We start from the raw sequence: 57671 nt of genomic DNA, 5'->3' as shown, positions 1-57671 counted from the left end.
CGCCGACCCGGTCCTCGGCGTGTTCCTCCAGGACCAGGTGGGCGTTGACACCCCCGAACCCGAACGCGTTCACGCCGGCCCGGCGGGGGCCGGGGCCGGTCCGCTCCCACGGGACCGCCTCCCGCACGGGGGCGAACCTGCTCCCCTCGAACAGCGGATGGGGCTCTTCACAGTGCAGCGTCGGCGGCAGCGTGCGGTGGTGCAGGGCGAGCGCGGCCTTGATCAGCCCGGCCATACCGGCGGCGGGCATCGCATGCCCGATCATCGACTTCACCGAGCCGATGCCGACCCGGCCCCCGCCGGGGGCATCGCCGAAGACCTTCGTCAGGGTCGCCAGTTCCGCGCCGTCACCCGCCGGCGTGGCGGTGCCGTGGGCCTCGATGAGGCCGACCGCGCCGGGCAGCGCCGGGTCGAGCCCGGCGTCCGCCCAGGCTCGTTCGATGGCCAGGATCTGCCCGGACGACGCCGGTGCCATCAGGCTCGCGGTGCGGCCGTCACTGGACGAGCCGGACCCGCGCATCACCGCGTACACCCGGTCACCGTTCGCGCGGGCGTCGGCCAGCCGCTTGAGCACGACCATGCCGACCCCCTCACCCATGAGGATGCCGTCGGCGCGGCGGTCGAACGGGCGGATCCGCTGCGTCGGCGAAAGCGCCCGCAGCAGGGTGAACAGGCTCCAGAAGGAGACCTCGTGCACGATGTGCACACCACCGACGATCATCGCGCCGGCCCGGCCGCTCGCCAGCTCCCGCATGGCCGTGTCCACGGCCACGAGGGAGGACGCGCAGGCCGCGTCCACCGTGTAGGCGGGGCCGTGCAGGTCGAGGCGGTTCGCGATGCGGGACGCGGCCAGGTTGGGCACCAGGCCGATGGACGCCTCGGGCCGCTGCGGCCCCAGCCGGGCCAGGAACGCGTCGACCACCTGGTCCACGGCCGAGTCCGGGACGTCCGGCAGCACCTCACGCAGCGTGGTCGCCAGCTGGTGGGATGTCCGGACCCGCTGTTCCAGGCGGGCCACGCCGGGGCCGACGTACCCGCCCCGGCCGACCACGACCCCGACCCGGCCGGTGTCCCCGAGCGCCTCGGGGCCGCCGGCGTCGTCCATCGCCTCGGCGGCAAGCCGCAGGGCGAGGAGCTGGTCGGGCTCGGCCCAGTCGACCGAGACCGGGACGATGCCGAAGCGCGCCGGGTCGAAGTCGGCCAGGTCGTCCACGAAGCCGCCCCGGCGGCAGTAGAAGCCCGCCCCGTCGGGACGCCGGTCGCCGCCGCCGCGCCCCGGCTCGGCCTCGGCGAAGTACTCGTCGACGTCCCAGCGCCCCGCCGGGACGTCCCGGATCGCGTCCACGCCGCCGACGATGTTGCGCCAGTAGGTGTCCAGGTCACCCGCGCCGGGGAACAGCGCCGACATCCCGACGACGGCGATCTCGTGCCCGCCGCGGGTCGAAGGACCAGACATCGAAGGACTGGGCGTCGGGAGATCAGGCATGGAACGACTCGACCCCACCGCACATGTAGACCACCTGCGCCGGTGCGCCCGCGGCCGGCTCGCCCAGCTCACGCAGCAGCGCGGCGACACCCTCCTCCGGGTCGATCAGACCGATGCCGCGGCGGGCGTACTGGCTGGCGAGTTCCTCGGAGACCATCCCGCGGCCGGCCGGCGCGGTGGGATCGACCCCCCACGGGCCCCAGTCGACGCTCACGACGCGGCCGGCGAACCGGGTCGAGGCCGCGTGGGCGAGTACGTCGAGGGCGTCGTTGGCCGCGGCGTAGTCGACCTGGCCACGGTTGCCGAACACCCCGGCCACNCTGCCGAAGAGCACCACGAAGCCCACATCGGGCCGCAGCGCGTCCAGCAGTGCGCGCGCGCCGTCCACCTTGGTGCCGAACACGCGGTCGAAGGACTCGGGGGTCTTGCTTCTCAGCAGACGATCGTCCAGGACGCCGGCGCCGTGCACCACACCGTCCAGCCGGCCGTGCCGCCGGTACACGTCGGCGATCACCTCGGCCAGCGCGGCCCCGTCCCGCACATCGATGGCGTGATAGCGGACGGAGGACGCGGTCTCGGCCAGCGTGGCCAGCGTCGCGCGGATCTCCCGCTCCGCCAGGATCCGCCCGATCCGCTGCTCGATCTGCGCCGGCCGGCGCACCCCGGCCGCGATCAGCGCTCGGCGCAGGGCCGGCGCGTCCTGCGCGGCAGCGGTCGCGGGGTCCTCGGGACCCCGCGGGAGGGGCGTGCGCCCGACCAGCTCGACCGCGCACCCCGTAGCCCGCGCGAGCGCCAGCGCGGTGCGCGCTGTGATACCCCGGGCACCACCGGTGAGCAGCACGACGCCCGCGGCATCCAGCCCCGCCAGCGCCCCGCCGGCCGCGGCCGGGTCGGCACCCGCGTCGGCGAGCTCGACGGCGCGCAGTTCCGGACTGATCCGGACGTCATCCCGGTATCCGACGACGATCGGCGCGGCCGGGTCGAACAGCTCCGCGAGCAGTCGCTCCGCGATCCGGCGCGGCTGTGCCTTGGGATGGATGTCCACCAGCCTGACCTGGGTGTCCGACAGCTCGTGTGCGAGGGTGCGGACCAGACCCGCCAGCCCGACGCCCGCGGCCGGCTCGACGCTCTCCCCGCCGCGCCCGAGATCGCCGCCGAGACCGGTCACGACCACGAGGCGCCGGGGACCGGCGAGAGCCGCCGCACGCAGAGCCGGGAAACCGGCCGGAAGTGCCGCCGCCGGACCACTCGCAGCCCCGGTGGACGCGAGCCAGAACAGGCCGTCCGAGCCCGCCTCGGCCGCGAGCAGCGTGACGAGCTCGGGACTGTCGGCCGACAGGATGCGGACGTGCGCACCGGCCTGCTCCAGCAGGGTCGACAGCGCCAGGCCGATACCCAGACCGCCTTCGACGACGGTGAAGCGCGAGCCCGCCAGCGACGTGGCCGTGCCGGCCGCCACCAGCGCGTCCCACGACCGCAGCGCGGGCAGCGCGACATGATCGACGACGAACCGGCGGAGGGGTATCGGCGGCACGCTCGTCGCCCCGCCGGCCGCGGCCGCCGGCGCGGGGGCACTGGTCATTGTGCCGGCAGTGGCTGCCGTGACGGCACCAGCCGCCGAGCCGGCCGCCGAGCGGGCGGCGAACGTCGGATCCGTGGTGCCCCGAGGCGCGGAAAGCACCCCCCAGCTCTCCGGTGCGGCCGGGGCCTGGGCCGGGACGTCCGCCGACCTGGCCGGCGCCGGGAGCAGGGCGACCGGCGAACTCTGCGCCACGGCCAGGCCCGACCGGCCGTTGGGCGCCGCGGCGGTGAGCGCCGCGGACGTGGCAGCCGGCACCTGGCGGGCAGCGCCCTCCGATCCGGCGGACTCCCAGCCGGCGCCACCCTGCCCGGGCACGTTGGCGGGCCCACCGGATCCGGCCGAACCGGCCGAACCGGCCGAACCGGCGGGGCCGGCGGGGCCGGCGGGGCCGGCCGGGCCAGCGGAACCCGGTCCGGCGGCACCTCCCGACCGCGGGGGCGCGGACCCCTCGGCGGCCGCGCGCTCGACGATCCAGGCGGCGATACCCCGGACCGTCTTCACCGCCGCAAGTTCCTCCACCACCGACTCATCCACATCGGACAGCTCCGACGAACCACCACCGACACCCGGCAGACCCACCCGCCCGGCAAGCTCGCCCAGAATCTCCGTCCGCTTGATCGAATCAATCGACAGATCAGCCTCAAGATCCAGATCNGGCTCCAGCATCTCCACCGGATAACCCGTCAGATCCGCGATCACCCCGACCACCGAATCGGTGACCGACTCCACCGAAAGCACAGGCCCCACCGAAAGCACCGGCCCCACCGAAAGCACCGGCTCGACCGGCAGCGCCGGCTCCGGCCGGGGCGCAGTCGCATCCGGCGTCGGCGCCGCCACGGCGACACCGATCTCCGGGGTGACCGGCGAGACACCCGCGGCCGCGTCCGGGTAGGCGGAAGAACCTGGGCCGAGGTGGGTGACCGGGGCCGGGGTGGCCACGTTCGGCAGACCGTCATAACCAGGCGACGACCACGTCCCGCCAGCCGCGTGGTCCGGCCCCGTCGCCGTCGGCGCCGGCGCCACCTGCGCCGGAGCCACCTGCGCCCGGGCCGCCGGAGCGGGCGCCGGCGGGGTCCCCAGGCCGGCGCCCAGGTAGGTCAACAGGACGTCCCGCTGAGCGGCGACGATCTCACGACCCGCGCGCAGGAACTCCAGCATGACGGTGTCGGCCGGGCTGGCGGTGGGAGTGGCCGGCGCCGGGCCCCCGGCCGGCCGCGCCTGCGCGCCCGGATCCGCGCCGAGGGCGAGATCCGCGCACGGAGGTGCCGCGCCGTTCATGCCCGGGCCGCCCACCGGGTGGCCAGGCAGGTGGCCGTCGTCCGTTCGTTGGCTGCCCACAGGAGAGCCTCCGCCCAAGTCGCCGAGCCGCGCACGAGCCGCGTCGTGTCGAGGTACCGGTACGCCATTGCCTTCCACGTTGCTCCCCGCGCCGCCGTTGCCGTTCCCGACCGCGGACCCGACGGCGGGGCCAGCTGTCCATCCGACGGTGGAGCCGGCCGCGGGCCGGTGCGGCGCCCGGCCGGCGGCTCCGTTCGGCGACGGGCTTCCGTTCGGCTGCCCGACCGCGGGCAGGGCCACGGTCCCGTTCGGCCGGTGCGCTCCGTTCTGCCCGTGCGCTCCGTTCTGCGCGTAGGACCCGTTCTGCCCGTAGGACCCGTTCAGCCCACTGGCCCCGTTCGACGCGTGGACCGCGCTCCCGGCTCCGGCACCGGCACCGCTGGTGGCCGGTGGCGTGGCGGGGGTGACCCGCCGCGCGGGCCGCAGCCCACCGGGCAGGTGGCCGCCGTCCCTGGTCAGGACGTAGGCGCCGTCGATCAGCCAGCCCGGCTGGCGCGGCATCCGGTCGACCTGGACCGTTTCGGCGTCTCGGCCGCTGAACAGCGGGGACGGGTCGACGTCCACCCCCGCGGCAGCGAGTTCGGCCACCGCGAGCAGCAGCCGCCGCAGCCCCTGCTCACCCGCGGCGTCGGTGGCCACCGCGCGATGCGGCCGCCCGGCCAGGATCTTGCCGGTGAGCTGCGAGAGCACCCGGCCCGGCCCGACCTCGACGAAGACCCGCACCCCCGCGGCGTACATGGCCTCGATCTGCTCCACGAAGCGCACCGGGGCCGCGACCTGCCCGGCCAGCACCTCGCAGACCTCGTCGGGCGCCTCCGGATACGGGGTGGCGGTGGTGTTGGACCACACCGGGATCTCGTTCGGGCCGATGGCCGTGCCCTGCAGTTCGGTGGCCAGCGCCGCGGTCGCCCCGCCCACGACCGGGCTGTGGAAGGCGCACGCGACCGGGATCCGCCGGGAGGACAGGCCCGCGGCCTTCAGCCGCTGGACGGCCGCGTCGACCGCCGCCGTGGGGCCCGAGATCACCGTCTGCCGGGGAGCGTTCTGGTTGGCGAGCGAGACGCCCGCGACGGTGCCGTCCTCGGCGGCCGCTCCGAGGACGGCGCGGATCTGCTCCGCGGTCGCCGAGACCGCCGCCATGGTGCCGGGGTCGTCACCGGCCGCGGCGAGGATCGCCTCCGCGCGGGCACGGCTGAGCCGCACCAGCGCGTTCCGGTCGAACACACCCGCGGCGCACAGCGCCACCAGCTCGCCGTAGGAGTGCCCCGCGACATGGTCGGGACGAATCCGCAGCCCGGTGAGCAGGTCATGGACAGCCAGATCGGCGAGCCCGAGCGCCGGCTGGGCGGCCCGGGTGTCGGTCAGGGCCGCGACCTGCGCGGCGCGTTCGGCGTCGCTGAAGGCCACGGCGGGGAACATCTTGGCGGCCACGTCAGGGGCGAGTTCCAGCAGCGAACGCAGCCGCGGGAAGGCCACAAAGAGATCGGCGAGCATGCCGGGCCGCTGGCTGCCCTGGCCGGGGAAGAGGAAGGCCAGGTTCGGCGTCCCACCGTCGGCCGCGGGCAGCGTCCCGGACCCCGTGCCCGCGGACCCCGTGCCCGTGAACTCCTCGTCGCCACCGCGGACGAACAGCCCGAACCGGGCCGCGGACCGCGGTTCGCGAGCACGCTCCACGGCCGCCGGCAGGTCGTCGAGGTCGTCGACGACGAAGGCGATCTGGACGGGTCCCCCGGCCTCCTCGCAGACCGTCCGGGCGAAGTCACGCAGCCGGTGGGGGCGGCCCGCCTCCTCGTTGGCCCGGACCGAATCGGCAAGCCGGTCCAGCCGGCGCAACGCCGCGGTCCGGTCACGGCCGCGAACGAGGAACAGCTCCGCCGGCCAGCGGTCCAGGCCGTGCGCGGGCTCCGGCGCCTTGTCGTAGGCCGACACGACGACATGGAAGTTCGTCCCGCCGAACCCGAAGGCCGACAGCCCGGCGTGGCGCTGGGCCGGGGCGGCGACCCACGGGCGTGCCTCGGCGTCGAAGTAGAACGGGCTGCTGTCCCGCTCCCAGTACGGGTTGGGCTCCTCCACATGCAGGGTCGGCGGGCGGACACCGGTCTCCACCGCGCGCGCGACCTTGACCAGGCCCGCGAGCCCGGCGGCGCACTTGGTATGGCCGATCTGCGATTTCACCGAGCCGACCGCGCACTGGCCGGCACTGGCGCCGTGCTCGGTGAACACCTCGGTGAGTGTCGCCAGTTCGGTCCGGTCACCNACGACCGTCCCGGTGGCGTGCGCCTCCAGCAGGCCGACTTCGGAGGGCGAGACGCCCGCCCACGAGTAGGCCCGCTCCAGCGCCAGCACCTGCCCGGCCTTGCGCGGCGCCGTCAGCCCGAGCGCGCGGCCGTCGGAGGAACCGGCGACTGCCCGGATGACGGCGCGGATCCGGTCACCGTCGCGCTGCGCGTCCGCCAGCCGCTTCAGGACGACCACCGCGACGCCCTCGCCGAGGCTCGTACCGTCGGCACCGGCGGCGAAACTGCGGCAACGCCCGCCCGGGGACAGCGCGTGCACCGAAGAGAAGAGCAGGAAGTCGTGCACGGCGGAATGCGTGTCGACGCCGCCGCACAGCACCAGGTCCGAGGAGCCCGCCGCGAGTTCCTTGCAGGCCGCGTCCAACGCCGCGAGCGAGGACGCGCAGGCGGCGTCCACGGTGAAGTTGAGACCGCCGAGGTCCAGGCGGTTGGCGACCCGGCCGGCTATGACGTTCGCCAGCAGCCCGGGAAAGGAGTCCTCGTCCAGATCGGGAAGGAGCTCCTCCAGTTCCGCGGGCAGCTCGCCGACCCAGGCCCGGTGCGCGGAACGGAAACCGTAGGCGGTGGAGAGATCGGAGCCCGATTCCGCGCCGAACACGACGGACGCGCGCCGCCGGTCGAACTCGCGGCGGTCGTATCCGGCGTCCCGCAGCGCCCTGGCGGAGACCTCGAGCGCCAGCAGCTGCCCCGGATCGATACTGCGCAGCGAGCGCGGCGGAATCCCGTACGCGAGGGCGTCGAACGGGATCCGCGGCAGGAAACCGCCCCATTTCGACGGGGTCCGCCGGCCGGCGTCCTTCAGTACGGAGTCGGGGTCGTAATAGAGGTCGGCATCCCAGCGGTCCGGCGACACCTCGGTTATCGCGTCCACACCCGCCACGACGTTGGCCCAGAAGTCCTTCTCGTCGGCGGCGCGGGGAAACACCGCGGACATGCCGACGATCGCGATGTCGAGCGGACGCGCGGACTCACGCACGGCCGCGACCGAGCGAGCGGCCCGCGCCGGCTGCCCGTCGGCACCGGTTTCACCACCGTCAGCCTGGCCGTGAGCCTGGCCGTCGGCCCGGTCGTCGGCCCGGTTGCCGCCGCGGGCGGTGGCCTCGCCGCCGAGTCGATCGTCGACCGGGACGGCCGGCAGCGGGACATCCACCGGCACCGCCAGCTCGCCCACCCGCGCGGCGAGGTGAGCCGTCGCGCCGTCCGTGACCTCGGCGTGCAGTTGGCTGAGCGTCGTGCGCTCCGCACGCAGACCCGCGACCTGGCCGATCATGAACATCCCGTCGGTGGCCTGCTCCCGCGGCCCGACCGCCACCAGTTCCGAACCCTCCCGCCGGACACCCCGACTGGCGATCCGGAGGCGACCGAGGTTGAGCTGCTCCAGCTCGGCCCACATCTGCTTGCGCGGGACGCCGGCCGCGGTCAGTTCGTCCCGGCGGCGCAGGAAGTCGCGCACATAGTCGGACTCCACGCAACGCGTCGCGTGCCCCGGAGAGGTCTCCAGCAACACCGTGCGGGAGGCGGCGAGCGCCGCCTCCTGGAAGCCCGGCATGATCGCGCCGTCGGCGACGGCCTCCTCGGTGAACAGGTACGCGGTGCCCATGAGCACTCCGACCCGGGCACCCCGTTCGACCAGCGGGGCCGCCGCCGCGGCGACCATCGCGGCCGAGGTGGCGTCGTGGATCCCGCCGGCGAACAGCACATCCACGTCCCGCAGCGACTCCGGGCCGTCCTGCGCGCGCCGGGCGAACGCCAGCAGCCCGGAGATCTGCGCCTCCCAGAGCGGGAAGCTCGCCCGCGGCCCGACATGGCCGCCGCACTCACGCCCCTCGAAGACGAACCTGCGTGCGCCGTCCGCGAGAAACCGCTCCAGCAGACCCGGTGACGGGACATGCAGGAAGGTGTCGATTCCCACGGCCTCCAGCGGAGTCGCCTGGGACGGCCGGCCGCCGGCGATCAGCGCGCAGGGCGGGCGAACCGCGTGTACCGCGTCGAGCTGCGCGGCGCGGATCTCCGGCGGCGCGAAGCCGAGGACGCCGACTCCCCAGGGAAGGTCGCCGAGAAGGCCGGCGGTCTCCGCCAGCAGCGCGCGGGCCTCGTCTCCACTCATCAGGGACAGCGCCAGGAACGGCAGCCCGCCCGCCCGGGCGACCGAGAGCGCGAAGTTCGCGCGGTCGCTGACCCGCGTCATCGGCCCCTGTGCGACCGGGTGGCGCAGCCCCCTGGCGGTGGCGAAGGGGGAACCGGCGGCCAGCGGGCGGTGCTGGGCGGCCGAGGCCAGGGCGGCGCGGATCCCGGCCCGCACCTCGCGCACCACCACGGTCGCCGACCCGTAGCGGTCGGCGAGATCGGCGGCGAAGGCACCGTCCTGGCCGACCGGCAACAGCTGGGTCCGCAGGTCACGGCACCCGAACCGCCCCGCGATCGGCCCGGCCGCAGCGGAGCCCCCGGCCACGGCGGAGCCCCCGGCCACGGTGGCGGTGACGCCCGCGGTCAGCGCGCCGTCCGAAGCCCGTTCGCCCCCGGTGTCCAGGAAGTCCGTCTCCGGCTCGTCGGGCACCGGCGCTCCGGCCTGGGCGGGCGCCGCCCAGCCCACCAGCCCGGCAACCGGCAGATCCGGCCGGACGTAGACCCGGTGGCCGTCGATCAGCGCCGTCTCGCTGCCGTCCATCGCACGGACGGCCCGCGCGACGTCGGCCGGCAGCTCCATCTCGCGTACGAGCGCCAGTTGCGAGTCGAGGACGACCCCGGCCGCACCGCCGGCGACGGCAGCGGCCGCCGTCACCGGACCGAGCCCGCCGGCGGCCCACACCGGGGCAACAGTCCCGTCTCGCCGTGTCGGCTTCGCGGCGATCAGATGCTGTAGGAGAGTGAAGGTCGTGAGGTCACCGACCCGTCCGCCGGCCTCGTTGCCACGGGCGACCAGGCCGTCGGCGCCGTCGGCGAGCGCACGCAGCGCATCGGGAACCGAGAGCACCTCAACGAGCACCCGCCGCCCGTCACGGGATGCGTCCGCGACGCTCCAGGGTGAGTCCACCCCGAGCAGCACCGTGTCGACCAGTCCGGGCAGCTCGGAAAGCTCCCCGGCGCCCAGCGGGCAGCCCTCGGCCACCCGAACGCCGAACGGCCCGGGCGACCAGGCACCGGCCTGCCGCAGCGCCGCGCGACCCCGGGCCGCGTCGAGACCGAGGTCGAGAATTCCCAGTCCCCCGGCGTGCCCGGCCGCGGCGACCAGATGCGGGGCGGGTTCCCCGAACGGGCTGACAATGACGACCAGATCCCGTTCCGGCAGATCCGTGGGCTCGGTGCGGGCGTACGCGCTCGCTGCGCTGCTCATCGGTTGTTCCTCCTGGCCTGGCACCGCCGCGCACGACGACTACCGGGGTCAGTTGCTGTCAGCGGGGGGCGGACGCAGTCGGCGCGCCGACGCCAGCTTCGCCCGGGCACAGTCGGCACGCGACGAAGAACCATGAGTGATGCCGTCATAGCCGGCCCACCACGAAGTCGCCTGCCTCGTGCCGCTCCGAGCCCGGCACCGGCTGGGCGATCGGCGTATCAGACAGGTGCGGCTCCAGGTGAGGTACAGCGGCGACAACCGGGACGAACACGGCGTTGACGGCGACCATTCGGTCGCCATGACGGCAGTCCGGTCCAATCGGCTCACCTACGGCAACGAACGTGCGCGAAATCCTAGCCCGCCCGCGCCGCGTCTCCCCACCTAGGTGCCATCGCGAAACGACCCGGTGATCTGGCTGGTCAGCGACCTGCCCGGCGCTGGGGGACCCGCGTTCACCGGTCTGCGGGGCGGCCGGAGGGACCCGGTGGTCCCGGCCCGCCACACCCACGCCGACAGCGGGCGAAGTCATCCTGTTCACCGCGACGACATCATCCGCGGATGGAGAGTGCCACCGATTACACCGGAGTCCCGACTGCTTTCCGTTGTTAACACGGTCTGATACCTGGCACTGACAAGGCGTGGAAGGTCGGCAGCCGCACCAGACCGGAAGAACCGACGTGTCTTTCTCCGGCCGGGCACCGGGCNCGCGACCGCGGATCGCGTCGTTCCGCCACGACATGGCATTCATCCAGGCGTTCCTCCGGTCCCTACCGGAACAGCGCCCCGATGCCGGCCATGGACCGGACGGAAGCACTGTCAGCGGACTCGTCTCTTCTGCCCCCCGAGCACACGGCACTATGGCCCGTTCAACCTAGTCACTGCCCGGCCGGAGCCGCAAGCACAGGCGCGTGACTTTTCTGCGACCGCAACTCCCAACCACCGCACTGGTTCGATAAATGCCCTGTTCATGGCATTGCCGCAGCACGGCCGAAACCAGGATCCGCCATTGGGCACAACGATCCTCCGCACTCGCCGTGAGAGCGGTGAAGCAACGAAGACGGTACGATCGGACCACCCGAAGTAACTAGATACCGTCCACTGGTAGAACCAGTGCTGACGTTCGGATGGATGTTCCGCCCGGGGATCAGGGGGGCGGATTCAGCGCACGCGGCTTGATCGCACGGGGCTCGCTCGCACGCGGCGCGGGGCCATCCGGCGACGAGGGGCAGCGGCGACGACAACGTCACCCGCCGGGAGGGCATCATCTCGGCCACGGCGGCAGCGGCGGCGCATGCGCCACGCCAGAGCGGGCCCGGCTCGGCCGGCAGCGGTCAGGGGGTCACAGCCTGCCGCGCGGCGCCGCGCGTTCCGCCGGCCGGTCGCGATGCCGGCCGGCGCGATCCTGCCGTCGGGGTGCACCCTGCCCGCCGACGGGGGCCACCCGGCGACGGTGGGGCAAGTACGCACAGGCGCGGGATCACGGCGAATGCCCCGGTGAGCCCTGGACGTGGGTGCACGACAGAAAGCACAACGGACGACCAACCTACTCGGTTCCGCGCTCCTCGCGCGGGCCGACCGGGACCGCCTCCGCCGCCCGCACGGTCAGAACGGGCGGGCTCGGGCCGGCCGGCCGGCCACGGAACCAGCTGACCACCGGTCAGCCTGATCACGAGCGGGTCGATCATGGGTGGGCTGACCGCCGCGTCGGGCCTGGCGACAGAAGGCGCAGGCCCGACGCGACGAACGCGCGGCCACCCTGGCGGCGGCCCGCGGGGCGTGCGCGGGCGCGATCCGGATGTACGGGCGACAGAACCGCCGATCTCTCGGCAGTCCGGCATGGCCGGACCACGGCGGGTCCGGCCACAGGCCGGCCAGACCTGGGCGCTGGCCGGGCGGTGCTATCCAGGCGGCGCCACCGGCACGGTGCTGGCCGGGCGGCGCCACCTCGGTGGCGCGGGTCAGGCGTCTGACAAGCCGATGTTCTCGAGCGGGGGGTGCTGGGAGAAACCGGGGACGGCGAGACCGGCGGTCGGCACCGGGCGGGCACCTCCCACCAGCCGGGGGCATCGGGTCACTGGATCCGGGAATCCGGAAGCCGGGAACCCCGCAGCCGGGAACCAGGGCACCGGTGGCCCTGAGAACCCGTCTACAGCCGGGGCAGGCCCGGTGCCGGCATCGAGCCCATCTCACGCTGCCAGGCGAGCGCGAGCTGCGTGCGGTTCGAGCAGCCCGTGGCCACCAGCGCGTGGGTGAGATGGTGCTTGACCGTGTCGATGCTGATGCAGAGCGCCTCGGCGACCTGCCGGTTCGACTGGCCTTCCGCGACCAGCCGGACGACGTCGCGCTCACGGGCGGACAGCTTGGCCGTCACCGCCGGGCCCGGGTTCACCCTGATGTAGAAGCGCAGCAGGTTGCCCAGGTGACGGGCCAGGACCGCGCCGACGGCCCGGTCCCGCGGCCCGAACGCACCCGGCCGGGGGTCGAGCAGGGAGACCACAGCACCGACACCACTCGAACCCGCGAGCCTGATCAGCAGCTTCGCGTGGATCCCGTGGGCGCGCAGGAAGCGCTCCAGCCGCAGCCGCACCTCGGGACGGTCGGGCACGCCGATCTCGTCCAGGGTGACCAGGCCGCGCTCCCACATCAGCCGCAGGCTCTCCGGGTCGTTGAAGACCTCAAGGCTGCGGTAGCGCTCCAGGAACGGGCCGGCCATCCGCAGCGCCAGGCCGCGGCCGGTCGGGCGGGCGTCCTGGAAGGTCGCCTGCGGCGACGAGCCGAGGAAGAACGCCGAGTGGCGGTAGCCGAGATGGCGCGCCATGCCGTCGAGCGCCGCCTCACGGAACGCGGGCAGCGAGGCGGCCCGCTCGCAGTCCTCGACGACCCGCAGCACGCCGCGGAGTTCCGCGGCGCCCAGCGCCAGATCGCGGGGTACCTGCGGGCCGCGCGCCGGAACCGCGGCACGGCCGGGCAGGCCGGCCGCGACGGCGCCGGGGCGGGTGCGCGCCGCGGGGTGGCCCACCGCGGACGTCGCCGCGATCGGGGCGTGCCTCGCGGTGGGAGCCCGATGGGTGGCCGGCACGCCGGACGGCCGGGCAACCCCCGCCGATGTGTCCATCGTCACGGCAAGCCGGCCACTGGCCGGATGGGCACTGGGGCTACCATCGGGGTTGCTGAGCATTCGGTCAGTCACACATGCCTCCGGGGGCAGACCGACACCAGGTCACTGGCCGGTAGTCGCGAATCAGCCGGCGTATTTCCGGCCAAGGTGGACATGTTCGGCAAGCCTAGGGCCGCGACTACCCAGATGCCACCCCGTGACACCTACTTTCTGGCGCCTGATAAGCCTGACTGGCTTATGTGAGTAATGAACCTCAGTTCAAGCGTCATTTACCCGCCGGCCACCGTCCTTCGTCACGGCCTGAGCACGCGGCGTAACGACAACGGCAGGACTCCGCCCCCCAAAGGTGCCAGCAACGGCCCTCGAATTGGCCCGGTCCGGTCACCACCTCCACCTTCAGTCGCAGGCGTGTAAACGTTCGACACAGAGGGTAGTTTTCTCACCGAACGCATTTCGTTGATCACGTTAGGTCACCATTCTGGCGGGCATCGCAGGCGCGCCGATGCGAGGTGAGGCGTGTGACGACCGGATTCTCGATCTTCCTGATCGCCGCGGGAGCCACCCTCCGCTATGCGTTGTCCTACCGGTTGACAGGCATCGACCTGCACACGCTCGGATCGATCATCATGGGGACCGGCACGGCCACCTTGTCCGTCTGTATCGCCCGTGGGGTGCGCGCCGCGCGTCGCCGTCGACCGGCCCGGGTAGCGCGCACATTGCCCCTCCCCGCCTCGCCCCCCTCGGAAGATGGCACCGCGAGGTACTGCTGGCCCGCGGCGGAATCCGATCGACGCGCAGATCACGACCCGGCTGCATTTCCGCCCGGGGCCGACAGGACCTACTCCTGGCACAACCCCCGTCCGGGCATCCCCCGGGGCTGGGAGGACACCACCGACCTGGGCCCACCCGAGGGCGACCGCCCCACCGACCGGCCCGAAGGTGCCTGCGCCCGGTCCGCCGACCGGGCGGGCGCACACCCCACCCACAGCCACCTGCCCCCTCGGGCCAGCTGGCATCTCGACGACGCCGGCTGGCCGGACGAGGTCACCCCGCGGGCCACCAGCCCCGGGAGATAGCCGCTCGGGCGGTCACATCAGGTGCGGTCTCGGCAGGCACCGACACGGCAGGTGCGGACACGGCAGGCGCGATCACAGCAGGTGCAGAGCCCGGGCACGGTGGACGGCGTCCCGGCGCCGGGCGACGTCCAGCTTGCGGTAGATGCTCTTGAGGTGGGTCTTGACCGTGTTCACCGACACGAACATCTCCGCCGCGATCTCCGCGGTGGTCAGCATGGTCGGCAGGTAGCTGAGCACCGCGAGCTCGCGTTCGCTGAGCCGGTCGGAGACGGCGGCCAGCCCCGTCAGGTCCTGTCCCGGGCCAGGCGTCCCCGGGGCCTGGCCGGCCAGGCCCTCCGCCAGACCGTGGGCGGGTACGGGATGCCCTCCGAGGCTCCCGGCGACTGCCCGGGGTCGGCCGGCTCCGCGCTGCGTCGGATGGCCCACAGCGGCGGAACCGGCCGGGGTCGGAGTCGCAACCCCGGGCGTCGCCGCCGGCCCGCCGCCCCCGCCCGGCCCGACCCCGTTCCATGGGCTGGGGGCCGCGGGTGGGGACGGCCATCGCGCCGGAACCGCTCCAGGTTCCCGGTCGGACGGCGGGCCGCTCGGCGCGGGCACGATCACATCCGGCAGCCGCGGCGTCTCACCCGGCTGCGCGCCGCCGGCCGGTGGTCCGGCGCCGGCGGGCTGCCGGGTGCCGGCAGTGCCCCCCGCCGCCCGGCGGGGCACCGTGGCCGGCCAGGGCCCGCCCGCGGAACGCGGGTCGGCCGCCACCGACGAAGCGGCCGCCCTCGCACCCCGCGCGGGCGTCGCGGGCGTCGCGGGCGTCGCGGCTGACGCGCCGCGAGCGCCTGCGTTCCGCGCGGCAGTGGACCGTGAGGCCGGCATCCGGACCGGCGACAGCCCCGGTTCCGGCCCTCGCCAGTACCCCGGCTCCGGCTCCGGCGACAGGGCCGTTCCCGCGGCCACCGACCGCGCCGCCAGCGAGCGGTCGAGCGCGGCGACGAATCCGGGATGCCCGTCGGTCAGCTCGGGGTGGGCGGCCATCAGTCCCAACAGCTCGTCGCCGGCCGTCACGAACGGGGCGACCATGCCCTCGTCGGCCGCGAGCGCGACGGCCCGCGCCAACAGCCCGCCAGCACGGGCGTGGTCGTCCCGGCGGGCAGCCGCCACCGCACCGAGCACACACGCCGCGACCAGGCCGGCGCCTCCGTCGTCAGCCCGCAGCAGCGGGGCGAGCACCTCCTCCGCCGCGGGCACATCGGCACAGGCGAGTGCGGCCCGCGCCAGCGCGAGCTGGACCTGGGGATCGGGCGCCACGCGCTCGCTGTCACGCAGCAGCGCCCGGCGCGCCGCCTCCGGGTTCCCGGCCGCGACAAGCAGGTCCGCCTCGACGGCGCGGCGCGCCGCCACACACAGCGGCGGCATCCGGTCGGGCCTGCCGGCGGCCAGCAGGCGCCGGGCCGCCCGCACCTCGTCGGGCGTGCCGCGCAGCAGCCGCAGGCGGATGCCACAGAGCATGACGAGCTCGGCGAGGAAGGCGGGACTGGCCGCGGTGATCGCCAGCCGGGCGGCACCGAGGCTCAGCTCGGCCGCGGCGACCTCACCGCGCTGCAGGGCCACGATCGCAGCAGCCAGCTGGGCCTCGGCCAGGCCGGGCACGGCGACCCGGGGGTCGGTGCGCGGCCCACCCAGAGCTGCCTCCGCCCCGTCGATCACGGGCCGCAGATGGCTCTCGGCCTGGCGTAGCCGCCCACGCAGGGCGTACTGCAAAGCGAGCGCACCCAGGCAGGACAGCTGCGCACCGGGGAGGCCGCTCCGCCGGGCGGTCGCGACGCCTTCGCGCAGCACACCGGCGGCGACCGACAGCCGACCCAGCCACAGTTCGCCGCGGCCCCGCGCGCACAGCGCCACCGCACGCACCCGCTCGTCCACGTGCGGTCCCGGCCGGGCAGAACTTCTCCCGGCATCGGGCGCCGCCCCGCCCCGGGTGCCAGGTCCGCCGCGCGAACCAGTGCCTGCCAGTTCGGGCACCGTTCCGAATGCGGCGGGTGCACCTCGCGCCGCCGCGCCGCCCCGGTCACCGGGACCGCCGGTGCCACTAGGACCACCAGGACCACCGTGGGCGACGACGCCGCCGTCTCCGGGCGCGGTCGACGCGCGGGTGCGGCCGGCGTGCCCGCTGGTTCCCGGACGCGAGTTCGCTCCCGGCCACCCGGCCGCGAGGGAACTGGCCCGTAGCAGCCGCCGCGCGGCGACGATCATCTCGGCGGGCTCGCCGGCGAGCTCGGCCCGATACGCCTCAACCATGTCGATGCGGTCCACCAGCGTCCGCCGACGTTTCGCGCCCTGCCCGGACGGGACCACCGGCAGGTGCGCCCGGGCGCAGGACAGGCTCGCCGCCCCCGCCTCCAGTCGGCCCGCCCGCAGTTGGGCCACCGCCAGAACCAGATCGCACTCGGGCGACATGCCCGCCGCGCCAGCCGGCAGGCCGGCCATCAGCTCGCCCAGCTCGGGCGCACCCGCGAACAGGACGTCCACCAGCGCCGGGCCGTCGACGAGCAGGCAGGCCACGTACCACCAGTCCCCGGCGCGCAGCGCGTGCCGGACCGCCTCGGAGGTGCTGTCGTTCGCCGCGAACCACAGGGCTGCCCGCAGGTCGAGCTCGTGTGGATCCTCGTCCGGGTCGCGCAGCAGCAGACCGCGCAGTGTCAGCGCGAACATCCGGTTGTATCGGTACCAGTCGTGCGCGGCCCCGCTCCCAGCCTGCGGCCCGACACCGCCTGGCGGCCCGACACCGGCGGCCGCGGCGGGGCCGCCGGGCACCGAGGAGTCGAGGCGCAGGGGCAGGGGCAGGGGCAGGAGGAAGCCACCGGTGCGGGCGAGCTCGCGAAGCAGGTGGACCGCCCCACCCCTCGGCTGACCGGCGGGGCCTCCCGGCGCGGTCGACACGGCGGACGGCCGCGTTTCGAGCCCCCCGGCGGAGTCGATGGCCGCGACCGCCTCGGCGAGCGGGGCGGTGAGCCGCTCCAGCAGACTGGTCCGCAGCAGGAATCGGCGCACGGGTTCCGGATAGTCCGCCAGTACCTCGGCGTGCAGGTAGTCGGCGATGGCCACCCGCGCCCCGCGGGACGGGTCGAGCTCCGGCGGCAGACCCGCGGCCCCCGCGGGCGGGACGGGGCCAGCCGGGCGGTCCGGACCAGCCGCCACGGCGCTCGCCGTGGTCAGCCGCAGGCCCACCGCCCAGCCCTCGGTCTCCGCCCACAGGGTCGCCGCCAGGCTGGCGGGAGCCCGCAGGCCATGGGCGCCGAGCAGCATCGACGTCTCCGCGGTGGTGAACGCGAGGTCCGCCGCGCCGATCTCGGTGACCCTGCCCTCCACCCGCAGGCGGTGGACGGGCAGGATCGGTGCCCGGCCGGCCAGAACCAGCCGCAGCCGCCCCTCCCCCTCCCCCGCCAGCAGTTCGAGTGCGGCGAGATCGTCGGGGTCGTGGACGAGGTGGGCGTCGTCCAAAATGAGCACGGCCGGCGCCGGCAGCTGCGCGAGGTGGTTGACCAGCTCCCGCCGGAACCGCTCGGGGCAGGTCCCGGTGCCGCCGGCCGCCAGCCGCGCCAGCCGGTCCGCGTCCGGCAACGCGGCGTCACGACCCAGCGCACGCAGGATCTGCGCCCACAGCGACACCGTGGCACCGGACGCAGGCTTGGCACCGGACGTACCGGACGCAGGTGTGGCACCGCGCGGGCCGGCGGCGGGCCGCGCCCACGGGCCCTGCCCACGGGCGGCGGGTGCGGGCCCGGAACGCTGTCCCAGCACCGGGTCGGCGCGGAGCCAGACCACCGGATGCGGTGATCGACCGGACCTGGCCCACTCCGCGAGCAGCATCGTCTTGCCGGTGCCGGCCGGTGCGCAGAGCGTGGTCAGCGGGCGATCGACAGCGGTGTCCAGCCGGTCCAGCAGCCGCGGCCGCGACACGAACGGGACGACCGGTCGAGGCGGCACCAGCCGCGTGCCCAGCGCGGGCAGCTCAGGCGGCTCAGGCGGCTCGGGCAGTTCAGGCAGCTCAGGCAGCTCAGGCAGCTCAGGCAGCTCAGGCAGCTCAGGCAGCTGGGGCAGTTCGGGCAGCTCACCGGTCGGATCAGGCGAAGACGGCGGGCTCGCCGAGGAGCCCTCCGCACCATGCGCGCCCACCACGTGATCACCCCCACTCACCGTGCCAAGGGTAAGTGGTACCGCCACTCTCCGTGTTCAGCAACCGGTGGTGGCGGTGTCGGCCCGAACAGTCACGGACGAAACCGGGGGAGGTCAGAACGGACGCGGACGGTTCCGGAAGCGCTGGAAGCACCGGTCAGCGCCGGTCTCCCCCGGAACCGTCCGGTCAGCGTCGCGAAACCGGCAGCTGCCGTCTCCGGCCCCTGCCGCCGCACCGCCGGTCGGTCATGCCGCGCAGTCCGCGCACACCGTCCGGCGCGTGTCGGCGAGCTGGCTGCGGTGCTGCACCAGAAAGCAACTGGTGCAGGTGAACTCGTCGGCCTGCCGCGGCAGGACCCGCAGCGAGAGCTCCTCGTCCCGAACCTCGGCGTCCGGAAGATCCAGCTCGGCCTCCAGCGCGTCCATGTCGTCACCGAGGTCGGCGGCGGCACCCGCGCGCTGCGCTTTCAGCGTCTCCAGGCTCTGCTCCTGGAGCTCGTCCTCCTCGACATCCGCGCTTCGCCGAGCGTCGAAGTCACGAGCCATGCCTCTCCTTACCTTTCCCTTGTCCTGACAGACCGCGTCGCGTCGACACCGGCATCGATCCGAACCACGGGATCGAGCGTGCACGGTACCCGAACGGCATCGGCTGATCACAATAAGCAGTGGCTCTGGCCAGAGAAGTGGGCGCCCAGCGGTTGTCCGCATTCCCCATGCCCCCAGCTGGCACCCACGGCCACCAGTTCGGAACGCGGATCTCCAAAGCCGCCCGAAGGATACGGGCCAAAGAGTCGTCAGACCAAGCAGGGACGCTCCGGCGCGGTGTCACTCCCGCCACATCCCCGTCCGAGCGGGTTCACCGGCGCCCGGAAGCGCCCGCCCCGCGGGCATGATCGGACGTCGCCGGGCCCGCGGCCCCGGCCCGGTACCCAGCCACCCTTCGGTGGTCTGGACAGCCCGCGGCCATCAGAACGGACACGATCCGGCCACGCCACCCGCCCACAGCCGGGGACGACGCTGCCGGCGGAGCGGAGACGCGTCAGCGGATCAGAGATACAGCCCGGTCAGCCCGTCGTCGAGACGTTCCGCGGCGACCGCGTGGACATCCCGCTCACGCATCAGGATGTAGGTCGTCGAATGCAGCTCGACCTCGGCGCGGTCCTCGGGGTCGTACAGCACCCGGTCACCTACCTGGAGCGTGCGCACGACCGTGCCGACGGCGACGACGTCCGCCCAGGCCAGCCGCTTGCCCATCTGCGCGGTCGCGGGGATCACGATGCCGGCCTTCGAACGCCGGTCCGCGGAATCCTCCCGGGGCCGCACCAGCACGCGGTCGTGCAGGAGGCGGATCGGCAGGGATCCGCTCGCCACATCGACGCCGGCAGCACCCCCGACACCGTTGACATCGCCGGAAACTACGCTCACAGGCTCGGACCCTACCCGCCCGCGACGGCCCGGCCGACCGGATGCGTCCGATTGCCCCGTCCCGCACCCGGGTGCCCGGTCCCCGGGAAACCCACCGCTGACCGCGGGCTGCCCGCACCGGCGGCCGCGCCGGCCACCGACTTCCACCGGTGGTCCTCGATCAGGCAAACGAATCTCCGACAGCTGCCCCACCGACGGACACGGGCATACCAACCAGCCCGGATGGGGAAAGCCACCTCAACGCGGTATAAGCTGCCGCCCATCGTCATCCGGCTCTTCCTGGCCGGATGCCGCCAGACGCGCCGGGGGGGAAGCCCGGCACCCAGCGGAAGCGTCCGCGTCGGAAGCCAGGTCAGCGGTCGACACGCACGAACCAAGGGATGGGGCAAACCAATGGCGCTGAGAATCAGTGTGGACCTTGAAGGGCTGCGCTGGGCCNACCTGTTCCGGTTCGTCGATCTCGCGAGAAGCGGAGGCATCGGCCCGGAGGACCAGGTCGACGTCATCACCTACGGCAGCGACCCGATGTCGGTGAGCCTTTCCGCGCGGATCTACCCGGCCGCGGACGGCTTCCTGAGCAACGAGCAGCCCGAGCTCGGCTCCAGCGAAGGCCTGCGCGGGCCGGCACCGCTGTCACTCGCTCCCGGGAACGGGTCCGCTGGCGGCGGGTTCGGCTACGACACCCCGGTCGACCGGGCGGCGTCGAACGGCGCCCACTACCCGGCCTTCGACAACGGCTCCGACCGAGGCTCGTCCGCGGGCCCCAACCTGCCGGCCTACGGCCCGCCCGGCTACGACGGCCAGTCCGACCGGGGCACCCCCCCGCCTCCGCCGCCCCCGCCGCCGTCCGGCGGCACGCACTACCCCGCCTTCGACGCGCCGAGCGACCGGCTGCCCGGCCAGAGTGGCGGGCAGTTCGCGGGTTTCGAGCCCGTCTTCGACCGCTCGCAGGGCGGTAAGGAGGCCAGCGGCCCGGGTGGCGGCGAAAGCCCCTACATCGAGGAGTTCGCCCGCCTCCAGGAGGGGCTGATGCGCCAGGTCCGCCGCGACGGCGAGGTACGCCCCGACCGCACCTGACCGGAACCGGCAGGAACCGGCAGGACGCTCGCCTGCCGCGGGGACTCGGACAGTCCGGCCGCGCCGCTCGCGCGCCCCGTCGCCGACACGCTGGCTCTGACGCTCCTGTTCCTGATGCCCTGTTTCTGATGGCCTGTTCCGTGGCACCTTCGGGGCATCCGCGCGCGTGTTCCACCCGCCTCGCGCCCATCGCCGGGCGCTGCCGACCCGCGCTCAGCGCTCTGACTAGGCACATCTGGCCGGATGCCGATCCCGCGCGGCGAATCAAGGTCACCCGTTCGGGCCATGGCTACCCATCCGACGCCAAGGCACGGAGTGAGGGAACGGGACGGCTGGCGCACCGAGGTCAGCATTACGTGGCGAGGAACGCACACAGCTCACCCAATCATCACCGACTCTGAACGCGTGGGGTGATGATGACGTCACCAGTTACCCGCTGTGGTGGTGCCCNCCGCACGTTTCCGCCCGCAATGGTGCATGCTGCCTTCGATGGAGGACCCGCGCGTAGTCGACGTTGAGCAGTACCACGGTCAGTTGCGCTCGGAACTCGAGATGATCGCCAACGGTCCGGTCCTCGCCGGACCACGGATCGTTGAGCACATCAATTCGCTGATCACCTTGATAGGCCTCCATCAGGCTAACGAGTTTGACCTGTGCCTGAGCTGTGATCGGCTCTGGCCCTGCGCCACGATCATCGCCATCACCGGCGAGTTGGCGACGACCGAGGACGAGGTCCCCCCGCGCCCGATGCCGGCAGCCGCACCGGCCCGTTCCGGCGACGGGCGGGCGGCGACACCGACTGAGGCACGTTCCACCGGGAACCAGCCCCAGGAACGGATGCCCACGCCGCCGTCCCGCTTCGAGACGGGTGCCCTGCCCGCCGCCACGGCGGCAGCGGCGAGCGAGGCTCCCCAGAGCGGCGGAACGGGCGGACCCGCGCGCAGGCCCGTCTTCGGCGACCCGCTGGCGGGAATCCGTCGGCCGGGAACCGTGCCGCCCGCGGCGGCAGCAGCGGCGGCCCCGCCGACCGGGCCCGCGCCGACCAGGCCATCCCTGTTCGAGCCGGCTCCCACCGGGGCGCACCAGGTGGGGCAGGCACCACCGCCCGGCCGGCAGCAGCAGCAGCAGCAGCCAGGTCAGCCTCACCCGGGCCAGTCCGGGCCGGGCCAGACCCACCCGGGCCAGCCGCAGCCAGGTCAGCCGCAGCCAGGTCAACCACAGCCGGGTCAACCACAGCCGGGCTATCAGCCGGGCCAGCCGCAGCCCGGCCAGCCGCAGTACCAGCCCGGGCGGCCGGCGGTCTCTCCTCCGGACACCGGCCGCGGTCCCAGGCAGCCCGGGTTCCAGCGCCCGGCCGCGGCCCAGTTCGGTGACGGCGGTCCCGAGCGCCGCCACGCCGGGCCGCCGCCGCAGGGCACCGAAGGATCACGGGACCCGCGCGAACGGCAGATCCCGACCGGCCCGGTGGCACCGGCGTTCTCGCGTCCGGCGGCACCGCCCGCTCACCGCCCGGCGGCCGGTCCGTCCACCGGCTCGGGGAACCCCGGGAGCTCGCCCGGTTACCCGGGTCAGCCACGCCAGGTTCCGGAGCCGGCTCGTCCCGGGCAGGCCCCCCCGCCGGGGCAGGTGTCACGGCCCGACCAGCCGTCCCAGCCCGGCCAGCCGAGTCGGCCCGGCCAGCCGAGTCGGCCGGGGCAGCCCAGCCACCCGGGGCAGCCGGTCTTCACCGGTCCGCCGACGGGTTGGGACGGGCAACCGGACCGCACCGGCCAGCCGCCGTTTCTGCGCCCGCCCGCGGCGGCGGGTACGGGTCGTCCGAACGGCCCGGTCCACACCGGGCAGGTTCCCGGCGCGCAGCTGCCCAACGGACAGCACTTCACCGGCCCGGTCCCGACCGGGTCCGGGGCCAACGGGCAGCCACCCACCGGGCAGTTCCCGACCGGGGACCGCGGGCCGGAGCGGGACCGGCCGGGTATCCCGCGCCCGGGCTCGCCCGAGCAGTCCCGCCCACCGGCTCGGGCAGGTGACCCACGAGCGGCCGCGGCGGGAGGTGCGGACCGCCCCTCCGTGCCCGCGTCACGGCCGGCTCCCCCGATCTCCGGCCCGGTCGAGATGACCTCGGCGAGTATCGCCGCCGCCCGGGCAGCCGAGCTGGCCCGCGGTCAGGCCGCCGCGGCGGCGGGGCCGCCGGCACCGCGGCACCAGGACATCGTCCGCGGCGGCGACCGGGGTACCCGGCCGCCGACCGGGCGGCTCTCCCCCGAGCAGGGACGCCCGCGCGGCCGGCACGCGGGGCCGGATCAGCCGCGCCCGCAGGGGTCGCCATGGAGTGCCCAGGCAGCCGAGCAGCGCCGTCCGATCTCCGTCGACGACTCCTGGGCCGGTGTCGGCCGCGATCCCGTCCCGCGCCCGGCGGGCACGCGCGGCGGACCGGGCCCGGATATGGCGCGCGGCCCGGCCGACCTCGGTGGCCCGGGCAGCGGCGGATCGGGTCCGTCACCGGCCCGCCCTGGGCAGCGGCCACCCCAGAGCCCCCCGGGGGAGCAGGCCACGAACGCCGAGGTCGAAGCAGTCGCCCGCGCCTGGCTCTCGCGCAAGGATTCGGTTCTGGACGGCATCGACGTGATCTGACAGCGAAGAGAGCCCGGAGCGGCACCAGCACCAGCACAGCCGACATCACGTAGGGCCTACAGAGACGGAGCCGGGCACCTGTGACCGTCGCCGCGACAGGTCTGGGTGGACACGGCGAGTCATCCTCGCGGCGGGCGGCGACCAGGCCAGGCTGTGCCTGGGCGCCCGGGCAGTGTCAGGACCACGTCAGGCAGGTTTGAGGTTCCCCCCGAGGTGGCAGGAAGGCGACGCCGGCCCTACCGTGGCGACGCCGGCTGGAGACGGACGATCGCTCGGAAGGTGTTATGTGGCCGAAGCGCTGACCGCAGGCTTCGACCTGCCCGCCGACCCACGAGCGGCCGGGAGGGCTCGTGGTCTGGTCGCTGACCTTCTCACGGCGTGGGGCTGCGGCAGTGCTTCCGAGGTCGCGAAGCTGCTGGTAAGTGAGATCGTCACCAATGCCGTGCGCTTCGTCGGCGCCCGGGAGGTGCTCAGGCTCACCGTCGAGTGCGGCTCGGATCTCATCCGGATCTCGGTGATCGACGGCAGTCCGCTCCGGCCCGTTCTGCGGGCGGCGCAGGACGACGACGAGTCCGGGCGCGGGATGCAGCTTGTCAGCGCACTCGCGGCCGACTGGGGGGTCGTGGACGATCCGCCCGCGGCCGGCGTGGGCAAGCGGGTCTGGTTCGAGCTGCCGTCGACCGACTCGGCCCCGATCGGCTGCCCCGCGCGCTGAGGCAGAAAGCGACACAGCCCGGACCACTGGGCTCGGGCGCCGGATGGTCCGTGGCCGGAACGCACCTCACACCCTTTTGACGACGCTGCGCCACGAGCCAGCCAGAATGCGGCGAAAATCCCCCCGAGAAGTAGATGATGGCCCCATACCAGCATCCAGGTGACCGCCAGACGTCACGACGGGAGGCGGTATGTCGGTACCGACATCGGCCGTGGTGGACGTCGCGCTGCTCGTCGAACTCGACGGTGGTCTCGTGGTCCGCGCCTCGGACGACGGTGCTCTCCGCTTCCCGGGGGGCTTCCCGCTGCCGGGCGAGTCGGCTCTGGCTGCCGCCGGTCGGCTGCTGCGGGCCACGCTGCCGGAACAGCCCGACCCGAACCAGCCCCGCTCGAACCAGCGCCCGCCCGGCCCGGCATCCAGGCAGGGGTCGGGCAGCCGGCTGCGCTTCGCGGGCTGCGTCGAGCGTGCCGAGCCGGCTCCGGCGGGCGGGCCCGGGCGTCCCGGCAACCAGGTCCGGGGCAACCGGAGTGGGAGCCGCGAGGTGCTGACGGTCCTCTACGCCGTCACGTTGGATGAGGCGAGCTACCCGGGCGAAAACGATCTCCCTCGGGGCCTGCTCCTGCTTCGGCCGCACGAGGTCGAGTCGGGCGCCAGCCTGGCGGACGTCCAGCCCGCCGCGGTCAGCCGGGCCGCGGTGGCCTGGTGGGCCGACCGGTGGCCTTCCTGGCACGGCCGGGCCGTCACCGACGCCGAGCCGTGGTGGACGGCGCTGAGGCAGTCGGTACGGGCCCTGCGCGCCCAGCTTGCCGCCCGCCGCGACGATCTGCACAGCGAGGGCTTCCGCGACGCCGCGGTGGCGATCTGCGCGCTGGTCGCCGTCGCGGACGGCCGCGTGGATCCCGAGGAGCGCGACGCGATGGTCGAGTCGATCCACGGCGAGGCCGTGCTCGCGGACTACCCGCGGGCCGACCTGGAACGTCTCTTCGACGAGCACGTGCACCGCCTGCGCACCGACCTCGCCGCCGGCCGGCGGGCGGCGCTGCGTGAGGTCGGCAAGGTCCGCGGGGACGCCACCCGCTCCTGGGCGATCCTCCGCTTCGGAGCCGTCGTCGGCCGGGCCGACGGGTTCTACGACCCGGACGAGCGCCGGGTGGTGCGGGAGGCCGCCGAGGTGTTGGGTCTGAGCAGCGGAGCCCTCGCCGTCCAGGCGGTCGACGAGTGACCGCGGTGCTGCGGGCGAGCGTCTTCCTGACCCTCGGCGAGCGCGTGGTCGTCGCCAGCCACCGCGGCCAGCCCTGGTGCTTCCTGCTGGGTGAGCGGGTCGCCCCCGGTGAGGGGGTCGAGCAGGTTCTGCACCGGGTCCTGCGGCGCACAGCCGGCTTCGAGGTGCGCACGCTGGACTTCGTCGGCGGGCTGGAGCGGACCGGCGCCGGCGGGGCGGCCCGCCACCGGGTCGAGATGCTCTTCACCGGCGCGGTTCCCCGGTTCGCGCAGTTCGGCAGCCGTCTGGACGACGTCGACCTGGTAACTGTCCGGATGTCCGAACTCGACCAGGTCGAGTTCCGCCCGGCCGGTGTCGGTGACGTGATCGGGTCGTGGCTGACGCACCACGAGCCGCAGTGGTACACCGACGGGGGATCCGGGTATCCCCCGAGCGTGGCGACTCCCTGATTTCACCGCTCTCCCCCACGAGCACGCCCCGGACGCCCCGGCGGTCGTCGGCGGCCATCCAACCGTCATCTCCCGGGTACTTCACACCCCGCAGACCAGCACGTCACAGTGAGTTTGAAACGTGCCGCGGCGGCACAGGAACCTGCCAGGAACGGGCCGGAGCCGCCGCCGTGGCCCAGCCCGCGACGGCTGCTGTGATGTCGTACTGACAGGCCTGCAGCAAACAGGTTCAGCCGTCGTTCAGGCACGCGCCGTAGCGTGAACCGTGAGGCTTCAGGACCGGAGGGGGTAGACATCGAGATCCCGGTCGCGTTGAACGTTGACAACGCCGCGACGGCTCCACGAGTTCCCGGGCCCACCCTGCCTCGCCATCGGCGAGCCGGAGAGCACGGCGTGACCACTCCCGGTGACCGCACCGTCCCCGGCCGCGGCGGTCCCGCCGGTCATGGCCGCCAGGCAGGACGCACGGCGACACCCACCGCGCCGTCAGCGCCCGACGGCCGAGGGGCTGGCACGGGTCCGCACCGGGACTCCGGCCCACACCCCGCACCCGCGGCGGTGTTCGGGGGGGTGGACGCGGCCGGCGCCGCGGCCATCGCCCTGGACCTCCGCCGCCCACGATCGTTCCTGCGCAGCACGCGGGTGCGGCTGCTGGTGGGCTGCGGGCTCCTCGCGGTCGTCGGGGCGCTCATGGCCACCCGGTTCCGCGACGACGTCCTCGGCACGCTCGCGGCCGTCCCCGCGCCGCGCTGGCACTGGCTCGGTGTCTGCCTGCTCGCCACCGCCGCCTTCTACGTGGCGCACGGAGTGAGCGTTCGGGCCGCCAGCGGGCTGCGGATGGGGCTGGGCGTGGCCACCGCCTGCCAACTGGCCGCCGCGGCGGCAAACAGGGTGGTGCCGGCCGGCATCGGCGCCATCGCCGTACATCTGCGTTTCCTGGAGCGGCGCGGCCTGAACCGGCCCGCCGCCCTCGCTGCGGTCGCGTCCCTCAAGGGCGCCGCGTTCCTCGTCCACCTCGCCGGTCTCGCGCTCGTCGCCGGGACCCTGCGCCAGTCCGGCATCGGCGAGGCGGTCACCGCCCCCGTCCGCATGACCGTGGACGGGTTCGGCGCCGGCCCGGTCATGGCCGGGCTGGCGGTGGTCGGAGTGGGCATCGGCTCCGCCGTGGCGCACCCGCGGGTGCGGGCCAGGACGCGGCCCGCCATGCGGGTGTTCCGCGGGCATCTGTGCTCCCTCGCCCGATCGCCCGCCCGCACCGCCGTACTCGTGGCCGGTACCGCCGGAACGAAGCTGGCCCAGATCGTGGCGATCGCCAGCGCGGTCTGGGCCTTCGAGGGTGAGCTCGGCATCGCGTCGATCACGGCCGTCTACCTGGTCGGTTCCGCCGTCGCCGGTGCCGCGCCCACNGCGGGCAACGTCGGCGCCATCGAGCCCGCGCTCGTCATCGGTCTGACCGCCTCCGGCGGCGCCGGGCCCGCGATGGTCGCCGCGGTGCTGGTCTTCCGCCTGATCAGCTACTGGCTTCCGATCATCCCGGGAGTGACCGCGCTGGCCGTCCTGCGCCGCCGCGGTGATCTCTGAACGGCATCTGAAACATCAGACCGGCGAACGGCGAACCGCGCGAACCGCGCGGTTCGCGCGGTTCGCGCGGTTCGCCGTTCGGGTCAGCCCGCTGTCGCCGACAGGTTGAGCTGGCGCAGCACCGGCGTCTCGCGCTCATGGGCAAGCTCCGAGACCGCCGCCGGAAAGACCACGAAATGGGCCCCGGCGGCTGGCGGCAGCCCCAACCACCGTGCGATGAGCACCCGGGACAGGTGGCTGTGGCCCACCAACGCAACGTCGCCGCGCTCCAGCCACGACCGGACGAGGCCCAGCACGCGGTCAGCACGTCGGCCGACCTGCTCCAGGGCCTCCCCGCCGGGAACCTCACCGCTGAACACCGACCAGCCTGGGCGGTCCACCCGGATGGTCTGCGTGGTCAGGCCCTCGAAATCCCCGTAGTCCCACTCGGCGAGCTCGGGCCACACGGCACGCTCCGCCACCTGCGGGCGGGTGGTGCCGCCGGCCACGCCGTCGCCGGAGCGCGGATCAGCGGCCCCGCCCGGGAACAGGCCGGCCAGGTCGGCGGTGCGTGTCGCCCGCCGCCGCGGACTCGTGGCCACCAGCGCGAACCGCCGGCCGGCGAGCAGCGCCGGCAGAGCAGCGGCCTGCCGCTCTCCCCGCGCGGTGAGCGGGACGTCGGTTCGTCCGGTGTGCCTGCCCGCCCGGCTCCACTCCGTCTCGCCATGGCGGATCAGGGTGAGGACGCCGCGCACCGCCTCCGGGCGGCTCAACGCCTCCGGCGCCGCCGCCGCCGCAGTCCCGCGACCAGCAGGAACGCCGCGGAGGCCAGCGCCACCCGGTCCCACCGGACCGTGCGCACGATCTCGGTGGAACCCTCCCCGGCAGCCAGTGGCGCCGTCACGACCGGCGGGCCATCCGCGTCGGTGGTCGGCGCGGCCGCGATCGCCGGCTGCCCGGCCCCGCCCGAGCCACCTGACCCGAACGGGCCGGAGCCGGACGGGAGGAGCCGCTGACGCAGCTGGGTGACCTTCTCCCGGACCTGCTCGTTGGCACGCTCCGCCACGCGCTTCGGGCTGACCGCCTCAGCGATGGCATCAATGGTTTCGGCCAGCTCGGCGCGGGTCTGTTCGATCTGACGCTGGATGACGGCCGGATCCTGCGGCACCGATGTCGCCCTCTCGGTTCTCGTGCGGGGTAGACGGGGCCGGGCTGACGACCCGACTCGATCGTGCCAGACCGGCCGCTCCCCGGCGCGGCAAAGCGACGCGTCGTACCCGGCGCGGCGGGCCTCGCCACCGGTCCAGGCCGGTCCCCGCCCGGAGGATCCTCCGGGCCGCGCTGGTCAGAGGAGCCGAATCACCGGCGGACCGAACGGGTGTGAAGTGGCCCCGGCACGGCCTGATCGGCGGATCGGCGGGCCGGGCCGGCGGGGCCGGCGGGCCGGGCCGGCGGGCCGCGCCGCGCCGCGGGGCGTCCCGGCTGACCGCCTTCGTCCGCCTCGGGCCGCAGCCAGGACGGGTGCCCGCCTCCAGCTAGCGGGGACGGGCGGGTGCGTTCGGTGATCTGACAGTGGCGGCCAGCATTCCGGGGACGGGAGTGCGAGTGGCGATGCGGCGACTGAAGACCTCGTGGTGTCTCTTCGGGAGAGATGTTGACAACCCCGGTGGTGGACGGGGTGCAACCCCGGGGTGAGCGGAGACACAGGGAGCTCTTCAGTCGCCGTCGGCGAACACTCGCGGACGGGCGGCGTGGGGTGGGTTAGGGGTGTTGCGGTGCCTGTACGCCCGCTGAAAGCCCTGGTGGCGGCGTTGCGGCGGGTTCCGCCGGGCGCGGCGGCCCGGCGGCCGTGCCGCGGCCGGATGGCCGCGGGCCGAGTGCCCGCGGGCGGGGCGGTGGACGTCGGAAGGGCTGGGGCGCGGTGTCCCGATACCGGCCCGGGGCGGTCGCTCGCCGGGCCTCGCACTCCGACTCGGCACCCGGGGCGCCCCGTCCGATCAGACAGGTATGTCACCCGGCCTCAGGTGGCCTCTGCCACCGCGCTCTCGGGCCAGCCACTGCCACCGGGCCAGCCCCCGGCCCGCTGCCCCGAACTACCCGACCTGCCCCGAACTACCCGACCTTGATCCACGGGAAACGCCTAGTCTTGGCGGGTGCAGGTCGGCCGGCTCCCGCTGCCCGTCTGGCCACGGAGCGCGCGCACCACCGGTAGCGGCCTCCCGCTCGGCCGGCGTCCACCGCGCACCCGTGCACCCGTGCACCCGCGGTTCCGTGCGTACCCGCCGCGCGGAATTCCGTCCCCGCCGCACGGAACCCCGTCCCCGCCGCACGGAGCCCCGTCCCCGCCGCAGGGGTGACGAGACACCCGCAGACCGGCCGGTTCCCGCGACCGCCCTCCCTAGGAGCCAGGTGTTCACCTTCCGCAGTGCGCCCCCAGCCACATCCGCACCCCCAGCCGCGCCCAAGCCCACGGCCCCGGCCGCCGCTCCCGGCGCCCGGCCGGTGCGCGTTCTGCGCCGCCACAGGCGGATTCCGGCTGTTCTGGCCGCCGGACTCGCGCTCACCCTCGGCGCGACACTCGGGGCCTGTTCCAACGGCGGGGACGGCACCGGAGTGACGATCGTCGACGGCGGTGGAACCAACGAAGGGCTACACGGCGTTATCCCTACCGAACGCTTCGCGAAGCCGGCACTCGGCCTGACCGACCTTGAGGGCCGCCCGTTCGACCTTCGCACCCGAACACAAGGGAAGATCACTCTGCTTTTCTTCGGTTACACGATGTGCCCGGATGTCTGCCCGACCACCATGGCCGACATCGCGGCGGCGCTGGACGAGGTCGACCGGTCCGTGCGGGACCAGGTCTCCGTCGTCTTCGTCAGCACCGACCCCGAGCGGGACACCGCCGAGGTCCTCGGTCGCTGGCTGAAGGGGTTCGACGAGAGCTTCATCGGCGTCCGCGGGCCGTTCGAGAAGGTGNGGGCCGAGGCGGAGGCACTCGGCGTCACGGTGGAGGAACCGAAGGTCCAGGCCGACGGGTCCGTGCTGGCGGCGCACGGCAGCCAGGTCATCGCCTTCGGCCGCGACGCCCGAGCCCGCGTGCTCTACCTCGCCGGGACGTCCGTCCCCGACTACATCGCGGACCTTCCCGTCCTGACCGCCGAGCGCCTCGGCCCCGCGGACAACACCGCGGACAACACCGCGGGCACGCCCACGCGGACCTCCTCGGCGGCCGGCGGTTCGGTGGCCCCGGCGGGCGCCGTCGCCGGCAGGCCCGCCGCCGAGCTGCTCCTGGCGGGTACCGGGTGAGTACCGTGACCGCCCCCGGCCGGGCCTGGACCCGGCACCTGCCCCGGCTGGCGTCCACCGCGCTGCGGTTGGGGCTGGGTGCGGTCTGGCTCGCAGCCGGCCTGCTCAAGGTCGACGATCCCGACGGGATGGTGCGGTCGGTCCGCGCGTTCCGCATCCTGCCCGAGGCTCTCGTCGACCCGGTGGCCTACGCGGTCCCGTTCGTGGAGATCGCGCTNGGAGTGCTGCTGATCGTCGGGCTCACCGTCCGGCTGAGCGCCGTGGTGTCCGCCGCGCTGTTCGCGGTCTACATCGCCGCCATCGCCTCGGCGGCTGCCCGTGGGCTGCGCATCGACTGCGGCTGCTTCTCCACCGGCGGCGATCTGACGGCGCAGGCGCCGACCCACTACACCCAGGAGATCGTGCGCGACAGCGCGCTCCTGCTGGCCAGCCTGCTGCTGGCGAGGTGGCCGGACGGTTTCCTCACGGTCGACCGGCTCCTCACCCCGTCTTCCCACCCGCCCCTCGTCGACGAGGACGACCCTCCCGGGAGCACCGATGGCCTCAGAGTCGAAGAAGACGCCGCCGACGTCATCCGCGAGCGGCCGTAGCGGGAGCGTGAGCGCCGCGGCGCGGCGCGAACGGATCGCGGCGGCCCGCGCGGCCGAGGCCGCCGCCGAACGGCGCCGCCGGCAGCTCATCATCGGTTCCATCGTCGCCGGGCTGCTCGTACTGGCCGGAATCATCGGCTTCGCCGTGCAGAACTCGCGGGAGGAGTCCAAGCCGGTCGTCCTGCCGGCGACCGCGACGGGTCGGGACCACGCCATCGTGGTGGGGCAGGCCGACGCACCTGTCACCGTCGACCTCTACGAGGACTTCCAGTGCCCCGCCTGCGGATCGCTGGAGAAGCTGACCGGCTCGACCATCGGCGACCTCATCGACTCCGGTGACGTCAAGGTCAACTATCACATCATGTCGTTCCTCGGGCCGGAGTCGAAGCGCGCCGCGAACGCCGCCGCGGCGGCCGCCGACGAGGGCAAGTTCCAGGCGTTCCACGACGCCCTGTTCGCGGACCAGCCGGTCGAGCACAGCGGCGGCTACAAGACCGAGACGCTGATCGAGAAGGGCGCTTCGGTCGGCCTCACCTCGGACGCCTTCGTCAACGCGGTGCGGGACGGGACCTACGACGGCTATGTGGCGCAGGTGGACGAGGACGCCTCCCGGCGNGGAGTGACCTCCACCCCGAGCGTGTTCGTCAACACGAAGCAGTTGTCCCCGGAGCAGCTGACCCCGGAGGGATTCCNGGCCGCCGTGGAGGACGCGAAGAAGCAGTCCTGACCGATTTCACCTGGCCAGGACGCGCGTACGAAAAACTACAAACGCTACGAACCACGGACACCGGGGGATCACGGCGGGGCGTTTGCCGGCCCGCCGGAGCCGCGACTAGCTTCTCGGTCATGACCGAGACCGCCACCGCCGCTCGTCTCTCCCCCGGTGATCCCGCGCCGGACTTCACCCTGCCCGATGCCGACGGCAACGACGTCTCCCTGTCGTCGTTCCGCGGTCGCCGGGTCGTCGTGTACTTCTACCCGGCGGCGTCGACGCCGGGCTGCACCAAGCAGGCATGCGACTTCCGGGACAACCTCGCCCTGCTCAACGACGCGGGTGTCGACGTGCTCGGGATCTCCCCCGACAAGCCCGCGAAGCTGGTGAAGTTCCGCGACAACGAGGAGCTGACCTTCCCGCTGCTCTCCGACCCAGACCGCGCGGTGTTGTCCGCCTACGGGGCGTTCGGCGAGAAGACCATGTACGGCAAGAAGACCATGGGCGTCATCCGCTCCACGTTCGTCATCGACGCGGCCGGGAAGATCGAGAAGGCGCAGTACAACGTGCGTGCCACCGGCCACGTCGCGAAGCTGCTGAAGGAGATCGGCCTCGCCGCCTGAACCCGCTGGTCGGGTCCGCCGGCCGCGGCCGCCCGGCGCCGGCCGCGGCTCCGCTCAGCCGGCAGGCCGCAGGTCCCACCTGAGCAGCACGTTGTCCGGCTGGGTGGGATCCACCAGTACCGGGACCCGGGGCCGAAGCTGGCGGGGGACCCGGGCGTGCGTCAGTCCCGTGAGTCCAGGGCCAGTCGCCCGCTCGGCGGCGGGGAGCACGGCGCGCCGGGTCACCGGGTACGGCTCCGCACCCGGGCACTCGACCAGCAGATGCACCTCCGCGACCGTCCCCCCGTCGACCCGGACGCCGGTGTCGCTCACAGAGCGGATCACCGCCATCGCGACCCGCCCGTTGTCGATCAGCTGGCGGGCCCGGTCCCGCTCCTCCTGGCCGGCGGTGGACGGCAGCCCGGTCTGGTTCCGCGGAACCTCCGCAACGAGTGTCATCTGATCTCCCCCAGGCATCCAGGCGCCCTCCGGCGCAGGTACACCCTGCACCCGAACGGGGGTGCCTGGCGGTCGCGTCGACGACATCCGCGCACACCCGCTGTGTTCGGTGGGCGACACCTGATCGAACTCGGGCCGTTCCGCGACCGTCCGCTACACGCCGCCGGTGTGCCGCAGGCTGACGCGCCCCCCCCGTAACCGCGATCCCTCGGCAGCCCTCGCTCGCCGGATCGCTAACCTGGAGCAGGAGCGGGAGTGGCGGAATGGCAGACGCAGCAGACTTAGGATCTGCCGCCCTAGGGCGTGGGGGTTCAAGTCCCCCCTCCCGCACCGCGTGAACCATCCGAGATGCTCGACGAGGGCCGCCGGTCGACANGGTGGGGAGACCCAGCCACGGCATGGTGCAGGACGCCGCGGGTTCTCGTCGCGCACGCCGGTGGGCGGCCGAGGAACGAGCAGAGGGCAGGCCCGCCGCCGGCCCCAACGACGACGGGGTGGTCGGGGCCGTAGGTGGCTCAGGGTGGTTGCCGGCCCATCCACTCACCGAGCCGTGGGTCGTCGTCCTCCACCAGCCGAGGATGGCCCGTAGGCAGCGGCAGGGATTCGCGGAAGGTCGAGAACCCGGTCCGGCCACCCAGGCGCATACCTGCGATCCGGGCCCACAGCGTGTTGGTAAAGACCCGACCGCTCGGCCGCCGGGTGGCTCCAGCCCCCCTTGCCTGAAAGTGCACGCCAAGCGTGCGTGCGTTGACTTCCGGGTGATACCTGCGTAATCAGTCGATTATGTCGGTTCGTCCGATGGGCTCATCACATTGACGAACGCACTCTTCCAGGAGCGACCACACCGTCATGCCGCATTGTTCCGGCATCGGGTGAAGCGGCGCCGGCCGTCAGGTAGGCCGATCAGGGGTTGATGACCCACTGCTTTCCGCACTCGCAGCTCTGGATCCAGCTACGGCTGAGGCCGCCGGCCTGGCGGGTGGTGAGCGCCTCCGCCGGATGGGCGCAAAGCCCGGCGGGAGCGGCAGCCGGAGCGCCGGTGCCGGCGGGTGCCGTCGGAGCCGCGGCGCCGGCTCGGCGACGTGCCGCGAACGGCCGCCGCCTGACTCGGGAACCGACCCGGTCGAGCAGGAAGGTCTGGAACATCATGACGTCACCTCCGATGTGGTGCTGCCAGGGGTCATCCGCGCCGCGCGAAGCTGGGCCGTACCCCGACGTCGCCGGTGACGGTCGACCGCTACCAGCGTCGCACTCGCGGCCGGCACCGCCGCGGGACACGGCGTTGTCTCATCGTCGCCTCGCGCGGGCGCCTGCCCGGCGGCTCCGGGGGCGCCGACGACAGCCATCTTGCCGATACTCATCGAGGCCGGGTCTCCACGGACGTGTCGATGTTTCGGTTGCGACTCCCTCGGGCCGACGGCCCAACCAGCCGGTGCGTCGTCGTCCGCGGATCTCGCGAAGATCTTGTCGGCGACGATTCCGAAACAACATGGTGTGTATACGTAACNCCCCGCCAGCAGGTTGTTGATCGCCAGTGGGACAGGTGCCGAGGGCGGCCGCCGTGGGCACCCGAGGTAGTTCTGACCAGTGTGCCCGACAGTTTCCACCGAAAACCCACCACCACACGAAAAATATCGCCTGTTAGCACCCCGGAGCACTGTCCGAAACACGATATGGGCACCGAGGATCCAGCGGTCCCGCCCGGGGCGGGGCACGCCGTGTCGCCCCTGCCAGGCACCGCCCCATCCACGCGCTCGCGCCGTGCCCCCGTCACGCCGCCGTCACGACTTTCCCGCCGATCTGGGTCGGCAAACGACTTGTGGGATTTTTCACCCGATGCCGCGGCGCCCTGCCCCGTTTCGTGGGTGAAGCTCCGGTTCGTCCGACATTTTGCGGGCGCGAGACCCGCGAAATCCGGCTCCGGGGCGCCGGCGGCCCGCTCATGGACGCTGACAACCGAGCCACTGCCCGAGAGAGGAACGGTTCGCCCGGTGGGAAGAACGGTTCGACGCCACGACGGACGACTCAGCCGAACGGAGCGGCGGTGAGCAGCGGACCACCGAGCAGCCACGAAACGCCGAGCAGCCACGAAACGCCGAGCGGCCGCGCGACGCCGAGTGCCCAGTGGCTGCGGGTACGTGCCGATCTCAAGCTGCGGAGGTTCGAGCTGGCCGTGCGCGCGGCGCAGGAGTACCCGCCGGCCGCGCGGGTGGCCGGCACGCCGCTGCTGTCCGCGCCGCGCTGGATCCCGCCGGAGCCGGTGCCGCTCGACGCCGTCACGATCACCCTCGATCCGGGTGCCCCGGCGCGCGGCCAGCACGGTGTGGTGACCGGGCGCGGGCCCGGTAGCGAGGGCGTACGACCGCCGCGCTCGGACGGCAGCCGGTATGCGGGCTACAGCGAGGCGATGGCGGCACTCGACCGCCCCGCCGTGTTCGCCGATCTCCCGACCTACCGGCTGCGGGCTGCCGACCTCTCCCTGCCCGGTCGCCGCGGCACGCTCGCCTTCGGGCTGGGCCGCTACTTCGACGGGCTCGATGTGGGCGAGGCGTGCGCGCACGAGTTCGCCGCCGGCGTGCCGGAGCTCCCGCTACGACGTGCGGTGGGCGATCCGTGCGAGCTGCGTCGGCGACCGGCGAACCTTGCCATCAGCACCCTGACGATCCGCCTCGCCCGTCGTCGATTCGGAGATGTCGGCGGCACCCGTGCCGACGGCACCCGTCCCGGCGCTGACGCGGGATCGGATGCCGGGGGCGGGAACAGGGACGGGGACGGGGACGGGGACGGGGCGGCGACGATCCTGCTGCACCGGCGCGATCCCGCGAAGGTGGGCCACGCCGGCGGGTTGCTGCAGGTCGTCCCGACCGGCGTCTTCCAGCCCTCCGGCCCGGCGGAATGGAACCTCGGCAACGATTTCGATCTGTGGCGCTCCATCACGCGGGAGTACTCCGAGGAGCTGTTGGGCACCGCGGAGGAGTACGGCAGCGAGCGGCGTCCGATCGACTACGGGGCCTGGCCGTTCGCGGTCGACCTGGCGCGGGCCCGCGGCAGCGGCTCGGTGCGCGCGTGGGTGCTGGGCCTCGGCGTGGACCCGCTGACCTTCGCGACGGATCTGCTGGTCGCGGCGGTCTTCGAGGCGCCGGTCTTCGACGCCCTCTTCGCCGGCCTGGTCGACACGAACGCGGAGGGCGCCGTGCACGCCGGCGTGCCGTTCACGGAGCGGACCGTCCAGCGGCTGGTCCGCCGGGAGCCGGTGCAGGCGGCCGGAGCGGCCCTGATCGCCCTCGCCTGGAAGCACCGGGGCGAGCTGCTTTCCTGATCGCCGCGCCGCTGCCAGCGAGGTGAGCTACCAGCGTGGTGATCGGCCGCGGTCACGGCCAGGACCGGAATGCGGCAGGCGGGCGCCGTCGGACCCACCGGCAGATCCGCTTCCCGAGCCGCTGCGCGAACCGGAGCCGGTGCCGGTACCGGTGCCGGTACCGGTGTCGGGGGTGGTGCCGGAGCCGGTGTCGGAGGCGGTGTCATGGACGGTCCAGTCGTCATCGGTGCCGTCAGCGCCGTCGCCGCCCNCGTAGTCCCAGCTCGACGACCACGCCTCGGATTGCCACTCGGTGGTGGAGGACCACTCCGTGTCCCGGTCGCGGTCGGACGGGTTCCACCCCGCATACCTGGGACGCATGGACGCGAAGGTGGATTCGGTGACCCTTGGGACCACAAGCCAGGCAGTGATGTTGACCCCCAGGACGACGATGACGACCGCTGCGACCAGTAGCACCCACATGGGCGGCGTCGCGGCGGACGGGACCGGCGTCGCCATCCCGATGATCGGGATGCCCGCCGTTGCCGCGATGAACCGAACCACGGTTGCTTTCCTACGCTCCAGACCGGCCCCAGGGGGTCGATCGACGCCAACCCGACACTGCCGCAGCAACACGCCACCGCAGGTCAGCGGCAACACGGACCAACATCCGCCGGCCTCGGCGGCCGGCTGCGGCCGCGGCCGGCCGCCGCGGGCGCGACCGCCTGACCTCGACAGATGGCGAGATTGGCGGATGCGGTGGGGGCGACGCCGGCGCATGATCGAGGATGCGACTGGGGTGTCACGGGTCGGGGACGGATTGGAACGACCCGGACACCTCAGTCGCGTCCTCAACCTACCTGGCCGATAGCTGTTAGTCACTGATCGACTACAGGTGGTTCTAGCGTACACCCTGTTTACTGCCCCTGTCCGGGTATGGAGTAACGAGTCGGACGCATCTGGTTATGAATCTCATAGCCCCCACGGAAAACGGCCACCGGGAGGGAGAGATCCATCACGGCCGTAGCCGGCGAACCCCGGCGCTCCCCCCGAGGAGCGGTGGAACAGGTGCCCCGCCCCGGGGCCACCCCGTCCAGAGACGACCCGACCTGGGCGGGGTCAACCGGGGGAGAATGAGAAGAGCGCCGCGTCTCGCCGAGCATGTCCGGGAGATGGCGACTGTCCGGGATCGGACACCGCCCGCGTGACGACAGCCACAGGGTGACCCACAGGTTTCCGGCTTAGTCTCATCGCTCATGAGTGGCGCGCCCATCGGGGTGTTCGACAGTGGAGTCGGTGGTCTCACCGTTGCGCGCGCGATCCTGGATCAGCTTCCCGGGGAACCACTGCTCTACTTCGGCGACACCGCGAACGCCCCGTACGGCCCCCGGCCGATCGCGGACGTCCGCCGGCACGCGCTGAACGCGCTGGATCATCTTGTGGCCGCGGGTGTGAAGCTTCTCGTCATCGCGTGCAATTCCGCGAGCGCGGCATGTCTGCGCGACGCCCGGGAACGCTATGACGTACCGGTGGTCGAGGTGATCGTGCCCGCGACCCGCCGTGCGGTAGCAGCGACACGGAGTGGTCGGGTGGGAGTCATCGGAACGGTCGCCACCATCACCAGTCGGGCCTACGAGGACGCCTTCGCCGCGGCCTCGGGCACCGAGCTGGTCAGTGTGGCCTGTCCCGCTTTCGTCGACTTCGTCGAGCGCGGCATCACGTCCGGGCGGCAGCTGCTGGGACTGACCGAGGCGTATCTCGCCCCGCTGCAGGAAGCCGATGTGGACACAGTGATTCTTGGATGCACCCACTACCCCCTGCTGACCGGTGTGATCGGTCTCGTCATGGGCGAGGGGGTGACCCTCGTGAGCAGTGCGGAGGAGACGGCCAAGGACACCTACCGGGTGCTCGCCCGTGACGGTCTCTTCCGCGACCCCGATCTGCCACCACCGGTCCATCGCTTCCTGACCACCGGCGACCCCGCCGCGTTCGCGCGGGTCGGCCGCCGCTTCCTCGGCCCGGAGATCACCGCGGTGGGCCTCGCGGCCACACCCGCCGCTCCCGCCCCAACCGCGCCCGCGCCTGCACCCACGCCCCGCCAGGCTCAGGTGGCCGCCCGATGAAGCTCACGATCCTCGGCTGTTCGGGCACCTACCCGGGGCCGACCTCGGCCTGCTCGTCCTATCTGATCGAGCACGAGGGCTTCCGGCTCGTTCTGGACGCCGGTAACGGCTCCGTCGGCGAGCTGCAGCACCACTGCGACATCCGTGAGGTCGACGCCGTGCTGCTCAGCCACCTGCACGGCGATCACTGCCTCGACCTGGTCGCCACCTCCTACGCGCGGCGCTACCACCCCGAGGGGATGCCGCCGAAGCTCCCCGTCTACGGGCCGATCAACACTCAGGAGCGCCTGTGCGGCGCGTTCGAGCGCTGGCCGGAGGACTCCCTGGCGGACATCTACGACTTCCGCACCATCGGTCCCGGCCGGCTGGACATCGGCCCCTTCCGGGTCGACCTCGCCCGGGTCGCGCACCCCATCGAGGCATACGGGGTACGGGTGAGCTCCGGCGGCCGGACGCTCACCTACTCCGGGGACACCGGGGTGTGCGACCGGCTCGTCCGGCTCGCGCAGGGCAGCGACCTGTTCCTGTGTGAGGCGTCCTTCCTCGACGGCGAGGACAACCCGCCGGACCTGCATCTGACCGGCAAGGACGCGGGCGAGCACGCCACCCGGGCGGACGTCGGCCGGCTCGTCCTGACCCACCTGGTGCCCTGGGGCAACGTGGAACGCACCCACGGCGAGGCCAGGGACGCCTTCGACGGCGACCTCTCCCTGGCCAGCACCGGGGCGGTCTACGAGCTCTGAGGCGCCGCCGGGGGCCGTCCCGCCGAACGCGGGGCGGTACCCGCCGATAGGGTCTCCTCCCGTGATCCGAGTCGATGGCAGGAAGACGGACGAGCTCCGCGAGATCACGATCGAACGGGGCTGGCAGGAGCACGCTGAGGGATCGGCACTGATCTCCGCGGGGCTCACCANGGTGCTGTGCGCGGCGTCCGTCACCGAGGGCGTGCCGCGGTGGCGCAAGGGCAGCGGTCTCGGCTGNGTGACCGCCGAGTACTCGATGCTTCCCCGGGCGACGCACACCCGCAACGACCGGGAGTCGGTGCGCGGCCGCATCGGTGGGCGCACGCACGAGATCTCCCGGCTGATCGGGCGCAGCCTGCGGGCCGCGATCGACCTGAAGGCGCTCGGCGAGAACACCATCGCCATCGACTGCGACGTGCTGCTCGCCGACGGCGGCACCCGCACGGCCGCCATCACCGGCGCCTACGTGGCCCTCGCGGACGCCTGCCGCTGGCTCGGGCGCCCGGCCGCGATCGTGACCAGCGTCTGCGCGGTCAGCGTCGGCGTCGTCAAGGGGGTGCCGATGCTCGACCTCGCCTACACCGAGGACTCGACGGCGGACACCGACATGAATGTCATCCGCACCGGCGCCGGCGGGTTCGTCGAGGTCCAGGGGACGGCCGAGGGGAAGCCCTTCGACCGGGCGGTGCTGGACGAGCTGCTGGATCTGGCGGTCGCGGGCTGCACCCGGCTCACCGAGATCCAGAAAGCCGCCCTGGCGCTGCCCGCGCCGGCCGGTCCGCCCGCGCCGGAGCGGTCCGGTGCCGGGTCGAAGTCGGCGGGTTCGCGATGACGGCCCCGTCGCCCGCCCAGGAGCCCGCCGGCGGGTCGGCCGCGGCGCCGCGGCGGGTCGTGCTGGCCAGCCGCAACGAGGGGAAGCTGCGCGAGCTGCGCCGCATCCTCGCCGCCTCCGGCCTGCCGATCGAGGTGGTGGGCCTGCCGGCCGGGCCCGAGGTGGCGGAGACCGGCACGACGTTCGCAGAGAACGCGCTGATCAAAGCGCGGGCCGCGGTCGCCCAGACAGGGCTCGCGGCGATCGCCGACGACTCGGGGCTCACCGTCGACGAGCTCGCCGGCATGCCCGGAGTGCGCTCGGCCCGTTGGGCCGGTGTCCGCGAGGGCAGCCGCGAGGACCGGGACGCGGCCAACAACGCGCTGCTGCTGGCCCAGCTGGACGATGTGCCGGCCGAGCGCCGCGGGGCGGCGTTCGTGTGTGCGGCCGCCCTGGTCACCCCGGAGGGCGTGGAGCGGGTGGTGCACGGCTCGCTGCGCGGCCGGCTGCTGACCTCGGGACGGGGCGAAGGTGGGTTCGGCTACGACCCGCTGTTCGTCGCTGACGGCGAGACCCGGACGAACGCCGAGCTCACCGCCGACGAGAAGGATCTGATCAGCCATCGCGGCCGGGCTATGCGCGAGCTGGCGAGTGCCATCGCGGCACTGCCGACGGCGGCCGGCTGAGCGAGCGGGGCTGAACACGACCAGCCGGGCGAGCACGACCAGCCGGGCGAGCGCGGGCCCGATCGACCGGCTGAGCGCATGCGCCAGCCGGCGCCCCGTCCTGACGGCCGGGGGCCGGCTCCCGGCCGGACCCCGCCGGGGCCACGGCCTGCGGCGGGCTCAGGCCCAGAGCTGGCCCTCCAGTGCGGCCTCGGCCTCGGCGAGGGTGCCGGCGTAGGCGCCCGTCGAGAGGTACTTCCAGCCGCCGTCGCAGACGATGAAGGCGATGTCGGCCCGGCGCCCCTCACGCACCGCCCGCTCGGCCTGGCCGAGCGCCGCGTGCAGGATCGCGCCCGTCGAGATCCCCGCGAAGATGCCCTCCTGCTGCACCAGCTCCCTGGTGCGGCGCAGGGCGTCCCGCGGGCCCACCGAGTACCGCGAGGTCAGCACGGAGGCGTCGTAGAGCTCGGGGACGAAGCCCTCGTCGATGTTGCGCAGGCCGTAGACGAGCTCCCCGTAGCGGGGCTCGGCCGCCACGATCGAGATCCCGGGGACGTGCTCGCGCAGGTACCGACCGGTGCCCATCAGCGTTCCGGTGGTGCCGAGCCCCGCGACGAAGTGCGTGATGCCTGGCAGGTCCGCCAGGATCTCCGGACCGGTCGTCTCGTAGTGGGCCTGCGCGTTCGCCGGGTTGCCGTACTGGTAGAGCATCACCCAGTCGGGGTTCTCCGCGGCGAGGCGCTTGGCCACGGCCACCGCCTCGTTCGAACCACCGGCGGCCGGCGAGTAGACGATCTCGGCGCCCCACATCTGGAGCAGCTGGCGGCGCTCCACGGAGGTGTTCTCCGGCATCACGCAGATCAGCCGGTACCCCTTCTGGCTGCAGACCATCGCCAGCGAGATACCGGTGTTACCGGACGTCGGCTCCAGCACGGTCGCGCCCGGGGAGAGCAGACCGCGCTTCTCCCCGTCCGCGATCATCCACAGTGCGGCCCTGTCCTTGATCGATCCGGTGGGGTTGTCCTGTTCCAGCTTCGCCCAGAGGCGGACCTCCGCCGAGGGAGACAGCCGCGGCAGGCCGACCAGGGGGGNTCGGCCTACCGAGTCCACCAGGGAGTCGTAACGCATGAGAGGGGACCTGCCGCCCTGATCAGAAAGGCCGGGTGTCCCCGGCGGAGCCACCGGCCACGGCGGGGAGGATGGTGACGTTGTCACCGTCGCTGAGCTTGGCGTCGAGACTGCCGAGGAAGCGGACGTCCTCGTCGTTGACGTAGATGTTGACGAAGCGGTGCAGCCCGCCCTCGCCGTCCTCGGAGATCAGGCGGCCGCGCAGCCCCGGGTGGCGGGAATCAAGGTCGAGGAAGAGCGCCGCGAGCGTGTCGCCCGTGCCCTCGACCAGCTTGGCGCCTCCTGTGTAGCTGCGCAGGATCGTCGGCACACGGACCTGGACTGCCATGGTGCTCCTTCCTCGGGTGCCGTCGGCGGGTCCGCCGCGGCGCACCGCCCGGCTGGGCGGTGATGCGTCTTCTGTGATCTTCCGGCGGTGCGGTGTTCCGGGCGGTGCGGTGTTCCGGGCGGTGCGATGTTTCCGGGCGGTGCGATGTTTCCGGACACGTCGGGAGCCGACTCGCCGGGTGCCCATGCTGACAGGCCCCCCGCGCCTGCGCCGCCCTCTACGTGAACGTCACAGGGGGGTCAGAGGATTTCCACCGGTTCCTCGGTGACCTCGCCGTCCACTATCCGGAAGGACCGGAACTCCGCCGTCTCCGGATCCCGGGTCGACGTGAGCACGTAGTGCGCGCCGGGGATGCTCGCCAGCGAGATGTCCGTCCGCGACGGGTATGCCTCGGTGGCGGTGTGCGAGTGGTAGATCACGACGGGTTCCTCGTCACGATCGTCCATCTCCCGGAAGACCTGTAGCTTCTCGGTGTCCTCGAAGCTGTAGTACGTGGGTGACCGGGCCGCGTTGAGCATCGGGATGAACCGCTCCGGCCGGTCCGAGCCGATGGGACCGGCGACGAGCCCGCACGCCTCATCCGGATGATCACGGCGGGCGTGGGCGATGATCGCCTCATAGTGGGCTCGGTCGATGCGCAGCACGCGACAACCGTACGACGCGGATGGGCCGGACCGGGCGTCCATGCGGACACATACCTGGCCTCGGCCCGCCCGCAGCAGGTGGCGCGGCCCGATCAGCGCCCCACTTCAGGACCGGGAGTCGGTCACATCGGCCGGCTCCGCGGTCAGAGCAGCGTCCGCGTCAGCTCGTCGAGCAGCTCCGTCAGGAAGCCGTAGACGGCGGCGATCGGGCGGCGCGGGTCGCCCGGGACGAGGTCGTGCAGCTCCTCGGTCGACTCGTCGTCGGTGAGGCCGAGCCGGGTGCCCAGCACGAGACGCAGGTCGTTCAGGACGGTCAGCCAGTCCTGCGCGGCCTCCTCGTCGAGGATCAGGACGTCTCCGGGCGCCGGGATCGCCGCCAGCACGCGCGCGGCCGCGTCCCGCTTGCGGGCCAGTGCCTCGTCCGTCCGGCGGCGGCGGAAATCACCCGAGGCCATCGGATCGTCCGGGTACGGGTCGGGGAGCAGGCGGGCCACCGCCGGGTCCTCGGGCGGCGGTGGCGCGGTGTCGCGCAGGCCGACGAGCGCCTCCAGCGGATCGTCCACCGGCGGGGCCTGCAGCAGACCGTCCACCTGTTCAAGCAGCTCGGTGAGCAGGGTCGACTCCGGCCGGGGAAGCCTCAGCTCGATCCCGGCCCGGGTACGGCGAAACCCGTTCACACGCATCCACCCCTGGGTCGTCGTCCGCAAGGCCACCAGCGGCACCGGGCCTCGGCCAGCGGCGGGCCGGGCCGACTGCACGGACGGCAAGCCTACGGCCCGTAGCCAGCCACCGGTCACAGCGACCACGCCCAGTGCGCTCAGCACGAGCAGCCGGGAGTCACGGACCGCCGCGGGCAGTGCCCGCGCGACCCGGCCGCCCGACCCCCGGGGGCGCCTCCCGAGCGCGGCCCAGCGCGATGACGGTAACTCGGCGGCCACGCTCAGTCCTGCGCGATGGTGGCCCACAGGCCGTAGGTGTGCAGCCGCTCCGCGGCGGCCTCCATCTCCTCACGGGTGCCGGAGGTGACGGTGGCCCGGCCCTTGTTATGCACATCGAGCATGAGCTTGGTCGCCTTCCGCTCGCTGTAGCCGAAGAGCTTGCGGAAGACGTACGTCACGTACGACATGAGGTTGATCGGGTCGTTCCAGACGATGGTGACCCAGAGGCGGTCATCCTCGGCGAGGTCCTCGACGTCCTCGACATCGACCGGCGACACGGCGGTGACGGACACGATGTCTATTGTTACCCCTCCCCGCCCCGGCCTCACTACCGCGGCCCCGCCACACCGCCGCACCGCCCCCCGTCACCACCGCGACACCGCCGCACCGCCACACCGCGCCTCGGTCGCCGCGGCCGGCCGGCGGTCCCGTCCGGTCCCCGCCGCCTCGCGCCTGGTCCGGTCCGGCCCGACCCGATCCGACCCGACCCGGACGAACCTCCGGCTCCCGTCACCAGCACAGCCCGGACGAACTCATCCGCGGAAAGGGTCGCCACCCGGGCTTCTGACGATGCGCAAACAGGTACGCGCAGCACGGAACGCTGTCAGACCGAGCGGCGCAGCAAAGGGGGGTGCAGAGCGGTCGCCGAACCCAGGCGGTAAAGCTCGGCCGGACGCCCGCCGCCCCGCGGCGAGGCCCGCTGCCCGACCGCGACGACAAAACCGGGAGTGGAGAGCACCTTGCGGCGGAAGTTGGGCGGGTCGAGCACCACTCCCCAGGCGGCCTCGTAGACCCGGCGGAGATCCGCCAGGGTGAACGGCTCCTCGCAGAAGGCCGCAGCCAGCGGCGTGTACTCCAGCTTCCCCCGCGCCCGCTCGACCCCGTCAGCGACGATCTTCGGATGGTCGAAGGCCAGCGTCGGCCCGTCCGCCGAGCCCAGGTCCTCGACCGGCCACCACCGGGCCCGTGGGCCGTCCCGCCCCGCGGTGGGCTGCGGCAGGTTCGGCAGCAGCGCGAGGTAGGCGACGCTGACCACCCGGGTTCGCGGGTCCCGGCCAGGGCGGCCGTAGGTACGCAGCTGTTCCAGGTGACCGGCGGTCGTCACCCCGGTCTCCTCTGCGAGCTGGCGCAGCGCCGAGGAGTCGAGATCCTCATCCGGCCCGACGAACCCGCCGGGGAGCGCCCAGCAGCCGAGAAACGGTTCGCAGTCACGCTGGATCACCAGCACGCACAACCGCCCCGACCGCAGGGTGAGCAGCACGATGTCGACGCTCACGGCGACGGCCGGGATGCCGGCACGGGCCGGGCCCGGCGTGGCTGACCTGCCCGAAGCGCCGGGCACACCCGACGCCCCGGGCTCGACGTCCGACGGCGGGACCTGGACCACCNGTCAAGTCTGGCGGGACGGGACGAGCGGTGCCCCGGCACCCCCTCCCGCGGCGGCCAGGCGGGAAACACGGCCGGGCGGGAAACACGGTCAGGCGGGAAACACGGTCAGGCCGGGGACGAGGGCTCCTCACCCGCGAAGACAACCGGCAGGCACGGATGCCCGAAGCTCACCTCGCGGGCGGCGTCGGGCAGCGACCGCACGGCCGAGCGGTGGTGTTCCCTGGCCCGGGCGACCGCGGCCGCGCCCACCAGCGCCTCGTCCACCAGCTTTCCGGCACGCAGGAGAGGAACAAGAAGCAGCCGCTGGGCGCGCCCGGGCTCGGTGCCGGGCTGGTTCCCGTCGGCGTCCCCGCTCGGGCTGACGAGATCGGTGACAGCCACCCCGTCCGGGCCGTGGTAGCGCACCACCTCCTTGCGCCCGCCGCGGGTGCGCTTGCCGGCCGAGGTCTTGGCGACCGGCCGGCCGTCGACCGAGGCGAGTTTGTAGACGAAGCCGGCGGTGGGGGCGCCCGCGCCGGTCACCAGGCTGGTGCCCACCCCGTAGCTGTCGACGGGGGCCGACGCCAGCCGGGCGATCGAGTGCTCGTCGAGATCACCGGTCACGACTATCCGGGTCGCCGTCGCGCCGGCCGCGTCGAGCTGGGCCCGGGCCGCGCGCGCGCCGCTGGCCAGATCTCCGCTGTCGATGCGGATCGCACCGGGGTTTCCACCCGCGGCGGCCACGGCGTTCGCGATCCCGGTCGCGATGTCATAGGTGTCGACCAGCAGCGTGGTGTCGGTGCCGAGTGCGGCGACCTGGGCGGCGAACGCCTCCAGCTCACTGTCGTGCGCGAGGGTGAAGGCATGCGCGCTGGTGCCCGCGCTGGGGACCCCGTAGCCGCGCGCGGCCTCCAGGTTGGACGTCCCGGCGAAGCCCACGATGTAGGCGGCCCGGGCGGCCGCCACCGCGGCCAGTTCGTGGGTGCGCCGGCCACCCATCTCCAGGCACGGCCGGTCACCCGCGGCGGCGACCATGCGCGCGCCCGCGGCGGCGATCGCGCTGTCGTGGTTGAGCACCGACAGGACCAGGGTCTCCAGCAGGAGACATTCGGCGAACGTGCCCTCGACCACCAGCACCGGGGTCTCGGGGAAGAAGGGCTCACCTTCGGCGAACCCGTCGATGTCACCGCTGAACCGGTAGGAGGCCAGCCAGTCGACGGTGTCCGCGTCGACGACCCCGGCGGTCCGCAGCTGCTCGATCTCGGCCGGGCCGAAGCGGAAGCGTTCGATCGCGGCGAGCAGGCGCCCCGTCCCGGCGACGACGCCGAAGCGGCGGCCGGCCGGCAGCGACCGGGCGAAGACCTCGAAGACCGCCCTGCGCCCGGCCGCGCCGGAGCGCAGTGCCGCCCGCAGCATGGTCAGCTCGTAGTGGTCGGTCAGCAGCGCCGTGGACGTCGAGACCGGAGACATCGAGACCGGAGACATCGGGACCGTGGACATCCGGACCAGGGTAGGGATGACAGCCGCCGGGCGCACCACATCGGGCGTACCGCCGCGGGTGGAGGGCCGATGCCTCGCCCGCCCCGCGAGTGCGCGCCCCTGCATACCCAGTCGCACGGCTGGGTATGCCTGACAGCGGCCTGGAACACCCAACAGGCCATGTGATTCACGTCACACGCCCTGTTAACGCAGCGTAAGCGGGATCGCCCGATCAAGGACCCTCAAAACGTAACCAGGGCTTCGGATCCGGCCGTTACGCGCGATCACCCGAGTACCCACTCAGTTACTGTCCCCGAACCCCCCGGAACATGAGATCGTCCTGGGCGTGGACCGTAGCTATGCCGGGGTTTTCCTTGTCGTCGTCGGCGGCGCGCTGCTCGCGCTCCTGGTTGCGGGGCGCCGCGCCGGAGGGGGCCTCCTTCGCGAGGTCTGGGGGCGGATGGGCCTGCTGCGCTGGGTCTTTGCGCTGATCGTCATAGTCGTCTTCCTCGATCTGGCCGACGGTGCCGCCAATCGCTGACCCTCACCCGACGGGCCGAAAGCCTCCAGATGGGCCCCCGATGGCCAGGATGTGCTCCCCCAGCGCCCTCCCCCGGGGCACCCAGGGCGGCGCCGGAACGTCGCACTGCGAGTTCATCCCGCTGCCCTGCCAATAACAGCAGGTATCGACGACGTCGCGGACCGCTATAAATGATGAGTAATGCGCACAGTTCGTTTTATGGGTGCACGCCCCTACATGCCTGACTCGTTATGCTCACTTCGCGTTACTCCGACGCCGGACGAGAGGACAGCGGGTGACTGGACAAACCTGGCTGTGGACCCCACCGCGACCAACTCCGACAAGCGTTGGAATCGGGTCGCTGCTACGGGCGTACCGGCAGGCCCATGGCCTGACCCAGCAGCAACTCGCCGACCTTCTCGNCTTCGACCAGTCCTATGTGTCGAAGGTCGAGAGCGGGCGGCGGGCGATCCACGACATCTCCACGCTGCGCCACATCGCACGCAACCTCGGACTGTCGCCCGAGGACGTCGGACTGGCCCCCGGCGGCCTGGCGGACCGGCGTCGTGAGCCACCGCGAGGCTCCGCGGTAGAGAAGGTCGCCGGCAGCCAGCGAGCCTGGCGGCTGACCCGCGATCATCTCAACCACCACCGGATCAGCCTGGCGCGCGCCGCCGCGCGGCTGTACCCGGAGACATACCGACTCGGCAACGGCCTGCTGGCCCGGCCCGGCTGGGTCTGGGACAAGCCGGTCGACATCAACGACATCAGCCTGCGCTGGGACGGGTCGGCGGTCGAGCCGCCGATCACCGGCGCGGAGCCCGAGGCCGACGCCACCCGTCCGCTGGTCGGTGACGGCGGAGCCCAGTCGCGCTACCAGCGCTACACCCGCGCCATGCGCGACCTCGACCGGCCCACCCTGTTCGAGAACCGGCTCAGCTTCCGGCTCCTCGACGTCGCCGAGAACGACGGCGCCGCGCCGAACCTCACGTTCGGGCACACCACCTACTTCGACGCGGTCGACGTCTGCGAGACGGTGGCGCATGAGACCGCCGCGGCGATGATGGGCGGCGAGCTTGCCTGGCCGGCGCTGCCGTTCCGCCGCCGCATCGGCGATCCGTTCGACCTGGCCAGCCGGGTCGCGCTGCCGTCGATCAACACGCTCACCATCCGCCTCGACCGCGGCAGCGCGAGCTTCGTGCTGCACCGGCGCAGCGCCGGCTCGGTGGCCACCGCGGGCGGGGTCTACCACGTGCTGCCCGCCGGGGTGTTCCAGCCTTCGGGCATCACCCCGTTCCACCACGACGCCGACTTCGACCTGTGGCGCAACGTGATGCGCGAGCTGAGCGAGGAACTGCTCGGCAACGCCGAGCACGACGGCAGCTCGTCCCGGCCGATCGACTACGACACCGACGAGCCGTTCCGCTCCTTCGAGCAGGCCCGCCGTGCCGGCACACTGCGGACCTTCTGCTTCGGTATCGGCCTGGACGCGCTGACGCTGTTCGGCGAGATCCTCACCGTGCTCGTCGTGGAGGCCGACACGTTCGACTCGCTGTTCGCGGACATGGTGCGCACCAACGCCGAGGGATCGGTCGTATCGACCGGGCCCGGCCGGCAGGCCCACGAGGGGATCCCCTTCACCCAGGCATCCCTGCGCCGGCTGGTGGACACCGAGCCGCTGGCGCCGTCCGCCGCGGCCTGCCTGGAGCTCGCCTGGCGCCACCGGGAGACGCTGCTCCCGGGCCTGCGCATGCGCGCAGCGGTCTGATCAGGCATCGGTGCGCATCCTCGTCACCGGCGCCTCCGGATTCGTCGGCGGTGTGACCGCCGACCTGCTGTGCGCTGCCGGCCACCAGGTGACGGCCCTCGTCCGGGACGCGACGGCGCGGTCGAGACTGTCGCGGCTGATCGAGGTGGTCCAGGCGGACCTCCTCGAGCCGCGCCAGCTCGCCGCGGCCGGCGTCAGCCGCGGGTTCGACGGGGTCTGCCATCTGGCCGCGCTGACCCGGGTGCGGGAGTCCCGCGAGACACCGTTGCGGTACTTCGCGGCGAACGTCACCGGAACGATCAACCTGCTGGCAGCCCTGGACGCGGGCACCCGGGCGACCGGCGTGGCCCCGCGGTTCGTGTTCGGTTCCAGCTGCGCCGTCTACGGGGACACGGGTACCTCCCCCATCCCGGAGACGCGCTCGGCGGCGCCGACGAATCCCTACGGTGCGTCGAAGCTCGCCGCCGAGCAGGCCGTGGCCCACCAGGCCGCGACCGGCCGGCTCGGGGCGATCGTGCTCCGGTCGTTCAACGTGGCCGGGGCGGTCGGCTCGCACACCGACCGCGACAGCAGCCGGATCATCCCGGCCGCGCTCGGTGTGGCCTCCGGGCGGCGGGACGCCTTCCGGGTGAACGGTGACGGGGCGTCGATCCGCGAGTACGTGCACGTGGTGGACATGGCCCGGGCCTACCTGACCGCCCTGCGGGCGACCGTGCCCGGCCGCTGCACCGTCTACAACGTCGGCTCCGGGTTCGGAGTGAGCGTGTCCGACGTGCTGACAACGGTGGAGAGCGTGACCGGACGGGACGTGCCGCGGGTGACCCTGCCGCCGGTACCCGAGCCGCGCGCGCTCATCGCCGACAGCCGGCGGATCCGCGCCGACCTCGGCTGGAGCTCGCCGTCCTCGACGATCGAGAAGATCGTGGCGGACGCCTGGCGGTCGACCGCCGTCCTCGAGACGGTCTCCGCCGGCCGCAGAGAGGTCCCGATCGTCTCCTGACGACGGGCGGCTGGTGGCTCTCAAGCATCTCCAGCAAGCATCTCCAGACCTGTGGTGTCACGCCGACCCGTCTGTCTTCCGGCGCGGGTTTCGCCGGTATGCCCGAACGGCCGCGGGCCGGCGTGACACGATGAACCGAACGACGCCCGCCCGGCACAGGCAGGAACCGGGGCCGGGGCGGAGAGAAGCTACGTGACCACGGGGCAGAGCGGCACGGCCGGATGATCGGGCCGTGGCTGCCTGGAGAGGGGAGCAGGTGGGCCGTCCCTTCCACGTCTACGACTACGAAGGCGAGCATCTCGGGTCGTTCCCGAGCTGGGACAGGGCCCACGAATGGGCCCACCTGCAGGCCGCGCTCCACGGTGTCCCGACCCCCCTGGAGGTGGAGGACCGCGCCAACGCGGGGCGGCGCCGGGTGTGGGCCGACCGCTGCGAGCCGGTGGGCGCCGACGCCCGCTGGGGAGTGGGGATCTCCGCGGCATGGCCCAGTGGGTCCGGGGGGTCCGAGGGGTCCGGGGGGTCCGGCGAGCCGTTCGACACCGACCTTCTCGGCGCGGGCCGCTGCGCCGTCGCGCTGGCGCCGGCCTTCGCGCCGCCGCGCCCCCGACAGCCCAGTGACCCCACCGGGAACGGCGCCGGCGGCGGCGGCGAGCCCAGCGGCATCATGTCCGGCGGCATCGCGGCCAGCGGCATCGCGGCCAGCGGCAACGGGTCGAGTGGGGGGTCCACCGAGGCCTGACCGGGCACCCCACCACCTTCAGGCCATCCGCACCACACCCGATCCTCACGGTCCGTGGTATGCGGATTGCGCTCCGCCAGCGAAAAACCGGTCAGCGGACAGTGACCAGTTGCCGACAAATACCCGCTGGTCGACGCCTTCACAAGCCGTTTAAAGCTGGTCATATCCTCCCAGAGGGGCATCCGGACGGATGCCTCGCGCCCGGCGGCGCCTGGCCGGGAACTGCCCTCACGCAACCCGACACTCCACCTAGTGAGCTCCGCACACTAATCTGGCGGCTGTCGTCGGGGATTCGCCACACAGCGAGGCACGTTCCAGCTGCCACGCGGCGCATCGGGTCGGCGGGCACAACCGAGACGCTCCTTGGGGGAGACGAAAGTGGACGAGCAGACCGCTGCCGCCGCCGGAGCGCGACCGACGTCGCGCCTCGTCGTCGATGTTGTGCGAGCGCTGCGGGGATGGGTGGTCGCGGCCGCCGGTGGAGTGCTGCTCCTCGGCTGCTACCTGGGTGTTTCCAAGGAGACCGACGTCGCTTACCAGCTCCCCTACGTGGTGTCGGGCGGCTTCGGCGGGCTCGCGCTGGTCCTCGTGGGCAGTGCGCTGCTGGTGGCCGACCGGGTGGACGCCAACCAGGCCACGCAGAACCGGCTCGCGGGCCAGATCGACGACCTGCACACCTTGATCATCGCCGCCGCCGCCAGCGGCGCGGCGGACGCCGACCTGGCCGACGGCCGACCCGGCCCGCAGCCCGCCGCGCCCGGCCAGCCGCTCGCGACGCAGGCGACCGCCGCCACCGTCTCCGGCCAGCGGTTCTGAGCGGGGGCGGAGCGACACGATGGGCACCCACGACGCCGACGAGACGGGCGCGGGGCCACTGACCGCTCCGTTGCCGGCACCGCCCGCGGAGTGACCGGATGATCAGTATCGATCTTGCCCTCACCGGCATCTCGCTCGGGGCGATCGCGGCCCTCTCCGGTATCGGCGTGCTGGTCACCTACCGGACCAACGGCGTGCTCAACTTCGCGCAGGGCGGCATCGCCACCCTCGTCGCCTACGTCTTCCGCGAGATGGTCGTCGAGTGGGGCCTGCCGACCTGGCTGGCCGCCGTCATCGCGCTCGCGATCCTCTCCCCCGGGATCGGGCTGCTGCTGGAGCGCCTCGTCTTCCGCCCGCTGGCCCGCCGGCGGGCGTCCGCCGCCGAGTCGCTGGTCGCCAGCCTCGGCGTGCTGGTGCTCACCCTCGGCATGACCGCCGGCATCTGGGGTCTGGGCTCCCGCAGCGACGCACCGAGCATCTTCCCCAAGAAGACCGTCACCATCGGGGACACCCGGGTCGGTGTGGACGCCCTGTCCGAGCTGGCCATGGTCGTCGTCTTCTGCGTCGTGCTCGGCCTGCTGGCCGCGAAGACCAGGTTCGGCCGCCAGGTGCGGGCCGTCGTCGACGACCGGCAGCTCGCCGAACTCTCCGGTGTGCCCGCGGACAAGGTGGCGGCGGCCGGGTGGGCGCTGGGCTGCACCCTGGCCGGGCTCACCGGCATCCTGCTCGCGCCGCAGTTCCGGCTCACCCCCTACGGCCTGACACTGCTCGTCCTGGAGACGTTCGCGGTGGTGGTCGCCGCCCGGCTGGCGAGCCTGCCGGTGGCGGTGCTGACCGCGCTGGGCATCGCCGTCCTGCAGAGCGAGCTCAAGCAGTTCACGCTGGACGGCACCGCGGGGACGATCTTCACTGTCCTGCAGTCGAACCTGTTCATCGTCGCGCTGCTGGTGCTCCTGCTCGTCGTGCCCAGGCTGCGCGAGCTCGGCAACGGCGACTCGGGCTCCACCGGAAGCTTCTCCAGCCGCGGTGCGCCACCGTCCGGCCCGGTCAGCCGTACCGAGGCACGCCGGGACGTCCTCGGGAAGCTCGGCGGAGCGGCCCTGCTGATGGCGCCGCTGACCTTCGCGCCCGCCGACCTGCGCTCGGCCTACATGGTGCCGGCGCTGGCCCTGGTCTTCCTGTCGCTGGTGATCCTCACCGGCTACAGCGGGCAGCTCTCCCTCGGTGTCGCCGGGTACGCGGGGCTGGGCTCCCTGTTCACCCTGAAGATCGCCAACGGTGACTTCTTCGGCCTGCCGGCGATCCCCGGCATCTGGGCGATGTTCCTCGGCGCGATCATGGTGGCGCCGATCGGGTTCATCACCGGCTGGCCCGCCATCCGTCGGCGTGGCCTCACCCTGGCCCTCACCACCTTCGCCGTCGGCGCGGTCGTGAGCCGGTTCGTCTTCGAGCAGCCGGACTTCGCCTCCGGCCTCTACGTCGACCCGCTGGAGCTCTTCGGCGCACAGCTCAACGACAAGGCCTTCTACCTCTTCGAACTGTTCTGCCTCGGCATCGGCCTGTTGGTCGTGCGCAACCTGCACCACGGCCGGCTCGGCCGGGCACTGCTGGCGGTGCGCGACCATCCGGAGGGGGCCGCGGCGGTCGGCGTGGACGTCCGCAACCTCAAGCTGCTCGCGTTCACCATCTCCTCGGCGGTCGCCGGGCTCGGCGGCGCGCTGCTCACCTTCAGCGCCTCGTCCTTCTCCACCGACGACTTCGCCCCGCTGCAGAGCCTGCTGTGGTTCACCGCAGTGATCGTCTTCGGCGCGGACAGCGCGGCCGGCGCGATCATCGCCGCCGGCTTCATCGTGGCGATCGACGTGCTCGCGCCGTCGGGCTCGTCGATCCTGGCCGTCGGCATCCTCGCCCTCGCGCTCGGCTGGATGCCCGGTGGCCTCGCGTCCGCGGTCCGCGGCGGCTTCGCCTGGCTCGCGCGGCTGCTGGCCGACGAGTTCGTCCCCTCGGCGCACACCACCCCGGCCGCGGCCGGTCGCCTGGCGCGAGCCGGCGGCCCGGGCAGCGCCTATTCGTCGGGGGCCGCCGGGCCGGCGGGTTCCGGCGGCGGCCCGGCCGGCCCCGGCACCGCCGTGCGGATCGTGCTGCCGGCCGGCGCGCCCACCCCGACCGCGTTCGGGCAGACACTGCTCGCCGCGGTGGCCACCCACACAGCCCGTAGCGGCCTGACCGTGGACATGCTGCCCAGCGCGCGGGCGGCGGCCGAGGCCGCGCGGAGCGAGGATCTCGTCGGGCACCGGACGCGCCTGCCCGGCCTCCCGGTCGAGAGAGGTGCCTGATGAGCCGCAACGACCTGCGGGCACGTGGCCTCGTCCGCCGCTACGGCGGCCTCACCGCCGTCGAGGACGTCAGCATGGACGTCCCCAGCGGCCAGGNCACCGGGCTGATCGGACCGAACGGCGCGGGAAAGTCCACCCTGTTCAGCCTGCTCACCGNGGTGGAGCAGCCCGACGGCGGCAAGGTGCTCCTCGGCCCCCGCGACATCACCCGGATGAGTCCGGACGCCCGCTCCCGGCGCGGTCTGGTGCAGACGTTCCAGGTACCGTCGCTGTTCCCCAGCCTCACCGTGGCGGACAACCTGCTGGTGGCCGCCGAGAACCGGCGCCGGGACTACGCCGGCGGCCTGCTGGGGCTGAAGGCGCATGGGCGCGCCAGCGCCCTGCGGGTCGTCGACGAGGTACTCGGCTCGCTGGAGCTGGAGAATGTTCGGCACGCCGTCGCCGGCACCCTGCCGACTGGCGCGCTGCGGCTCGTCGAATTCGCCCGCGCCCTGTGCGCACGTCCCGACGTGCTGCTTCTCGACGAGCCGGCCAGCGGTCTGGACGCCGCCGAGACCGAGAAGTTCTCGGCGCTGGTGCGGCGGATCGCCGACGACGGAGTCGCCATCCTGCTGGTCGACCACGACGTGGACCTGGTCTTCGCGGTCGTCGACCGGGTGTACGCCATGGTGGGCGGCCGGGTGGTCGCCGAAGGCGAGCCCGGCGCGGTCCGCGACGACCCGACCGTGCGGTCGGTGTACCTGGCCCAGGGCCCGCTGACGTCGAAGGCGTCCGGCATCCCGGCGCCCGCCGCGGCCCCGGAGACCGGCCCGCGGCCCGTCCTGCCCGCCTTCCCCGCCGCCCGATGAGCCGCACACCCCTGTTCGGGTCCCACGTTTCTCGGGAGCNCCGGTGACCGCCGACAACCACCCCGCCGCACACGCCTCCGCACCCGGCTCCCCGCACGCCTCCGCGCAGACCGGCGGCGATCTGCCCGCCATCGAGCTGCGGCTGGAGGACGCCCGGGCCGGTTACCGCACCATCGAGGTCCTGCACGGGATCACCATGGCGATTCCGTCCGGTGCGGTGACGGCGCTGCTCGGCGCGAACGGAGCGGGCAAGAGCACGACCCTGCGCGTCCTCGCCGGCCTCATCCCGCTGCGCGGCGGCGAGCTGAGCTGGCGCGGCGAACCGATCACGAAAATGACCACCACGAACCGGGCGAAGCGCGGGCTGATGCTCGTCCCGGACGAACGGGCCGTGTTCGCGACCCTGTCCGTCCGCGACAACCTGCAGGTCATCGCCGAGGCGAGCGGGCACCCGGACATCACGCCCGCGCTGGAGGCGTTCCCGCGGCTGCGGGAGCGCCTGAGCCAGCGAGCCGGTTCCATGTCCGGCGGTGAGCGCCGCATGCTGGCGCTCGCCCGCGCGCTGCTCGCGCGCCCGTCGGTGCTCATGGTGGACGAGCTGTCACTCGGCCTGTCGCCCAAGGTCGCCAGCGAGCTGTTCGCCTGGCTCGGGACCGTCGCCGACGCCGGTACCACCGTGATCCTCGCCGACCAGTACACCGAGGAGGCCCTCGCGCTGGCCGACATGGTGTACGTGCTGCACCGGGGTGAGGTCACCTTCGCGGGCACACCCGCGGAGCTCGGCGCCAGCGAGCTGCTGGCCGCCGGTACGCCCTCCTGAGGCCGGGAGCGGCCATCCCGCCGCTCCGCTCCCGCGCCTGCCTGCACATCCCACGCCGGAGACGCGAACGCCGCGCGGCCCGGGCGACATCAGCACGATGTCCCCGGGCCGCGCGGCGTCTGGCAGCCGCGGGGCCCTGCCCGCGACTCAGGCCGCGGGGTAGGCCAGGTTGCGGACCGTGAAGCAGTTGGTGTTCATATCGCCACCGAGGGTGACCCAGCCACCCTTGCCACCGTTCTCCGTGTCCTGCCAGCGGGCCACGTTGAGGCAGTTGTTCGACTCGGCCGGCGGCTGCGCGTCCTTGACGAAGTCGCGCTTGATGAGCAGCCCGTTGCCGGTGTACGGCTCACTGCGGTTCATGTACTGCTCGACGCACACCCGGGTCAGGTCCGCCCCGCAGGACGCCATCGCGTCGGCCAGCCACTGCGCGGAGGCGTAGCCCTCCAGCATCCACTGGTTCATCTTCGCGACGCGGTCCGGCTCGTACGTCGAGATGGCGTCGTTGAACTGCTTGACCGCCGGGATCGACGTCTCGGAGAAGGTCGCCGACTGGGTCGTCGCGTAGACGGTGTTGCGGCACTTCGGCGAGCTCGCGTAGAGCTGACCGATGGTGCTCGACATGCCCTGCGACGTGGTCACCTTCGCCTGCAGCGCCAGCCCCTGCTGTTCCATCGACTCGCAGAGCTTGCTGTTTCCGGTGTCCTCCATCGCGTCGAAGACGAGCTGGACACCGCGCCGCTTCATGTCCTGCGCGACCGCGTCCCAGTTCGGCGCGCTGAGGTTGATCTGCTCCTCGACGACCGTGTAGCCCTCGGCCCGCAGCCCGTCAGCGATCTTCGTCGCGTACCGCTGCGACTGGGCGATGTTGTAGGAGACGACGGCCGCGACGGTCGCGCCGAGCTTCTCCTTGAACCACCGGTACTCCTCGGTGCCGGCGTAGAGCATCCCGTCGAAACCGGGGCGGCTGCCGTCGCGCGGGTAGTCGCTGCCGTAGATCGAGTAAAGGTGCGGGTACTGGTCGTACTGCGTGGAGACCGGCTGGCCGCCGATGTCCGGCACGCCCTTGGAGTTGATGTACTGCGCACCGGCGTAGTCGAAGGCGGTCACGCCGGCGAGCGCGAACACCTTCTCGTCATCGACGAGCTTGTGCGCGCAGCCCACGTTGTCGTCGCCGGTGCCCTTGTCGTCACAGGACACCAGTTTGACCGTGCGCCCGTTGATCCCGCCCCGGGCGTTGAGCGCCGCGAAGTAGGCCCGCGCTCCGTAGAGCGACGCCGAGAACGTGTCCGGCCCGAGGCCGCTGCTGAGGCCGACGATGGTGCCGACCTTGATCTCGGTCGGCGTGACACCGATATCAGATGCGCTGTTGGTCGACGTGCCGCCGGAGGTCGGTCCGCCGGACGAATTCGAGTCACCCGCACGGCTGCCGCAGGCGACGAGCGCCAGGGACGACAGCACAACCCCGGCGACGAGCGCTCTCGCTCGCATGAAATGCACTCCTCTGGTAGATCGATGACGCTCACACGCCACCGGCTCTGCGCGGGCCTCGCCGGTCAGGCTACCGACAGCCGCGGCACCGCCGTCGGCCACGGGTCCACCCCCGGCCGTCAGGCTCCGCTGGTGCCACGCACGAACAGCCGGCGCCACCACGTTCTGCGAACTGGCGACGTGACCGTACTGCCAGAACTCGCCGGACTTTCGTCCGCGTCAGGCATCTGACCGGTCTCGGCCGCGGGCTCGGGATCGCTCTCAGCCGCGGCCGCGGGCACGGTCTCGGTCTCGAGGGCGGGGGCGGGGGCGGGGGCCGCCACCGAGCCGACAGTTCGCGGCGCGTCCACCGGCGCCGCGGCGACCGAGGCCGTGATCGCGGCGACCGTCTCGTCGATCGCGGCGATCACCTGGCCCAGCGCCGCGACCGCGTCCACACCCTGGGGCAGGAGCTCGTTCCCCGCTCCCCCGCCGGCAGGCACCGGGCGAGCACTTCCGTTCGCTGTCCGCACGGCCTCACCCGGCGACGGGGACGCCCCTGATTCCGCGGCCGCCGGCGCGAGGTCCGTCACCGCGGACTCCTCCGACACCCGTGCGCTGGGAACCGCGACCGCCGGGGCCTGCGCGACCGGGGCCTCCGGCTCCGGCTCCGGCTCCGGCTCCGG

Annotated in this window: 40 protein-coding genes, 1 tRNA gene and 16 pseudogenes (1 of these 57 running past the window's edge); 34 read left to right on the top strand and 23 right to left on the bottom strand. The window is 73.3% G+C overall.

Features of this window, described 5'->3' with window-relative positions:
* From UG55_RS10890 to UG55_RS10880, 6 genes and pseudogenes are all read right to left on the bottom strand, one after another.
* Window positions 1-1456, bottom strand: part of the annotated coding region (locus UG55_RS10890; protein WP_242424149.1) for a type I polyketide synthase (this coding region is incomplete at its 3' end). 1953 nt of the annotated region lie to the left of the window's left edge; 1456 of its 3409 annotated nt are in view.
* 22 nt (window positions 1457-1478) lie between these two features.
* A pseudogene (locus tag UG55_RS35285) lies at window positions 1479-1805 on the bottom strand (KR domain-containing protein); the annotation flags it as partial.
* 1 nt (window position 1806) lies between these two features.
* The coding region (locus UG55_RS35280; protein ID WP_242424155.1) for an SDR family NAD(P)-dependent oxidoreductase at window positions 1807-3068 on the bottom strand (1262 nt) is incomplete at its 3' end.
* A gap of 655 nt (window positions 3069-3723) precedes the next feature.
* Window positions 3724-6662 (bottom strand): annotated as a pseudogene (locus tag UG55_RS35275) (acyltransferase domain-containing protein); the annotation flags it as partial.
* A 1-nt stretch (window position 6663) separates the two neighbouring features.
* Window positions 6664-10037, bottom strand: a 3374-nt coding sequence (locus UG55_RS35270; RefSeq protein ID WP_242424147.1) for a beta-ketoacyl synthase N-terminal-like domain-containing protein, incomplete at its 3' end; no start/stop codon positions are given.
* A gap of 2146 nt (window positions 10038-12183) precedes the next feature.
* A complete protein-coding gene (locus UG55_RS10880; RefSeq protein ID WP_242424146.1) occupies window positions 12184-13227 on the bottom strand; it encodes a LuxR C-terminal-related transcriptional regulator in 1044 nt (347 codons plus the stop codon).
* A gap of 446 nt (window positions 13228-13673) precedes the next feature.
* On the opposite strand from UG55_RS10880, the gene UG55_RS10875 reads away from it, so the two are divergent.
* A complete protein-coding gene (locus tag UG55_RS10875; RefSeq protein WP_066066659.1) occupies window positions 13674-14231 on the top strand; it encodes a hypothetical protein in 558 nt (185 codons plus the stop codon).
* Between the two features lie 72 nt (window positions 14232-14303).
* Here the strand turns inward: UG55_RS10875 and UG55_RS45965 are convergent, their stop codons facing one another.
* The 3 genes from UG55_RS45965 to UG55_RS10860 form a co-directional block, all read right to left on the bottom strand.
* Complete coding sequence (locus UG55_RS45965; RefSeq protein ID WP_304440401.1) at window positions 14304-18419, bottom strand: LuxR C-terminal-related transcriptional regulator; 4116 nt, start codon at window positions 18417-18419, stop codon at window positions 14304-14306.
* A gap of 225 nt (window positions 18420-18644) precedes the next feature.
* Window positions 18645-18944, bottom strand: coding sequence for a DUF4193 family protein (locus UG55_RS10865; protein WP_066066655.1), 300 nt, complete (start codon window positions 18942-18944; stop codon window positions 18645-18647).
* 501 nt (window positions 18945-19445) lie between these two features.
* Window positions 19446-19823 carry a co-chaperone GroES gene (locus tag UG55_RS10860; RefSeq protein WP_066066653.1) on the bottom strand — a complete coding sequence of 126 codons (378 nt, stop codon included), beginning with the start codon at window positions 19821-19823 and terminating at the stop codon, window positions 19446-19448.
* A gap of 439 nt (window positions 19824-20262) precedes the next feature.
* Between UG55_RS10860 and UG55_RS35260 the strand changes: the two genes are divergently transcribed.
* Window positions 20263-20900: hypothetical protein (locus tag UG55_RS35260; RefSeq protein WP_242424145.1), on the top strand; the 638-nt coding region annotated here is incomplete at its 5' end.
* A gap of 632 nt (window positions 20901-21532) precedes the next feature.
* Here the strand turns inward: UG55_RS35260 and UG55_RS28430 are convergent.
* Complete coding sequence (locus UG55_RS28430; protein ID WP_128422936.1) at window positions 21533-21973, bottom strand: hypothetical protein; 441 nt, start codon at window positions 21971-21973, stop codon at window positions 21533-21535.
* 994 nt (window positions 21974-22967) lie between these two features.
* Between UG55_RS28430 and UG55_RS28425 the strand changes: the two genes are divergently transcribed.
* The 6 genes and pseudogenes from UG55_RS28425 to UG55_RS35250 form a co-directional block, all read left to right on the top strand.
* Entirely contained in the window at window positions 22968-23531 is a 564-nt protein-coding gene (locus UG55_RS28425) for a hypothetical protein (protein WP_128422935.1), read from the top strand.
* 286 nt (window positions 23532-23817) lie between these two features.
* A complete protein-coding gene (locus UG55_RS10845; RefSeq protein WP_066066646.1) occupies window positions 23818-24246 on the top strand; it encodes an ATP-binding protein in 429 nt (142 codons plus the stop codon).
* Window positions 24247-24436: 190 nt separating this feature from the next.
* Window positions 24437-25468, top strand: a complete 1032-nt coding sequence (locus UG55_RS10840) for a tellurite resistance TerB family protein (RefSeq protein ID WP_066066644.1) — start codon at window positions 24437-24439, stop codon at window positions 25466-25468.
* Window positions 25465-25917 carry an NUDIX hydrolase gene (locus UG55_RS10835; RefSeq protein WP_066066642.1) on the top strand — a complete coding sequence of 151 codons (453 nt, stop codon included), beginning with the start codon at window positions 25465-25467 and terminating at the stop codon, window positions 25915-25917. The genes UG55_RS10840 and UG55_RS10835 overlap by 4 nt, the downstream gene beginning before the upstream one ends.
* 258 nt (window positions 25918-26175) lie before the next feature.
* A pseudogene (locus UG55_RS35255) lies at window positions 26176-27323 on the top strand (UPF0104 family protein); the annotation flags it as partial.
* Between the two features lies 1 nt (window position 27324).
* Window positions 27325-27498, top strand: a pseudogene (locus UG55_RS35250) (UPF0104 family protein); the annotation flags it as partial.
* Between the two features lie 83 nt (window positions 27499-27581).
* Here the strand turns inward: UG55_RS35250 and UG55_RS10825 are convergent.
* Together UG55_RS10825 and UG55_RS10820 are read right to left on the bottom strand one after the other, a co-directional pair.
* A complete protein-coding gene (locus UG55_RS10825; RefSeq protein WP_083986660.1) occupies window positions 27582-28250 on the bottom strand; it encodes a histidine phosphatase family protein in 669 nt (222 codons plus the stop codon).
* Window positions 28247-28645: a DUF3618 domain-containing protein gene (locus UG55_RS10820; RefSeq protein WP_066066640.1), complete on the bottom strand. Its 399-nt coding sequence runs from the start codon at window positions 28643-28645 to the stop codon at window positions 28247-28249. Before UG55_RS10820 ends, UG55_RS10825 begins: the two co-directional genes overlap by 4 nt.
* Before the next feature lie 839 nt (window positions 28646-29484).
* Between UG55_RS10820 and UG55_RS35245 the strand changes: the two are divergent.
* From UG55_RS35245 to bcp, 7 genes and pseudogenes are all read left to right on the top strand, one after another.
* Window positions 29485-30453: pseudogene (locus UG55_RS35245) on the top strand (SCO family protein); the annotation flags it as partial.
* Window position 30454: 1 nt separating this feature from the next.
* Window positions 30455-30783 (top strand): annotated as a pseudogene (locus UG55_RS35240) (SCO family protein); the annotation flags it as partial.
* A pseudogene (locus UG55_RS35235) lies at window positions 30780-31000 on the top strand (MauE/DoxX family redox-associated membrane protein); the annotation flags it as partial. The pseudogenes UG55_RS35240 and UG55_RS35235, both read left to right, overlap by 4 nt.
* Before the next feature lies 1 nt (window position 31001).
* The coding region (locus UG55_RS35230; protein ID WP_304440400.1) for a MauE/DoxX family redox-associated membrane protein at window positions 31002-31373 on the top strand (372 nt) is incomplete at its 5' end.
* Window positions 31321-31988, top strand: a pseudogene (locus UG55_RS10805) (DsbA family protein); the annotation flags it as partial. The gene UG55_RS35230 and the pseudogene UG55_RS10805, both read left to right, overlap by 53 nt.
* A gap of 1 nt (window position 31989) precedes the next feature.
* A pseudogene (locus UG55_RS35225) lies at window positions 31990-32065 on the top strand (phosphoesterase); the annotation flags it as partial.
* 154 nt (window positions 32066-32219) lie between these two features.
* Window positions 32220-32708, top strand: a complete 489-nt coding sequence (bcp, locus tag UG55_RS10800; protein WP_066066634.1) for a thioredoxin-dependent thiol peroxidase — start codon at window positions 32220-32222, stop codon at window positions 32706-32708.
* 54 nt (window positions 32709-32762) lie between these two features.
* Here the strand turns inward: bcp and UG55_RS10795 are convergent, their stop codons facing one another.
* Window positions 32763-33146, bottom strand: a complete 384-nt coding sequence (locus UG55_RS10795) for a hypothetical protein (protein ID WP_066066631.1) — start codon at window positions 33144-33146, stop codon at window positions 32763-32765.
* 249 nt (window positions 33147-33395) lie between these two features.
* Between UG55_RS10795 and UG55_RS10790 the strand changes: the two genes are divergently transcribed.
* Window positions 33396-33476 (top strand) — tRNA-Leu (locus UG55_RS10790).
* Between the two features lie 573 nt (window positions 33477-34049).
* Here UG55_RS10790 and UG55_RS10785 read toward each other — a convergent pair.
* Window positions 34050-34295, bottom strand: coding sequence for a hypothetical protein (locus tag UG55_RS10785; protein WP_066066628.1), 246 nt, complete (start codon window positions 34293-34295; stop codon window positions 34050-34052).
* A gap of 895 nt (window positions 34296-35190) precedes the next feature.
* Between UG55_RS10785 and UG55_RS27165 the strand changes: the two genes are divergently transcribed.
* The 7 genes and pseudogenes from UG55_RS27165 (at window position 35191) to rdgB (ending at window position 40807) form a co-directional block, all read left to right on the top strand.
* Window positions 35191-36465: a transcriptional regulator gene (locus UG55_RS27165; RefSeq protein ID WP_242424144.1), complete on the top strand. Its 1275-nt coding sequence runs from the start codon at window positions 35191-35193 to the stop codon at window positions 36463-36465.
* Window positions 36466-37700: 1235 nt separating this feature from the next.
* Window positions 37701-38567: a glutamate racemase gene (gene murI, locus UG55_RS10765; RefSeq protein WP_066066624.1), complete on the top strand. Its 867-nt coding sequence runs from the start codon at window positions 37701-37703 to the stop codon at window positions 38565-38567.
* On the top strand, window positions 38564-39310 hold the full coding sequence (locus UG55_RS10760; RefSeq protein WP_066066622.1) for an MBL fold metallo-hydrolase: 747 nt from the start codon (window positions 38564-38566) through the stop codon (window positions 39308-39310). The genes murI and UG55_RS10760 overlap by 4 nt, the downstream gene beginning before the upstream one ends.
* Window positions 39311-39371: 61 nt before the next feature.
* Window positions 39372-39480, top strand: a pseudogene (locus UG55_RS35220) (ribonuclease PH); the annotation flags it as partial.
* A 1-nt stretch (window position 39481) separates the two neighbouring features.
* Window positions 39482-39547: pseudogene (locus UG55_RS35215) on the top strand (hypothetical protein); the annotation flags it as partial.
* A 1-nt stretch (window position 39548) separates the two neighbouring features.
* A partial coding sequence (gene rph, locus UG55_RS10755; RefSeq protein ID WP_242424143.1) for a ribonuclease PH occupies window positions 39549-40142 on the top strand: 594 nt, incomplete at its 5' end.
* On the top strand, window positions 40139-40807 hold the full coding sequence (gene rdgB / locus UG55_RS10750) for an RdgB/HAM1 family non-canonical purine NTP pyrophosphatase (RefSeq protein WP_066066617.1): 669 nt from the start codon (window positions 40139-40141) through the stop codon (window positions 40805-40807). The genes rph and rdgB, both read left to right, overlap by 4 nt.
* Before the next feature lie 159 nt (window positions 40808-40966).
* Here rdgB and UG55_RS10745 read toward each other — a convergent pair.
* The 7 genes and pseudogenes from UG55_RS10745 to UG55_RS10715 form a co-directional block, all read right to left on the bottom strand.
* Window positions 40967-41877: pseudogene (locus tag UG55_RS10745) on the bottom strand (PLP-dependent cysteine synthase family protein); the annotation flags it as partial.
* Between the two features lie 59 nt (window positions 41878-41936).
* Complete coding sequence (locus UG55_RS10740; RefSeq protein WP_066066611.1) at window positions 41937-42242, bottom strand: MoaD/ThiS family protein; 306 nt, start codon at window positions 42240-42242, stop codon at window positions 41937-41939.
* Between the two features lie 239 nt (window positions 42243-42481).
* Entirely contained in the window at window positions 42482-42886 is a 405-nt protein-coding gene (locus UG55_RS10735) for a Mov34/MPN/PAD-1 family protein (RefSeq protein WP_066066608.1), read from the bottom strand.
* 143 nt (window positions 42887-43029) lie between these two features.
* Entirely contained in the window at window positions 43030-43569 is a 540-nt protein-coding gene (locus tag UG55_RS10730; protein WP_066066730.1) for a DUF2017 domain-containing protein, read from the bottom strand.
* A 257-nt stretch (window positions 43570-43826) separates the two neighbouring features.
* Window positions 43827-44117: an ATP-dependent Clp protease adapter ClpS gene (clpS, locus tag UG55_RS10725; RefSeq protein WP_066066605.1), complete on the bottom strand. Its 291-nt coding sequence runs from the start codon at window positions 44115-44117 to the stop codon at window positions 43827-43829.
* Window positions 44118-44428: 311 nt separating this feature from the next.
* On the bottom strand, window positions 44429-45166 hold the full coding sequence (locus UG55_RS10720) for an NUDIX domain-containing protein (RefSeq protein WP_083986664.1): 738 nt from the start codon (window positions 45164-45166) through the stop codon (window positions 44429-44431).
* Between the two features lie 152 nt (window positions 45167-45318).
* Window positions 45319-46692 carry a nicotinate phosphoribosyltransferase gene (locus UG55_RS10715; RefSeq protein ID WP_083986663.1) on the bottom strand — a complete coding sequence of 458 codons (1374 nt, stop codon included), beginning with the start codon at window positions 46690-46692 and terminating at the stop codon, window positions 45319-45321.
* A gap of 325 nt (window positions 46693-47017) precedes the next feature.
* Here UG55_RS10715 and UG55_RS10710 point away from each other — a divergent pair, with 325 nt between their 5' ends.
* From UG55_RS10710 to UG55_RS10675, 11 genes and pseudogenes are all read left to right on the top strand, one after another.
* On the top strand, window positions 47018-47212 hold the full coding sequence (locus UG55_RS10710) for a hypothetical protein (protein WP_066066603.1): 195 nt from the start codon (window positions 47018-47020) through the stop codon (window positions 47210-47212).
* Window positions 47213-47486: 274 nt separating this feature from the next.
* Window positions 47487-47613: pseudogene (locus UG55_RS35210) on the top strand (hypothetical protein); the annotation flags it as partial.
* Between the two features lies 1 nt (window position 47614).
* The coding region (locus UG55_RS10705; RefSeq protein ID WP_242424142.1) for a helix-turn-helix transcriptional regulator at window positions 47615-48959 on the top strand (1345 nt) is incomplete at its 5' end.
* Between the two features lie 10 nt (window positions 48960-48969).
* Window positions 48970-49959, top strand: coding sequence for an NAD-dependent epimerase/dehydratase family protein (locus UG55_RS10700; protein ID WP_066066597.1), 990 nt, complete (start codon window positions 48970-48972; stop codon window positions 49957-49959).
* A gap of 232 nt (window positions 49960-50191) precedes the next feature.
* On the top strand, window positions 50192-50698 hold the full coding sequence (locus UG55_RS10695) for a hypothetical protein (protein ID WP_242424141.1): 507 nt from the start codon (window positions 50192-50194) through the stop codon (window positions 50696-50698).
* 378 nt (window positions 50699-51076) lie between these two features.
* The gene (locus UG55_RS10690; protein WP_066066591.1) at window positions 51077-51514 is read left to right on the top strand and encodes a transporter; all 438 of its coding nucleotides are present in this window, start codon (window positions 51077-51079) and stop codon (window positions 51512-51514) included.
* A 98-nt stretch (window positions 51515-51612) separates the two neighbouring features.
* Window positions 51613-53850 (top strand): ABC transporter permease, encoded by a 2238-nt coding sequence (locus tag UG55_RS10685; RefSeq protein WP_066066588.1) that lies wholly within the window; start codon window positions 51613-51615, stop codon window positions 53848-53850.
* Window positions 53850-53946, top strand: a pseudogene (locus UG55_RS35205) (ABC transporter ATP-binding protein); the annotation flags it as partial. The gene UG55_RS10685 and the pseudogene UG55_RS35205, both read left to right, overlap by 1 nt.
* Before the next feature lies 1 nt (window position 53947).
* A pseudogene (locus tag UG55_RS35200) lies at window positions 53948-54006 on the top strand (ATP-binding cassette domain-containing protein); the annotation flags it as partial.
* Between the two features lies 1 nt (window position 54007).
* Window positions 54008-54698: ABC transporter ATP-binding protein (locus UG55_RS10680; RefSeq protein ID WP_242424140.1), on the top strand; the 691-nt coding region annotated here is incomplete at its 5' end.
* A 40-nt stretch (window positions 54699-54738) separates the two neighbouring features.
* On the top strand, window positions 54739-55518 hold a 780-nt coding region (locus UG55_RS10675; protein ID WP_396230867.1), incomplete at its 5' end, for an ATP-binding cassette domain-containing protein.
* Between the two features lie 147 nt (window positions 55519-55665).
* Here UG55_RS10675 and UG55_RS10670 read toward each other — a convergent pair.
* A complete protein-coding gene (locus UG55_RS10670) occupies window positions 55666-57006 on the bottom strand; it encodes an ABC transporter substrate-binding protein (protein WP_066066582.1) in 1341 nt (446 codons plus the stop codon).
* Between the two features lie 119 nt (window positions 57007-57125).
* A pseudogene (locus UG55_RS10665) lies at window positions 57126-57671 on the bottom strand (hypothetical protein); the annotation flags it as partial.

Source organism: Frankia sp. EI5c (assembly GCF_001636565.1).
In the GTDB taxonomy this organism is placed as follows: domain Bacteria; phylum Actinomycetota; class Actinomycetes; order Frankiales; family Frankiaceae; genus Parafrankia.
Note: the sequence above shows the minus strand (reverse complement) of the source record. Positions and strands in the feature narration are given on the sequence as shown.

Bases quoted from the DNA above. Each gene is read 5' to 3' on its own strand.
- UG55_RS10865 (WP_066066655.1), bottom strand. From the start codon at position 18,944: ATGGCTCGTGACTTCGACGCTCGGCGAAGCGCGGATGTCGAGGAGGAC.
- UG55_RS10840 (WP_066066644.1), top strand. From the start codon at position 24,437: ATGTCGGTACCGACATCGGCCGTGGTGGACGTCGCGCTGCTCGTCGAA.
- bcp (WP_066066634.1), top strand. From the start codon at position 32,220: ATGACCGAGACCGCCACCGCCGCTCGTCTCTCCCCCGGTGATCCCGCG.
- UG55_RS10795 (WP_066066631.1), bottom strand. From the start codon at position 33,146: ATGACACTCGTTGCGGAGGTTCCGCGGAACCAGACCGGGCTGCCGTCC.
- UG55_RS10785 (WP_066066628.1), bottom strand. From the start codon at position 34,295: ATGATGTTCCAGACCTTCCTGCTCGACCGGGTCGGTTCCCGAGTCAGG.
- murI (WP_066066624.1), top strand. From the start codon at position 37,701: ATGAGTGGCGCGCCCATCGGGGTGTTCGACAGTGGAGTCGGTGGTCTC.
- UG55_RS10760 (WP_066066622.1), top strand. From the start codon at position 38,564: ATGAAGCTCACGATCCTCGGCTGTTCGGGCACCTACCCGGGGCCGACC.
- rdgB (WP_066066617.1), top strand. From the start codon at position 40,139: ATGACGGCCCCGTCGCCCGCCCAGGAGCCCGCCGGCGGGTCGGCCGCG.
- UG55_RS10740 (WP_066066611.1), bottom strand. From the start codon at position 42,242: ATGGCAGTCCAGGTCCGTGTGCCGACGATCCTGCGCAGCTACACAGGA.
- UG55_RS10730 (WP_066066730.1), bottom strand. From the start codon at position 43,569: ATGCGTGTGAACGGGTTTCGCCGTACCCGGGCCGGGATCGAGCTGAGG.
- UG55_RS10715 (WP_083986663.1), bottom strand. From the start codon at position 46,692: ATGTCCACGGTCCCGATGTCTCCGGTCTCGATGTCTCCGGTCTCGACG.
- UG55_RS10685 (WP_066066588.1), top strand. From the start codon at position 51,613: ATGATCAGTATCGATCTTGCCCTCACCGGCATCTCGCTCGGGGCGATC.
- UG55_RS10670 (WP_066066582.1), bottom strand. From the start codon at position 57,006: ATGCGAGCGAGAGCGCTCGTCGCCGGGGTTGTGCTGTCGTCCCTGGCG.